The organism is Lentimicrobium sp. S6 (genome assembly GCF_013166635.1).
Classification (GTDB): domain Bacteria; phylum Bacteroidota; class Bacteroidia; order Bacteroidales; family UBA12170; genus UBA12170.
This window is the reverse complement of sequence record NZ_JABKBZ010000008.1, coordinates 1-57,671: the sequence shown is the minus strand read 5'-3', so window position 1 is coordinate 57,671 and position 57,671 is coordinate 1. Positions and strand designations below refer to the sequence as shown.

Annotated in this window: 48 protein-coding genes and 1 pseudogene (1 of these 49 running past the window's edge); 28 read left to right on the top strand and 21 right to left on the bottom strand. The window is 35.1% G+C overall.

All coding sequences use genetic code 11. The annotated features are described in order from the left end of the window. The 3 genes from HNS40_RS04970 to HNS40_RS04960 form a co-directional block, all read right to left on the bottom strand. Window positions 1-637, bottom strand: partial view of a DNA polymerase III subunit delta gene (locus tag HNS40_RS04970; RefSeq protein ID WP_172278289.1) — the 5' portion only. 560 nt of this gene lie to the left of the window's left edge; 637 of the gene's 1,197 nt are visible here — the first part of the coding sequence; its start codon is at window positions 635-637; the stop codon falls past the left edge of the window. A 134-nt stretch (window positions 638-771) separates the two neighbouring features. Then, window positions 772-1,533 carry a hypothetical protein gene (locus HNS40_RS04965; RefSeq protein ID WP_172278287.1) on the bottom strand — a complete coding sequence of 254 codons (762 nt, stop codon included), beginning with the start codon at window positions 1,531-1,533 and terminating at the stop codon, window positions 772-774. Between the two features lie 332 nt (window positions 1,534-1,865). Continuing rightward, window positions 1,866-2,555 (bottom strand): hypothetical protein, encoded by a 690-nt coding sequence (locus tag HNS40_RS04960; protein WP_172278285.1) that lies wholly within the window; start codon window positions 2,553-2,555, stop codon window positions 1,866-1,868. A gap of 394 nt (window positions 2,556-2,949) precedes the next feature. On the opposite strand from HNS40_RS04960, the gene HNS40_RS04955 reads away from it, so the two are divergent. The 4 genes from HNS40_RS04955 (at window position 2,950) to HNS40_RS04940 (ending at window position 7,378) form a co-directional block, all read left to right on the top strand. Next, window positions 2,950-4,284 (top strand): cyclic 2,3-diphosphoglycerate synthase, encoded by a 1,335-nt coding sequence (locus HNS40_RS04955; RefSeq protein WP_172278283.1) that lies wholly within the window; start codon window positions 2,950-2,952, stop codon window positions 4,282-4,284. Window positions 4,285-4,355: 71 nt separating this feature from the next. Then, on the top strand, window positions 4,356-5,267 hold the full coding sequence (pyrB, locus tag HNS40_RS04950; protein ID WP_172278281.1) for an aspartate carbamoyltransferase: 912 nt from the start codon (window positions 4,356-4,358) through the stop codon (window positions 5,265-5,267). Window positions 5,268-5,279: 12 nt separating this feature from the next. Further along, on the top strand, window positions 5,280-5,741 hold the full coding sequence (gene pyrI / locus HNS40_RS04945) for an aspartate carbamoyltransferase regulatory subunit (protein WP_172278279.1): 462 nt from the start codon (window positions 5,280-5,282) through the stop codon (window positions 5,739-5,741). A gap of 155 nt (window positions 5,742-5,896) precedes the next feature. Continuing rightward, window positions 5,897-7,378: a chitobiase/beta-hexosaminidase C-terminal domain-containing protein gene (locus HNS40_RS04940; protein WP_172278277.1), complete on the top strand. Its 1,482-nt coding sequence runs from the start codon at window positions 5,897-5,899 to the stop codon at window positions 7,376-7,378. A gap of 484 nt (window positions 7,379-7,862) precedes the next feature. Here the strand turns inward: HNS40_RS04940 and HNS40_RS04935 are convergent, their stop codons facing one another. Further along, window positions 7,863-9,269, bottom strand: coding sequence for an OmpA family protein (locus HNS40_RS04935; RefSeq protein WP_172278275.1), 1,407 nt, complete (start codon window positions 9,267-9,269; stop codon window positions 7,863-7,865). Window positions 9,270-9,383: 114 nt separating this feature from the next. Next, on the bottom strand, window positions 9,384-10,085 hold the full coding sequence (locus tag HNS40_RS04930; protein ID WP_172278273.1) for a YjjG family noncanonical pyrimidine nucleotidase: 702 nt from the start codon (window positions 10,083-10,085) through the stop codon (window positions 9,384-9,386). 128 nt (window positions 10,086-10,213) lie between these two features. Between HNS40_RS04930 and HNS40_RS04925 the strand changes: the two genes are divergently transcribed. From HNS40_RS04925 to HNS40_RS04915, 3 genes are all read left to right on the top strand, one after another. Beyond that, entirely contained in the window at window positions 10,214-11,674 is a 1,461-nt protein-coding gene (locus HNS40_RS04925) for an aminoacyl-histidine dipeptidase (protein ID WP_172278271.1), read from the top strand. Window positions 11,675-11,807: 133 nt separating this feature from the next. Next, complete coding sequence (gene rpmH, locus HNS40_RS04920; protein ID WP_172278269.1) at window positions 11,808-11,969, top strand: 50S ribosomal protein L34; 162 nt, start codon at window positions 11,808-11,810, stop codon at window positions 11,967-11,969. Window positions 11,970-12,067: 98 nt separating this feature from the next. Next, a complete protein-coding gene (locus HNS40_RS04915) occupies window positions 12,068-12,607 on the top strand; it encodes a TrmH family RNA methyltransferase (RefSeq protein WP_172278267.1) in 540 nt (179 codons plus the stop codon). Between the two features lie 539 nt (window positions 12,608-13,146). Here HNS40_RS04915 and HNS40_RS04910 read toward each other — a convergent pair. The 3 genes from HNS40_RS04910 to HNS40_RS04900 all read right to left on the bottom strand — a co-directional run bounded on the left by HNS40_RS04910 (window position 13,147) and on the right by HNS40_RS04900 (window position 15,984). Next, a complete protein-coding gene (locus tag HNS40_RS04910; RefSeq protein WP_172278265.1) occupies window positions 13,147-13,317 on the bottom strand; it encodes an Arc family DNA-binding protein in 171 nt (56 codons plus the stop codon). A gap of 23 nt (window positions 13,318-13,340) precedes the next feature. After that, on the bottom strand, window positions 13,341-15,041 hold the full coding sequence (locus HNS40_RS04905) for a serine hydrolase (protein WP_172278263.1): 1,701 nt from the start codon (window positions 15,039-15,041) through the stop codon (window positions 13,341-13,343). 88 nt (window positions 15,042-15,129) lie between these two features. After that, a complete protein-coding gene (locus tag HNS40_RS04900; protein WP_172278261.1) occupies window positions 15,130-15,984 on the bottom strand; it encodes an SPFH domain-containing protein in 855 nt (284 codons plus the stop codon). A 159-nt stretch (window positions 15,985-16,143) separates the two neighbouring features. On the opposite strand from HNS40_RS04900, the gene HNS40_RS04895 reads away from it, so the two are divergent. The 5 genes from HNS40_RS04895 to HNS40_RS04875 all read left to right on the top strand — a co-directional run bounded on the left by HNS40_RS04895 (window position 16,144) and on the right by HNS40_RS04875 (window position 22,455). Continuing rightward, entirely contained in the window at window positions 16,144-16,593 is a 450-nt protein-coding gene (locus HNS40_RS04895; RefSeq protein WP_172278259.1) for a hypothetical protein, read from the top strand. 83 nt (window positions 16,594-16,676) lie between these two features. Beyond that, the gene (locus tag HNS40_RS04890) at window positions 16,677-17,588 is read left to right on the top strand and encodes a bifunctional methionine sulfoxide reductase B/A protein (protein ID WP_172278257.1); all 912 of its coding nucleotides are present in this window, start codon (window positions 16,677-16,679) and stop codon (window positions 17,586-17,588) included. A 346-nt stretch (window positions 17,589-17,934) separates the two neighbouring features. After that, a complete protein-coding gene (locus HNS40_RS04885) occupies window positions 17,935-19,116 on the top strand; it encodes a class I SAM-dependent RNA methyltransferase (RefSeq protein WP_172278255.1) in 1,182 nt (393 codons plus the stop codon). A 68-nt stretch (window positions 19,117-19,184) separates the two neighbouring features. Next, window positions 19,185-21,503, top strand: a complete 2,319-nt coding sequence (locus HNS40_RS04880; RefSeq protein WP_172278253.1) for a BamA/TamA family outer membrane protein — start codon at window positions 19,185-19,187, stop codon at window positions 21,501-21,503. A gap of 127 nt (window positions 21,504-21,630) precedes the next feature. Beyond that, on the top strand, window positions 21,631-22,455 hold the full coding sequence (locus HNS40_RS04875) for a hypothetical protein (protein ID WP_172278251.1): 825 nt from the start codon (window positions 21,631-21,633) through the stop codon (window positions 22,453-22,455). A 165-nt stretch (window positions 22,456-22,620) separates the two neighbouring features. Here the strand turns inward: HNS40_RS04875 and HNS40_RS04870 are convergent, their stop codons facing one another. From HNS40_RS04870 to HNS40_RS23665, 3 genes are all read right to left on the bottom strand, one after another. Then, a complete protein-coding gene (locus tag HNS40_RS04870) occupies window positions 22,621-22,875 on the bottom strand; it encodes a NifU family protein (protein WP_172278249.1) in 255 nt (84 codons plus the stop codon). Window positions 22,876-22,917: 42 nt separating this feature from the next. Next, entirely contained in the window at window positions 22,918-24,027 is a 1,110-nt protein-coding gene (locus HNS40_RS04865) for an Mrp/NBP35 family ATP-binding protein (protein WP_172278247.1), read from the bottom strand. A 132-nt stretch (window positions 24,028-24,159) separates the two neighbouring features. Further along, window positions 24,160-25,272 carry a glycosyltransferase gene (locus HNS40_RS23665; RefSeq protein WP_172278246.1) on the bottom strand — a complete coding sequence of 371 codons (1,113 nt, stop codon included), beginning with the start codon at window positions 25,270-25,272 and terminating at the stop codon, window positions 24,160-24,162. Window positions 25,273-25,435: 163 nt separating this feature from the next. Here HNS40_RS23665 and pyk point away from each other — a divergent pair, with 163 nt between their 5' ends. After that, entirely contained in the window at window positions 25,436-26,875 is a 1,440-nt protein-coding gene (pyk, locus tag HNS40_RS04855; protein ID WP_172278244.1) for a pyruvate kinase, read from the top strand. Window positions 26,876-26,945: 70 nt separating this feature from the next. Further along, the gene (gene dprA / locus HNS40_RS04850; protein ID WP_172278243.1) at window positions 26,946-28,055 is read left to right on the top strand and encodes a DNA-processing protein DprA; all 1,110 of its coding nucleotides are present in this window, start codon (window positions 26,946-26,948) and stop codon (window positions 28,053-28,055) included. Between the two features lie 77 nt (window positions 28,056-28,132). Here dprA and HNS40_RS04845 read toward each other — a convergent pair whose 3' ends face one another. The 3 genes from HNS40_RS04845 to rpe form a co-directional block, all read right to left on the bottom strand. Then, on the bottom strand, window positions 28,133-28,960 hold the full coding sequence (locus HNS40_RS04845) for a bifunctional 2-polyprenyl-6-hydroxyphenol methylase/3-demethylubiquinol 3-O-methyltransferase UbiG (RefSeq protein ID WP_172278241.1): 828 nt from the start codon (window positions 28,958-28,960) through the stop codon (window positions 28,133-28,135). A gap of 6 nt (window positions 28,961-28,966) precedes the next feature. Then, window positions 28,967-29,305: a 30S ribosome-binding factor RbfA gene (gene rbfA, locus HNS40_RS04840; RefSeq protein ID WP_172278240.1), complete on the bottom strand. Its 339-nt coding sequence runs from the start codon at window positions 29,303-29,305 to the stop codon at window positions 28,967-28,969. Between the two features lie 102 nt (window positions 29,306-29,407). Continuing rightward, entirely contained in the window at window positions 29,408-30,070 is a 663-nt protein-coding gene (gene rpe, locus HNS40_RS04835) for a ribulose-phosphate 3-epimerase (RefSeq protein ID WP_172278238.1), read from the bottom strand. A gap of 156 nt (window positions 30,071-30,226) precedes the next feature. Here rpe and HNS40_RS04830 point away from each other — a divergent pair, with 156 nt between their 5' ends. The 3 genes from HNS40_RS04830 to HNS40_RS04820 all read left to right on the top strand — a co-directional run bounded on the left by HNS40_RS04830 (window position 30,227) and on the right by HNS40_RS04820 (window position 35,951). Further along, entirely contained in the window at window positions 30,227-31,858 is a 1,632-nt protein-coding gene (locus HNS40_RS04830; RefSeq protein WP_172278236.1) for an NAD+ synthase, read from the top strand. An 80-nt stretch (window positions 31,859-31,938) separates the two neighbouring features. Then, window positions 31,939-34,398 (top strand): T9SS type A sorting domain-containing protein, encoded by a 2,460-nt coding sequence (locus HNS40_RS04825; protein ID WP_172278235.1) that lies wholly within the window; start codon window positions 31,939-31,941, stop codon window positions 34,396-34,398. A 122-nt stretch (window positions 34,399-34,520) separates the two neighbouring features. Continuing rightward, the gene (locus HNS40_RS04820; protein WP_172278233.1) at window positions 34,521-35,951 is read left to right on the top strand and encodes an ATP-binding protein; all 1,431 of its coding nucleotides are present in this window, start codon (window positions 34,521-34,523) and stop codon (window positions 35,949-35,951) included. A 19-nt stretch (window positions 35,952-35,970) separates the two neighbouring features. Here HNS40_RS04820 and HNS40_RS04815 read toward each other — a convergent pair whose 3' ends face one another. The 3 genes from HNS40_RS04815 to frr form a co-directional block, all read right to left on the bottom strand. Continuing rightward, window positions 35,971-37,548 carry a peptide chain release factor 3 gene (locus HNS40_RS04815; protein WP_172278231.1) on the bottom strand — a complete coding sequence of 526 codons (1,578 nt, stop codon included), beginning with the start codon at window positions 37,546-37,548 and terminating at the stop codon, window positions 35,971-35,973. Between the two features lie 138 nt (window positions 37,549-37,686). Further along, entirely contained in the window at window positions 37,687-38,298 is a 612-nt protein-coding gene (locus tag HNS40_RS04810; RefSeq protein WP_172278229.1) for a fumarylacetoacetate hydrolase family protein, read from the bottom strand. Between the two features lie 68 nt (window positions 38,299-38,366). Further along, entirely contained in the window at window positions 38,367-38,930 is a 564-nt protein-coding gene (gene frr / locus HNS40_RS04805; RefSeq protein WP_172278227.1) for a ribosome recycling factor, read from the bottom strand. A gap of 125 nt (window positions 38,931-39,055) precedes the next feature. On the opposite strand from frr, the gene HNS40_RS04800 reads away from it, so the two are divergent. Continuing rightward, the gene (locus HNS40_RS04800) at window positions 39,056-40,498 is read left to right on the top strand and encodes a M17 family metallopeptidase (RefSeq protein ID WP_216664154.1); all 1,443 of its coding nucleotides are present in this window, start codon (window positions 39,056-39,058) and stop codon (window positions 40,496-40,498) included. A 31-nt stretch (window positions 40,499-40,529) separates the two neighbouring features. Here HNS40_RS04800 and HNS40_RS04795 read toward each other — a convergent pair whose 3' ends face one another. Further along, window positions 40,530-41,507, bottom strand: coding sequence for a tRNA-dihydrouridine synthase family protein (locus HNS40_RS04795; protein WP_172278225.1), 978 nt, complete (start codon window positions 41,505-41,507; stop codon window positions 40,530-40,532). Between the two features lie 165 nt (window positions 41,508-41,672). On the opposite strand from HNS40_RS04795, the gene HNS40_RS23660 reads away from it, so the two are divergent. The 4 genes from HNS40_RS23660 to HNS40_RS04775 all read left to right on the top strand — a co-directional run bounded on the left by HNS40_RS23660 (window position 41,673) and on the right by HNS40_RS04775 (window position 47,155). After that, complete coding sequence (locus HNS40_RS23660) at window positions 41,673-43,556, top strand: OmpA family protein (protein ID WP_172278223.1); 1,884 nt, start codon at window positions 41,673-41,675, stop codon at window positions 43,554-43,556. Window positions 43,557-43,616: 60 nt separating this feature from the next. After that, window positions 43,617-44,180 carry an archaeosortase/exosortase family protein gene (locus tag HNS40_RS04785; RefSeq protein WP_172278221.1) on the top strand — a complete coding sequence of 188 codons (564 nt, stop codon included), beginning with the start codon at window positions 43,617-43,619 and terminating at the stop codon, window positions 44,178-44,180. Window positions 44,181-44,552: 372 nt separating this feature from the next. Then, entirely contained in the window at window positions 44,553-46,316 is a 1,764-nt protein-coding gene (locus HNS40_RS04780; protein ID WP_172278219.1) for a long-chain fatty acid--CoA ligase, read from the top strand. A 212-nt stretch (window positions 46,317-46,528) separates the two neighbouring features. Beyond that, window positions 46,529-47,155: a chromophore lyase CpcT/CpeT gene (locus tag HNS40_RS04775; RefSeq protein WP_172278217.1), complete on the top strand. Its 627-nt coding sequence runs from the start codon at window positions 46,529-46,531 to the stop codon at window positions 47,153-47,155. An 88-nt stretch (window positions 47,156-47,243) separates the two neighbouring features. On the opposite strand, the gene HNS40_RS04770 is transcribed toward HNS40_RS04775, so the two are convergent. After that, window positions 47,244-48,674, bottom strand: coding sequence for an SDR family oxidoreductase (locus HNS40_RS04770; protein ID WP_172278215.1), 1,431 nt, complete (start codon window positions 48,672-48,674; stop codon window positions 47,244-47,246). A gap of 138 nt (window positions 48,675-48,812) precedes the next feature. Between HNS40_RS04770 and HNS40_RS04765 the strand changes: the two genes are divergently transcribed. The 4 genes from HNS40_RS04765 (at window position 48,813) to HNS40_RS04750 (ending at window position 53,126) form a co-directional block, all read left to right on the top strand. Then, on the top strand, window positions 48,813-49,172 hold the full coding sequence (locus HNS40_RS04765) for a nuclear transport factor 2 family protein (protein ID WP_172278213.1): 360 nt from the start codon (window positions 48,813-48,815) through the stop codon (window positions 49,170-49,172). 187 nt (window positions 49,173-49,359) lie between these two features. Next, on the top strand, window positions 49,360-49,689 hold the full coding sequence (locus HNS40_RS04760) for a hypothetical protein (RefSeq protein ID WP_172278211.1): 330 nt from the start codon (window positions 49,360-49,362) through the stop codon (window positions 49,687-49,689). Between the two features lie 138 nt (window positions 49,690-49,827). Continuing rightward, window positions 49,828-51,867: a molybdopterin-dependent oxidoreductase gene (locus HNS40_RS04755; RefSeq protein WP_172278209.1), complete on the top strand. Its 2,040-nt coding sequence runs from the start codon at window positions 49,828-49,830 to the stop codon at window positions 51,865-51,867. Then, a complete protein-coding gene (locus HNS40_RS04750; protein ID WP_172278207.1) occupies window positions 51,864-53,126 on the top strand; it encodes a DmsC/YnfH family molybdoenzyme membrane anchor subunit in 1,263 nt (420 codons plus the stop codon). The genes HNS40_RS04755 and HNS40_RS04750 overlap by 4 nt, the downstream gene beginning before the upstream one ends. 6 nt (window positions 53,127-53,132) lie before the next feature. On the opposite strand, the gene HNS40_RS04745 is transcribed toward HNS40_RS04750, so the two are convergent. After that, window positions 53,133-54,758, bottom strand: a complete 1,626-nt coding sequence (locus HNS40_RS04745) for an aryl-sulfate sulfotransferase (RefSeq protein ID WP_172278205.1) — start codon at window positions 54,756-54,758, stop codon at window positions 53,133-53,135. Window positions 54,759-54,945: 187 nt separating this feature from the next. On the opposite strand from HNS40_RS04745, the gene ercA reads away from it, so the two are divergent. Together ercA and HNS40_RS04735 are read left to right on the top strand one after the other, a co-directional pair. Continuing rightward, the gene (gene ercA, locus HNS40_RS04740; protein ID WP_172278203.1) at window positions 54,946-56,118 is read left to right on the top strand and encodes an alcohol dehydrogenase-like regulatory protein ErcA; all 1,173 of its coding nucleotides are present in this window, start codon (window positions 54,946-54,948) and stop codon (window positions 56,116-56,118) included. A gap of 1 nt (window position 56,119) precedes the next feature. Continuing rightward, complete coding sequence (locus HNS40_RS04735; RefSeq protein ID WP_172278201.1) at window positions 56,120-57,304, top strand: PAS domain-containing sensor histidine kinase; 1,185 nt, start codon at window positions 56,120-56,122, stop codon at window positions 57,302-57,304. 264 nt (window positions 57,305-57,568) lie between these two features. On the opposite strand, the pseudogene HNS40_RS23075 reads toward HNS40_RS04735, so the two are convergent. Then, window positions 57,569-57,671 (bottom strand): annotated as a pseudogene (locus HNS40_RS23075) (DDE transposase); the annotation flags it as partial.

The following is a 57,671-nucleotide window of genomic DNA, read 5'->3' as shown; positions in this document are numbered from 1 at the left end:
GTTGATCTTTCTCATCAGCTACCATAATGATGATAGTATGAGCAGGAGGCTCTTCAAAAAACTTTAGAAGCACATTTGCCGAGCTCATATTCATTTTCTCAGGCTGCCAGATGATTAAAATTTTATACGGGGCTTCAACTGGTTTAAAACTCACATCCCTAACAATGCGCCGTGCCTCTTCTACGTTGATTATCCCTTGCTTATTCTCAATATTAATCTTCTTATACCAAGATTGTAATTCAGGGTAATAATGAGTCGAATTCAAATAACTTAACCAATCCTTGTAAAACATGGTACTGATTAAATCTTTAGAAGATGTGGAACGATTAACACCACCTTCTCTTGATTTAGCATCGCTATCACCTCCCCCTTTTGAGCTTTTATTAACAGGGAAAGAGAAGAATAAGTCAGGATGGCTCATGGCATTATACTTCTTACACGAAAGACAAACTCCACAAGAATCAGTTTCTGTTCTATCGGGGCAATTGATATACTGTGCATAGGCTACAGCCAAGGCAAATTTACCATTCACTCCTTTTCCTAGAAAAAGCTGAGCATGGCTAATCCTACCATTTTTCACCGTTTCTACCAAACTTTTCTTTAAATCACTTTGACCAATAATATCTTTAAATTGCATCCGCTAAATTTATCATGCAAAGGTAAAATATTCCATTAATAATTACGGACCGAAACAGAAAAAACCCCTTCATTTGAGTGAAGAGGTTTTTTTACGGAGTCTAATCACTTAGAATCTCCAAAATTATTTTTTATCTATTTCTTGAATTTAATGAATACTACAGTAACTGCTAAAACTCCTATCAACATAAATACCCAATTTGATAATGGTGCACTTGGAGGAGGAGGAGTGGACGAGTCGCCATCAACGTTAACAAAGTCAATTACATTAGCACGTCCAAAATTGTTTGTACCTTCAAATGCTACCTGATAAGTAGCTGATGGATTAGGCAAATCCAGAATGGCTTCCGTCCAAGTGGTAACCTCATCTGTAAAATTTGCTATTTCAACCCAAGCATCAGCATCGCTTATTCTGTAATAAACTGCAGTTGTATTCAAATCTGGCGCCCAGATTTCTTGTCCATAATAAAATGACATGGTTACCGTTGTGAATCCAGACAAATCCATTACCGGACTAACCAGTTTAGTTTTATTACCTCTAAAGGAACCAGATGCATATCTTGCATTAAGAACTCCTTCAAAAGCTGTAGTAATACTACCACCTGAAGAACCTGCTGCAAAAGTCCATGAGTACGTCCCTACTTCTTGAATCTGTGTCCAATCAGCTCTAGTTGTAGATACATCTTCAAATGTTTCAACAAAAGGAAAAGTAGTAATTGCAGTAACAGATTTTGATGAATTTTCAGGATAAATCGGAACAACATTTCCAGTTGGAGACTGTTCTTCTAACATCTTCAATTGATCTACTGTCAAATTAGCTTGATCAAATTCGTTTTGCCCTATCGCCGAGAAGGAGAAAATAGACACTGATAATAAAAACAAATAAATTTTTCTCATAATAATATAAATTTTTGATGAATAAATCACGATCAAAGACTTATATTAACAATAAATAGAATTAAGGATTAATCCTTATGGGTGATAGTCTGTTGTGTGTGGCTAAATTAAAACAATTTCCGAGATTAGCAAATTTAGTTTTTCCATATTATTATTTTGGATTATTATCAACGCTATTAATTATGAATTTTATACTTTTCTTATCAAAAAAACAGGAACTTTGCTAAAAAAATATGTCATTGGAACTCAAAAAGAAAAAACCCCTTCATTTGGATGAAGAGGTTTTTATATTTGGAGTCTACTCTATAGAACCTCCTAAATTGATTTTTGATTTATTTTTTGAATTTAAAGAAAACAGTAGTAACAGCTAAAACACCAATTAGCATAAATGCCCAATTTGATAATGGTGCTCCTGGAGGTGGAGGCGGAGGCGCTACAATACCATCAACAGTAACAAAGTCAATTACATTAGCACGCCCCCATTGGTTTGTACCTTCAAATGCTAGTTGATAAGTAGCAGATGGGTTAGGTAAATCCAGAACGGCTTCTGTCCATACATTAACATTATCTGTAAAATCAGCTATCTCAACCCAAGGATCAGTATCACTTATTCGGTAATAAACTGTAGTTGTATTTTGATCAGGCGACCAATATTCTTGACCATAATAAAATGATACAGTAACAGTTGATAATGCTGATAAATCCATTACTGGACTAACCAATTTAGTTTTATTACCTCTTGAGGAACCAGAAGCGAATCTTGCATTGAGAACCCCTTCATAAGCTATTCCAATACTACCACCTGAAGAACCTGCTGCATAGGTCCATGAGTAAGTCCCTACTTCCTGAATCTGTGTCCAATCAGCTCTAGTTGTTGATGCATCTTCAAATGTTTCCACAAAAGGGAAGCTAGTAACTGCAGTTACAGATTTTGATGAATTGTCAGTGTACATTGTAAAAAGCTCCCCAGATGGAGATTGTTCTTCTGCCATCTTTAATTGAGCAATTTGATCTTTTGTCAAATTCGTTTTTTCAATTACGTTTTGTCCTATCGCCGAGAAGGAGAAAATAGACATTGCTAAAAAAAGTAGATAAAATTTTTTCATAATAATATAAATGTTTGATTAGTAGATTTCCAAAAATTTATATTAATACTAAATGGAAGGAGGTATTACTCCTTAATTATTTATGAATGATGCATTTTGTGTGCCGCTAAATTAAAACAATTTTCCAAACTAACAAATATTAGATTTTCAACTTATTGTTTTGAATTTTCCTCAAATCTCATAACTTTGTAAACGATATTTTTTAATTCATAATGAAGAACCATGCTGAAAAAAAAGAAATCGCATGGGATTCTCTCGCATAGCGAGATTTGAAATCTGTCATTATTAACTTTTTTAATTTTAATAACAGATGAAAAAAAACGTATTAATTATTGGTGCCGCCGGAAGAGATTTCCATAATTTCAACACCTATTACCGCGGCAATGAAGACTATAATGTAGTCGCATTTACAGCAGCTCAAATTCCTGACATTTATGGCAGGAAGTATCCAACAGAGCTTGCAGGGGATTTATATCCTGAAGGAATTCCAATTTACGCTGAAGATGATTTAGAAAAACTAATCGACGAATTAAAAGTTGACGATTGTGTTTTCTCATACAGCGATGTACCTTATAATGTGGTCATGGGCATGAGTGCCAGAGTAAATGCTGCAGGTGCAAACTTCAATTTACTAGGTCCTAGAGACACTATGGTAAAAAGTACTAAGCCCGTCATTGCAGTTGGCGCTGTTAGAACTGGATGTGGAAAAAGTCAGACCTCTAGAAGAATTATTGAAATTTTAATGGAAAAAGGTCTTAAAGTTGTAGCTGTTCGTCATCCAATGCCATACGGAGACTTGGTTGCACAAAAAGTTCAACGCTTTGCCACTGTTGAAGATTTAAAACTTCACAAATGCACCATTGAAGAAATGGAAGAGTATGAGCCACATGTGGTAAGAGGTAATGTAATATACGCTGGTGTAGATTATGAAGCCATTTTAAGAGCTGCAGAAAACGATCCTGACGGTTGTGATGTAGTTTTATGGGATGGGGGAAATAATGATTTCCCATTCTACGTTCCAGATTTAAATGTAACAGTAGTTGATCCTCACCGTCCGGGACACGAATTATCTTATTATCCTGGCGAAGTCACACTAAGAATGGCCGATGTAGCGGTCATTAACAAAATGGATACCGCTGCACCTGAAGCCATTCAAATTGTAAGAGACAATATCGCAAAAATAGCACCTAATGCTATTGTTGTTGATGGCGCTTCTCCATTAAAGGTAGATGATCCTTCTATAATCAAAGGAAAGAGAGTATTGGTAGTTGAGGATGGCCCAACACTAACTCATGGGGAAATGAAAATTGGAGCCGGTACTGTTGCAGCCAAAAAATATGGCGCAAAAGAACTCGTTGACCCAAGACCATACACTGTTGGGAAACTCAGCGAGACTTTCGAAATCTATCCTAATATTGGCGCATTGCTTCCTGCAATGGGATATAGTGCTCAGCAATTAAAAGATTTAGAAACTACTATTAATAATACAGATTGTGAAGCCGTGGTTATTGGTACACCTATCGACCTCCAAAGAATTGTAAAAATTGATAAACCGGCGACTCGTGTTTATTATGATTTACAAGAAATTGGACAGCCTGATTTTGTAGGCATTCTCGACGACTTTGTGAAAAAATATAATTTATAATTTCAATGGCGGCTTTTTAGTCGCCATTTTTTTTGAAAAATAACTAATTTTACACCAAAAAAAATCAGCAGATGAAGAACCGAAGTTTAATTTCAATTAATGATTACAGCAAGGAAGAGCAGATTAGGATACTGGAACTTGCAGCAGAATTCGAAAAGAATCCTCGTCAGAAAATTCTTGACAACCACGTAATCGCGACTCTATTTTTTGAACCTTCCACTCGTACACGCTTAAGTTTTGAAAGCGCAATCTCGCAATTAGGTGGTAAAATTATAGGATTTACCGACGCCGCTAATTCTAGTGTTTCAAAGGGCGAAACATTAATGGACACTATAAAAACGGTGGCTAACTATTCCGATCTCATCGTAATGCGCCATCCTCTAGACGGTAGTGCAAGATGGGCCAGCGAAGTTTCTGATGTACCTATCATTAATGCTGGTGATGGTGCCAATCAACATCCAACTCAATGTTTGCTCGACATGTATTCTATCATGAAAACTCAGGGCTCTCTAGAGAATAAGCATATTGCATTCGTTGGTGATCTAAAATATGGACGTACTGTTCACTCTTTAGTAATAGCCATGTCTCAATTTAACGCTACCTTCCATTTGGTTTCTCCTCCAGAGCTAAAACTGCCAAGTGCCGTGAAGAAATACATTAAAGATGCAGGTTTAGATTATATTCAATACACTGATTTAAACAAAGCTATGGATAAAGTTGATATTCTTTATATGACCAGAATTCAGAAGGAACGATTTGCCGACCCTATGGAATATGAGAAAGTTAAGAATTCATACATCCTCAAGAATGAGCATCTTGAAAACACTAAAGATAATATGAAAGTGCTACACCCACTTCCAAGGGTAAATGAAATAGAAGAGGCCGTGGATCAAAATCCTAAGGCATACTATTTTCAGCAAGCTCTAAATGGAGTTTATGTTCGTGAAGCACTTTTGGCATATACATTAGGATTAAAAGAATAAGGAGGGAAAATCATGGATAAAAGAAAAGAATTAAAAGTAGCCGCCCTGGAAAACGGAACTGTGATTGATCATATTCCTGCAGCAAGTTTATTTCATGCTTTGAGGATTTTAAAATTAGACAAAGTAAACAATCAAATCTATTTTGGAACCAATTTACACTCTGAAAAATACGGCTTAAAAGGTATTATCAAAATCAGAGATCGCTATTTCAAAAATGAGGAGATCAACAAAATTGCATTAGTGGCTCCAACAGCAACCATTATTGAAATCAAGGATTTTTATGTGGTCAGAAAAGAAAATGTAGATACCCCTGAGATCGTTGAAAATTTTGTAAAATGCTTCAATCCTAAGTGCATCACCAATCACCAAGCAGTACCCACTCGCTTTAAAGTGATTTCTGATAAAGGGGAATTAAAACTTCGCTGTCATTATTGTGAAAAAATCACTACCAAAGACACCATGGAGTTTAAATAAACACTATAAAAAATGCCTGAATTTCATTCAGGCATTTTTTTCGTTTAACTCCTCTGCACATTAAATAATCTTTAAGGACATAAGCATTTTTTATATTTTGTAAAAAATTACTACATTTGACCTCCATTTTAAAATCAATTTTAAACTAAATAATTATGAAGAAAATTACTCACTGGCAATTAATATTTGCCCTTTTCTTAGGATTCTCAATTTCAACTATGGGACAAGAACTGCTTCTCAATGGCAATTTTGAAGCCTGGGATGACGCAACACACCCAACTAGCTGGACAAAAGTCGAAAATATCGATCAAGAATCTGGAGCTGGCTTAGTACATGGCGGAACTTATTCTGCAAAACATACTGGGGGCACCAAAGATTTAGGTCAAACAATTACTGGAATTGTCGCTGGAGAATCATACACATTAACAATGTGGTACAAGGTAGTTGAAAGCGATGGAACTGATGCCCGAATTTGGTCATATTGGAAAAATTCTGGAACTAACATTAATGATAATGGTGCAGAATTAAGAGGCCCTAACAACTCTTACCTAGATAATAATGGCGGAGCTTGGACTGAGTATACTGTTACTTTAAATGCTCCTGCTACTGCAAATGAATTTTATTTTGAAGTAAGAACATATGGAAGTGCCGTTACTTATTGGGATGACTTTTCTTTTTTCAAGAATGCAGCTTCATCGGTACCCGCACCTATTTTCGATCCTATCGCTGGAACATATACTGAAGCCCAAACAGTAACAATGACAACTCCTTCTAAAACTTCTTATGACATTTATTACACAACAGATGGAACAGATCCAGACAATACTGACAACTTATATTCAGCTCCTATCAATGTAGCAACCACCACTACTTTTAAAGCGGTTACTTTTGATGGTACTGATTATAGCCAAGTAACTACAGCTGCTTATGAAATTATCATTCCAGTTGAAGTAGCAACTATAGCAGAGTTAAGAACACAAGCTACTGGTTCACAAATTTATATTTTAACTGGTCAAGCTACTTTAACTTTTCAACAAAGTTATAGAAATCAAAAGTATATTCAAGATGCTACAGCAGCCATTTTAATTGATGATAATGGAGGAGCAATCACTACCACTTACAATATAGGTGATGGTATTACAGGCATCACAGGTACTTTAGGTGAATATGGTGGAATGTTACAATTTGTTCCTAACCAAGACCCTGGAGCTGCCACATCTACTGGTAATACTTTTAATCCTCAAGTGATTACTTTAGATGAATTTAATAATAACTTTGAAGATTATGAAGCAGAATTGGTTCAAGTTTTAGGGGTTACTTTTACTGATGGTGGTGGAGCTTTTGAAAACGGAGAGGTTTACGAAATTACTGATGCCAGTGGCAGTAGTAAAGCTACATCTAATTTCAGGACTACTTTCTGGAACGTAGAATACACAGGCGCAACCATTCCTACAGCACCACAAGATATAGTTTGCCTTCCAAACAGCACAAACGCTGGGATTTTCTTAACATCACGTGTTTCTGCAGATATCGTTGCTGCTCCAATACCTCCAGTACCTGTAAGTTCTAAAGGTATTATTATTGCTGGTTTATTAATTGGACTAGTAGTAGTGATTAGAAAAGGTAGATTATTCTAAGATATTTATCTTAACAACAATATTTGTAAAGCCTCCTTTGTGGAGGCTTTTTTTATGCCCTGTATTGATTAAAAGAAAACTAAAATGCCATATTACAGTATATGCTAACATTAATAAACATAAGTTAGAAGGGTATAATAATTGCGTTTTCGATGATAAAACTTTAACTTATAGCTTTCTTGTTTTCATATATAGTAACTAGACCTTCTTCGTTTTACTACACGACTTTACAAGAGTAACGTATAATCTTAAAACGAGACCTAATTACCCCCCTAGGCGAGTTCCAGCTGTTTCAGTATACCATCGGGAGACATCCGATACTTGAACAAATAGAATTATTGATTACTCAGCATCAAACTTGTCTTCAAAAGGAAATATGGAATATGATTTTTTAAACTACAAGGTTCTAAACACACAAAAAAACCCTAGCCTTTTCAGACTAGGATTCCCCCTATGTTGTTCAGATCAATTTCTGTTTACCGCATTACTTAATAATTAAATCGACCCTGCGATTAATTCTTTTAATATTCTCTGCTAAAGGCTCATCAAGACCATTATTGCTTAATGTTAATCTTTCTGCATCAATTTTAAATTCATCAATCAACATATTCATGACAGCTTCTGCTCTTTTTTGGCTTAGTTGCATATTATACTCAGGACTACCAACATTACTAGCATTCCCTACAACTTCACACTTTAATTTCTTGTTTTTCTTTAGCATCTTACCAATAACCGCAATCTCTCTCTCCATAGCTGGAGTGATATAGGTAGAGTTAAAAGCAAAATAGATACTGGTCATATCAATTCCTGAACCAGAGCCTGCAGAACGCACCACCATATTACCATTAGCATCCTCAGAAACCTCTCCAGCTAATTGTTCTTTGATTGCATTTGTTCTAGCTTCTAATTCTTCTTGTAGAATATTCAATTGCTCCTGATTATTAGCTACGGCCACTGACTGTTTAGCTAAATCATCTTTAATAGGCTTGGTTTCTGCTTTAATTTTAGCATCAATCTGTTTTCCAAATTTCTCAGACACCTCTTTCTCTACATCCTCTCTTACCATATCAGCAGTAATTTTCTGAGGAGTCAAACCAGGACGACCCAAATTAAACAATAAGCCCAGTGAAGAAAAAGTATAGTTGCTGGCATCATCAGTCAAATTACCACCCAAGTCAGGAGAGGATGTAAAACGATAACCAAATTCTGCATTTAAATTCACAATATCTTTCGCCCCTAATTTATAGGTGACTCCAATTCCCAAAGGCACTGCTATTAAAGCTTCCATAGCCTCTTGTTCTCCAGCTAAGGTATAACCTGTACCTGTTAAAAACGCACCATTACTATCAGTAATCTCGGTTCTATACATAGTGTAAGCACCACCACCTATCAGATAAAGTTCTCTTAAGTATTTTGGTGATTTTGAATAAAAGAAATCATTAAGGCTCAACTTTAATAAAAGTGATATCTCCATAAAATCAACATTAGCCGAAAGGTTGTTCTTATAATAACTACCATCCTCATTAAGCTTTACAAACTCACCATCAGATTTCATATTACCATAAACATAATCAGCACGTAAACCCACTTTAGTATTTAATTGCTTGCCCAGACTCACCCCTGCTCCCCAGCTGAAAGGATTATCTTTCAGAGGAGATAAAAAGAAAGTAGCACCACCCTTAACACCCACATACCAGTTATGCAGAAAACCATTGGTTTTTGCATCTTCTTTAATAACCCCTGCTTGGATTTTTTTCTTAGGAGCCTCCTCCTTCTTTTCAGTTTGTTCCTTCTTTTCATCAGTTTGTTCTTGAGCATTTACAGAACCTGAGAAAACAAAAGCAAAGGCAAACAAAGCCGTAAAAAAGTATCGAATAGAACGATTTTTCATGATATATTTATTATTTCAACAACAATCTTTTTTTCACACAATAAAAATATCTCTTATTTGCTCAAGAAAGATGACTAGGAAACAAAATAACAAACAGTTGGATGTTAATAAGCTCTACAGAAAATTGAGCAATTCGGAAAGGCTGTGAATATGAAATGTAGGAGCAAATCTGAGGTCCTCATGATGGAAATCAACAAAGACTTGATCTATATGGGCATTTCGTGCTCCCTGAATATCAGATACTTGATCATCGCCTATCATCAAAGACTCTTCAGCAGAAGCTCCCGCCTGCTTCATAGCAAAGTCAAACACGTCTCTGTGAGGCTTTTGCACACCTACCATCTCCGAAGTTATAATCTGTTCAAAATAAGGAGTTAAACCACTATTATCTAGCTTCACAAACTGCACCTCATTAAATCCATTTGTGATGATATGCATGGAATAGCGTTTTGATAAGTTTTTTAATACCAAAATAGCATTAGGGAAAAGGGCTGTTTTTGTGGGGCTTATTCTCACATAATCTTTCGCCATTTTTATGGCTAAATCCTCATCATCAATTTTAAAGTGTTGTAGGCTACCTCTAAATCGTTGCACGCTCAAGTAATCTTTCTCAATTTTCCCATCCTTATACAAATCCCATAAATGATGATTATAGTCCACATAAAAAGTATGGAAATCGGCAAAATCAATAATGGCCATATCACCTATTCTAGCCTCCTCATAAATCTCTTTTAAGGTTAAAACAGAATTTTTCTCGAAATCCCATAAGGTTCTATCTAAATCAAAAAACAGATATTTGTATTTCTTTGCCGTCATAAACTCATTATTTCAGTGGCGCAAAACTACGATTATCTCTGAAAAATATGTTTTTAAAGATAAATAACATTTAGAAATGAATTAATTCTATTAATTTAGCACCATAAAAAATACAAAAACAATTAAACATGAGTAAGGATATAAACAACTTAAACCCAAGGGAAATTTGGAAACACTTTTATAGTTTAACACAAATTCCTAGACCTTCGAAGCATGAAGATGCTATTCAGGATTTTATGATGAAGTTTGGTCAAGACTTAGGTTTAGAAACTATTAAAGATGAAGTTGGAAACATTATCATTAAAAAACCTGCAACTCCAGGAATGGAAGATAGAAAAGGTGTGATTTTACAAGGTCACCTTGACATGGTTCCGCAAAAAAACAGCGATAAAGTTCATGACTTTAAAACTGATCCTATTGAAACTTATGTTGATGGCGAATGGCTAACAGCCGACGGAACTACTCTTGGTGCTGATAACGGAATGGGTGTAGCTGCGGCAATGGCTGTTTTAGAATCAAAAGATTTAGTTCATGGCCCTATTGAAGCTTTAATGACAGCTGACGAAGAAACTGGCATGACCGGTGCATTTGGTTTGCAAAACAATGTTCTTGATGGACATATCTTATTGAATCTTGATTCAGAAGACGAAGGCGAATTATATATTGGTTGTGCTGGCGGCATCGACGGTACAGCAACTTTTGAATATAAAGAAGCTCATATTCCTAAGGGAAGTGTTGCTTACAAATTAATCGTTAAAGGATTAAAAGGTGGTCACTCAGGAATGGATATCATATTAGGCAGAGGTAACTCTAATAAAATCATGTTCCGTTTCTTAAAGCAAGCTGCCAAAGATTATGGTGTAAGAATTTCTAAAATCATTGGTGGTAGTTTGAGAAATGCTATTCCTAGAGAAGCGTTTGTTACCTTGGTGGTTCCTAATGAGCATTGCGCAGACTTTGAAAACTCAGTTGAATTTTTCGAAGGAATGGTTCAAAGCGAGTTAAGCTCCGTAGAACCTGATTTCACATTTACTTGTAAAGAGACTGCAATGCCAGACTCTGTAATTGATGAGAAAACCCAGAATGCTGTTATCAATGCTGTTTATGCTTGTCCTAACGGTGTGATGAGAATGAGTAATGATATGGAAGGCTTGACTGAAACCAGTACTAACCTTGCTATCGTTAAAAGCGGAAACTTTAAAATTGAAGTGCAAAGCTTATTACGTAGTTCTGTGGAAAGTGCTAAAAAAGACTTAGCCGAAATGATGGAATCTGTTTTCACATTAGCTGGTGCTGAAGTTACTTTTGATGGTGCTTATCCAGGTTGGAAACCAAATCCAAATTCTGAGATATTAGAAACTATGAAAAAGGTTTATAATGACAAATACGGAAGAGTTCCTGAAATCAAAGCTATCCATGCTGGATTAGAATGCGGACTATTAGGTGCTGTCTATCCTAAGTGGGATATGATTTCTTTCGGTCCAACTATCAGAAACCCACACTCTCCAGACGAAAAGGTAAATATAGAGACTGTAGGTAAATTCTGGGATTTCCTAGTAGAAACATTAAAGAATATTCCTAAAAAATAATAGTGAATAAACAATAAAAAAAGCTTGTAGGCCATATACTTGCAAGCTTTTTTGTTTATTAAAAAAAAGTATTCAAAATATTTGCATTTATTAAAAAAGGGCGTATTTTTGCAGTCCCAAAAAAATAAAGAAAATGAGCAAGAGAACATATCAACCATCTGTACGTAAGAGAAAAAACAAGCATGGATTCAGAGCTAGAATGGCTAGCAAGAACGGAAGAAAAGTTTTAGCGCGCAGAAGAGCAAAAGGAAGACATAAATTGACAGTTTCTGACGAGTTTATCGGAAGAAAATAGATTTAATATAGGTACATTTCAGGCTAATAGTCTGAACCGCAAAAGCCCGTTCGGATTCATTCCGGTCGGGTTTTCTAGTTTATCCTCATCCCAAAGCTATGAAAGACCAATATAGAAACTCAGTAGAGTTTTTTAAAGAAAAAGAGTTCGACGAGAAAGAAAAGGAACATTCTCTGATTCTTGCCGCCTACGAACTCAAAACCCCAGATAACGCTGGCTCCATCATAAGATTGGCTGGAAACCTAGGTATTTCGGAAGTGTATTTTATTCATGAGAATTTTGAAATGAGACCTCGCAAAATGACTCGTGTGGCACATTCCAGCCTAGGCCATGTGAATTATCACATTGTTACTGAAAAAGAATTCTGGGAACAAATTGAGGAGGGTTATGAGGTAGTGGCCCTAGAGACCACAGAGCAGAGCAAAAATATATTTAGCCACTCTCTTCCGAAAAAATGCGTTTTGATGTGTGGTAATGAGCGATTTGGTATTAGTAATGAGGTTTTACAAAAATGTCATCAAAGCGTTTTCATTCCAAACCCAGGCAAAACAAGTTCGATGAATGTTTCTCATGCGCTTACCGTGGGCGCTTTTGAATGGGCTCGTCAGAATTGGCCTAGCCAGATGAAAATTGATTAACAGCTACCACAAATATACGAATGTTTATTTGCTCAATAAAAGAGGAACGCTAATTTACGCGAATCAGAAAGGATTTTCGAATTGACTGCTCGTTTGCTAACATTGATGACCTGTGGATTACACGGATTAATGGCTGAATGAGTGAATCGATTGAACTACTTAATGAATCCGCTTCCCTGTCTCCTAAGCTCCAGTTCGTTTTGCAAACCTAATCTTCCAGATTTACTCAAAACAAACATGGACCCATAAGTTGCCACTAATGTACTAATGAATTACACCATACGATATATTTGGTTTTACATGAATTCTGCTCGCTAGCTCGCTTTAAGAGGGAACGCTAATTCCCACGGATTAAAAGGAATTATCGTAGGTTATTATTTGGGGATTAACTTCTTCGCCAACGCCCCAGCCTCCCTCTCTCCAACTCTCCCTCACCAATTCGCCAGCTCGTTTTAAAAACCTAAACTTCCAGGCTTACTCAACTTAAAACTTCACCCTTGATCCTACATGAAAAAAGGGAGCCACTCAGCTCCCTCGTATTACTGTTTTTTCTCGTTCTTCTTTTTAAACCTACCGGATTTTTTCAAAGCTTCGGCAATAATCCATTCCAATTGACCATTGGTGCTTCGGAACTCATCCTCTGCCCATTTCTCAACAGCCTCCATCATCTCTTCGTTCAATCTTAATGCAAATGCTTTTTTCTTTGCCATGGTTTACTTTAATTTTTTCAATATCAATAATAGATTTTTTCAAATAATAGATTTTTTGCTCTTGGATTATTTATCACCATGCTTTTAATAGCGCCATTTTTTTCTAAAAATGAAATCGACTGAATGATGCCTGAATGACTAATAAATACCAAATCTTCTAAATGCTCAATAATTATGTCATTCGAAAATATTGGACTTTGAAGTTTCAATTCATCATTCATATATCTAATTTCATATTTAACATCAAGTTCCTTTGAATAGTAAACTCCAGCTAACTTGTTGTAATTAATATTTGCCTCTTTTTTGTTTTCGACAACTTTTAATGCCATGTAACTATTACCGTTTTGCTTAAGAGTTTGGCTATTTACCTTACCATTTCTCAAATGAAAGATAAGTTCAGCTTTAGCTTCTTTTACAAAAAATACTGTATCCGATTTAGCATATAGTTTTAAGTCCTTATTATATATATTCACAAAATAATCCTCCCCTTCTTTGAAGAAAGTTAAATGACAATCTTTGTCATCAACTTGTTGGTATTTTCCGGCACACAAAGCAAAAAATGCATCGTTTATTTTTTGTTCAATCAACTCACTCCTTTTTTCTTTTTTCTCGCTTTCACTCCCAAATAAAATATCAGAAACATCATTTAGAATATTTTTAGGCTGTAATGTTCCATTATTACTTAAAATGACAACACCTACACTTTCTTCTGGGAAATAGACTGTTGCCGATCGAAAGCCTCCCCATACTCCATCATGTACATAAGCTTTCTTATTATTTATTTCAGTAATATTTAAACCATAACCATAATTCACCCTTTTGCTGTTGATTAAATTGCCTTTAGAAACTATTCTATTGAAAACACTATTTCCACCCAAAGTTTTAATATAAAAGTTTACCAACCATTTTGACAAATCCAAGGTGTTACTCATAAGCGAACTGGAACCAGGGGCGCTGAGATTATTAGAAAAAGAAAGATAATTATTTCCAGTAAAAACATAAGAATTAGCTATTTGGTTCTCTTCAGAAATATTACTTTCAACAAAGTAAGTATTCTCCATTCCAATAGGAACAAATATATTATCATGCATCCAACTTTCAAATGTAGTATCTACAACTACTTCAACAATTTTTGCCAAAAGATTGTAATTGGAATTACTATACAAGAACTCAGACCCTGGAGTAAAATTTAAACCATCTTGTTTTTTAATAACTTCATAAATATCGTCCAACGAAAGTGGCTCTTCGGGCTGCCACCCTTTCAACGCACATAGTGTTGGCCAATCTCTAATACCAGAAGTATGATGAACAAGTTGATAAATTGCAATATCTATAATAGCCACAGGTAAATCAGGTAGATATTTAATTATTTTATCATTAATATCAATTTCACCTTTTTCTTCCAAAAGAGCTATTGCCAACCCTGTAAATTGCTTGCTTACTGAGGCGATATCAAAAATTGTGGTTTCAGTTATTAGCGATTTTTTGTCTAAAGCGGCAGAACCCCAATTCCCTTTATATAAGACAGAATCCTTCTTTGTAATTATTACTGACAATCCGGGCTTATTCTTTTCATTTAAATCTCTTGATTTATTAAAAACTTGATATTCAAAGTAGGAATCTAATTGTGGTTTCAGCTCCTTTTTCTCTGTTGACTCGCACTGAATAAGACTAATAATTAATATTAATCCCAAAACAAGTGTCCCAATTTGCCTTTTTTTCATCATGACTTCTTTGTTGATATTAACCGTAAAAATGTGCCACCTCCATTATTTTGCATGCATATTTAATCTATCATTTTTTATTTAGAGTTTAATGATGCAAAGTACCTGTATTTACAATTGGTGAAGCATCTTTATCGGAACAAAGAACAACAAGTAAATTACTAATCATAGCTGCTTTCTTTTCTTCATCCATATCTATAATATCTTCTTCTTTTAATTGATCCAAGGCCATCTTAACCATACTTACAGCACCTTCAACAATTTTAAATCTAGCAGAAACAATAGCCGTTGCCTGTTGACGTTTCAACATGGCCTGAGCAATTTCCTGAGCATATGCCAAATGCGAAATACGAGCCTCCATCACTTCAATACCAGCTATATCTAGCCTTTCTTTTAATGCACTCTCCAACATATCATTAACTACTTCTCCTCCAGAACGCAATGTGATTTCAGCTTGTGTATCACCAAAATGATCATAAGGGTAATCTCCAGCTAATTTCCTAATAGCTGCTTCACTTTGTATCTCAACAAACTGAACATAATCATCCACATCAAACGCCGCTTTAAAAGTTTCTTTCACTCGCCAGACTAAAACAATTCCAATCATAATTGGATTACCCACATTATCATTTACTTTAATCGGATCGCTATCAATATTTCTAGCTCTTAGGGAAATCTTCTTTTTGGTAAAGAAAGGATTAGCCCAGAAAAATCCATTTTTCAAAACGGTACCCTTGTATGCACCAAACAAAGTAATCACCATACTCTCATTGGGGTTTACAACAAATACTCCCATCACTGAGAATACTCCAACAATAATTAAAACCACCAAACCAATCAACCTCGTCATCACAATTATTGGAATAGGAACTAAAATTAAAGCTATTGCTACAAAAAGCATCAAATAGCCATTCATTGGCATAAATTCTTTTTCTGTTTTCATCGTTTTTTATTTAAGATTTATAATGATATTATTTTGATATCACAATAATACAACTTTTCTAAATACAAAGTCAAGAAATTAATGAAATTTTATTTGCTCTGATCAAAGAATCCCCTCCATTATCCAATAGTTCTTATCTTAGCAAAAAAAATAAAAGTCATGGGATTATTCATACATATCATTTTAGAAATCGCCGCATTATTTGCTTTATATTGGACCATAAGAACTAGAAAACTAGTACCGGCGATAGTGAGTATAGTTATGATTGCTGGAATTATTTTGGTACTCTATCCAGAAATCCAAAACAAATTCTACGGGCTTTATGTTTACATGGGAGCGTGTTTGGTAGCCATCATATATGGGGTCACCAAGCTTAACGGAAATCGAATTTCAGCCTATATTATTATACTCATGTCGACCAGCATGTTTCTACATTGGTTATGGGTTACTCAACACCTGCAAGGAAATACTTTAATATTTCCTGGTATAGCTTTGATTACCGGAGCAGTAGGCCTTATAAGTAGAGCAAAGCTCAGAAATGAGCTTGGCTTTTTAATCATCTTAAGTGCCGATGCTATTGCTATTATAGTAGAGCAATTGTTAAAATAAGTTATCAATCGTAAGAATAGCAGGAGTTCATCGTCCATATAGTAAATCTTAACAGATACTTTTGAAAACTAAAAATGAAGGCAATGAGAACTATACTATTTTTGACAACGATAATACTATTTAGCATGACAAGCCAGGGACAAAACAAAGACTATAACAAACTCACTATAGAAGAACAGCGAGTAATTCTTGATAAAGGAACCGAAAGACCTTATACAGGAGAATTTTACGAACATGAGGAGGAGGGTATATACCTATGCAAACAATGCGATGCCCCACTTTATAAATCAGAAGACAAATTCAACGCTCATTGTGGCTGGCCAAGTTTTGATGAGGAGATAGAAGGAGCAGTAAAAAGAACAACTGATGCTGATGGTAGAAGAACTGAAATTACTTGCGCCAATTGTGGAGGACACCTAGGCCATGTATTTATTGGAGAAAGATACACCAATAAAAACACCCGCCATTGTGTAAACTCAGTTTCTTTGGAGTTTCAAGCGGCGACTCTTCCTAAAAGAGAAGTGGCCTATTTTGCTTCAGGTTGCTTTTGGGGCACTCAATATCATTTCGAAAAGAAAAAAGGGGTGATTAGTTCCGAAGTAGGCTATATGGGAGGCGACACTAAGAACCCAAGCTATAGAGAGGTTTGTAGTGGAACAACTGGGCATGCCGAAACTACAAAAGTAATTTTCGATCCTAGCAAAACAAGCTTCGAAGAATTGGCCATACTATTCTTTGAAACTCACGATCCATCCCAGGTCAACAGGCAAGGACCAGATATAGGAACTCAATATCGCTCAGCTGTTTATTATACCAATAATAAACAAAAAGAAATCATAGAAAAGCTGAGTCAAATTCTTGAGAACAAAGGAATAAAAGTAGTTACAGAATTAGAGGGAGCTGATATCTTCTACGCTGGAGAAGACTATCACCAAAATTATTATAATAAAAAAGGAGGCTCACCCTATTGCCATATCTATCAAAAGAAATTCTAATAGAAATATCCTCCCCACAAAGCTAGATCATTTGATTTAGCTTTTCTCATTTTAAGGCTAAAAATCAATAGCGTACTACTAATTTCAATAGTCTCCTCGCCTGCCTTGCTGCGAAAGTCAGACAGGCTAAGCATCGGAGTGACAAGTGTTTTAGTGAGGAGACTAGACAGTATTGGCTAAAAATATAAGATTTTGCAATCCTATTAGATTATTATGTCTACCTTTATGCATATCCTAGTAGAGCAATCTTCTACTAATTAGAACAATAATAAGCTATATACTGAAATCCATAAGTTTTCGAGGCTTTTATGAATAGATAAGTATATTTGCAAAAAAAAATACAGCTTTGCAAGAAAATCACCAATATGTAGCCAAAACCTTCGCCGGACTAGAAGGCGTTTTGGCAGAAGAACTTAAGGCTTTAGGAGCCACAGAAGTAATAGAAGCCTATAGGGCAGTAGAATTTAAGGGCACGCAAGAAATTTTATACAAGGCCAATTACCAAGCACGAACTGCTATCAGAATTTTAAAGCCTATTGCTAATTTTGAGGCTGCTAATGAAACAGACTTCTATCGAGCTGTAAGTAAAATCAACTGGTCCAAGTATTTAGATCTTGAAAAAACATTTGCTATTGATGCAACAGTAAGCAATAGCAAGATGAATCACTCAAAATATGTAGCATTAAAAACTAAAGATGCTATTGTTGATCAATTCAACAGAAAAATTGGCAAAAGACCCAATGTAGATACTGATTTTCCAGATTTAAGAATCAATATCTATCTTCACAATAACCATTGTACTTTAAGCTTTGATAGTTCTGCTATATCCTTACACAAAAGAGGCTATAGAAAAGAAACTGGTGAGGCTCCATTAAATGAAGTATTGGCTGCGGGTATGATTCTACTTAGCGGATGGGATAAGAAGAGTAATTTTATCGACCCTATGTGTGGCTCGGGAACTTTACTCATTGAAGCTGCTTTAATTGCCAACAACGTTCCTTGCGGATTCTATAGAGAATATTATGGCTTTAAAAAATGGGAAGACTTTAACGAAGAACTTTGGGAAAAAGTTAAAAAAGAAGCCTTTGATTTTGATGAGGAATTCGAACATGAAATTATAGGGAACGAATGGTCGAAAGAGGTGGCCGAAAAAGCCATGAGAAACATTCGCCATGCAAAACTTCATCACGATATAACTATCAATGTTGGAGACATCGCTAATTTTACACCTCCTGCAGGAGGTGGAATAGTTATTGTAAACCCTCCTTATGGTGAAAGATTACAAACGCGTGATATTATCGGTCTTTACAAAAAGATGGGGGATAGCTTTAAACAAAACTATCCAGGCTATACAGCATGGGTAATTTCTTCTGATATGGAAGCCCTTAAAAGACTTGGCTTACATCCTACAAGAAAAATAGAATTGTGGAATGGCCCATTATTATGTAAATTTGAAAAATTTGAGCTTTATACAGGTAGTAAAAAAGCTAAATATCAAGATAACGATAACTACGAGCGTAGAGATTAGTTTTCTTTACGCTAAGCTTTTTAATATCTTATAATTTGAATATTGGTATTTATTAAGGTGCTGTTTGCGTGAAAACTATTTTAAGAATCATTACACTTCTTATTCTCCTCAACTATATGGGCTCTTGCAGCCTCAAACGGAGTATACCAGAAAATAGACAAATAGTTGCGAAAAATCATATCAAGATAATTGACAATAATAAAATTTCTAAAGTAGAATTAGAAGAATTTATTACTCAGCCCCAAACTCCGAAAGCTTTGGCTTTCTTTTATTATAATCTTTGGATTTATAAAACCTACAAAAACAAACATGACAATGGTTTCAACAGATGGATCATGAAAGTTTTCGGTGATGCACCAGTCATCTGGAACCAAAGCGATACTAAGAAGTCAGAAACAGACATCAAAGCTTATTTACATAATAATGGATATTTTAAGGCTGATGTGTTTTCATATATTGAACATAAACCCAATAAAGCTGTCATTACCTATAATGTAACAACAAGAAAAGCTTATACTATAGGTAAAATAGAATACGACTTCATCGACACAACCCTATCAGAAATTGATATTCAATCTGGAAGCCTATTAAAAGCAGGAGATGACTTCAATACTTACACACTTGATGATGAAAGAACAAGAATCTCAGAAACCCTTAGGAATCAAGGCTATTTTAAGTTTAACCCCGAATATATAAACTACCTGGTTGATACTGCATTGAATAATCATCAAGTTCATATCATAACCAAAATTAACCCTCCACTTTCAAAAGATTCAGATACCATAACTGGTCATTTTACACGTTACAAAATAGATAATGTCTATATCTATACAGACTACGAAACCGATCAGAAACTTAATCAAGCTTACGATACATTAGTAGTGGACTTAGCAACAACCAGAAAAGCAAAAGCCATAGGTACCTACCATTTTCTCTATAAAAACAAACTCAGAGTTAACCCAAATGTCATTGCTCAATCCATTTTTATTGAGCCTGATGAGGATTTTAATAGTCGCGACCTAAAAGAAACCTATCAAAAACTCAATCGCTTTCCTACATTTAAATATATAGATATTAATTACAGAACAACTGAGGATTCTTCAAACGACAAACTAGACACTCACATTAAATTATATCGTAGCAAACTTCAATACTATACTTTAGAGACCGACGGAACCAACTCCAGTGGGGATTTGGGAGTAAGATTAGGGGTTCACTATGGAAATAAAAGTCTTTTTAGAGGAGGAGAACTATTAAGTCTTCGACTCACAACAGCATTTGAGAACAGGAAATATAATGGATATGAAAATACTAGTAAGTTTTTATTCTTCAACACTCTGGAATATGGGGTTTTATTGAGTATTTATAGCCCAAGCTTTATCGTTCCTATCAAACAGAGCCGATTTCCAAAATACTTCAAACCTCAAACTGTTATCCAATTTGGGTATAATTACCAGCTTCGCCCCTCCTACAAACGACATCTAACTAGCTTTCAGTTTGGTTATGAGTGGAGACAAAAGAAATTTGTTTTTCACCGACTCACAGCTCTAGACGTGAGCGTAATTAAAATCTACCCCTCGGATGAATTTCAAGCAGCCCTCGATACCATTAGTAATCTACGCTATAAAGATCAATACCAAGACCACTTTATTGCTGCTTTAAAATATGATTTCATTTATAACTCTCAAGAAATCCGAAAACATAAGAGCTTTAAGTTTTTCAATGCCCGTTTTGAAGCTGCAGGGAATCTATCCTATGGTTTATCGGAATTGTTCAATGCTAAAAAAACAAACGGATATTATACTGTTTTTGGAATTAGGTATGCCCAATATTTAAAATTAGAATTAGACTACCGCCACTATATTGCACTCACCAACCGACAGGGCATTATTTACCGATTCAACACAGGACTTGGATTACCCTATGGAAATAGTTTAGCGTTACCTTTCGAAAAAGGCTTTTATGGTGGAGGAGCTAATGGAATGAGAGCATGGGCATATAGAGATTTAGGACCTGGTATTTACAAAAACCCTTATGGCCCAGGTTATGATAAAATGGGTGATATAAAAATCGAAGCCAACCTAGAATATCGATTTCCATTATACAGCTATTTAAAAGGAGCAGCGTTTATTGATATTGGAAATATATGGCAATTATACAAAAGTGATGCCTTTGAAGGAGGAAAATTCAACCTCGATACTTTCTATAAACAGTTTGCTATGGATGGAGGAATTGGATTTAGATTGGATTTAGATTTTTTCATTATCCGGCTCGATGGAGCGGCTAAATTTATAGATCCAGCAAAAGACAATGGTGATAGATTTGTATTACCCAAGGCTCATATCTCAGATATCTATTGGAGCTTTGGTATTGGTTATCCTTTCTAGGCGAATACAATTGTTAAGCTATAATAACCATAACTCCCTTAAAAACCCTATCACCTAAACTAATTTTAGGAATTCTTTTGAATTTAAGAATTATAGAATGGCATTAAAATTGCTTATTTTCGCAGCGATGAAAATATCATTAAAAATCATATTAGGATTTATTGGTTTTGGAGTGTTTTTTAGTTCCTGTACCATGGAACGTAAATTGGCTTTACAATTTATCGAAGGAGAGGCGAAAACCACTTCAGTAATGCTCGTGCCTCCTGACATCCTCTATATGTTTAACGAAAAAGGTCTGCCCTATGGAAATTATAACAATATAGACTCCGCTAGATTCTTTAGTAGTAAATATATTCAACATATTTCGGATAGCGCTTTTTTAGAACTCTATTATAAAAGCTTCACCAGCCAAGCGAAAGAATATGGATTGAATGTATACTTCCCTGATGCTCTCAATGAGTTTCTTGATTCCCAGAGCACATCTTATATCGTTCAATTTGCTCAAATGGAATTGACTGAAGATACTGCCAAATATCTAATTGAAGAACAAATTAATTTCATGAAAAGAAATAAAGAAATCGAGTATCAATTAATAGCGTTAAGTACTTGGTTTGAGATTTCCATGAAAGATTCCATACAGGGCTATACTTATTTTGATGAGCAATTTATTACAGATGAAGTTTTCGGAGATTATTATCAAGAAGACTGGAGTTTTGATTATAAATACCAGTATACCAAATACGATATAGAATTAGAAGACATATATGATTTTGCTTCTGATATGGGTAAAACTCATGCCTCCTATGTTTACGATTTAATGCTCAACACTTATATTTGGAATCAACTACCACCAGAAAAGAGGAGTCATTTCAATTATTTACATTATAATGTAGATTATCATAGCATTGAAGTAGCTGAAGATGCATTTATTATGTTAGAAGATAAGAACTAGACACTCTTGATACACTCTTCCCTGTTTCTATCCACATTAAAACCCTAGTAATCTTATTATTAAGAATATTTTTCTTCTAACAATGAAATCAATCCAAACACATGAAGACATAAAAAAACCGAACAAATAATGCTCGGTTTCTTTATTTAAAATTTTCTTAGAATCTTACATTCCTACATTAATAGCCTCTACGGATTTGATTTCTGGAAGTGCTTTTTTAACCGCTTCCTCAACACCGTTCTTTAAGGTCATTGTACTGTATGGGCAAGAACCACATGCACCTAATAACTCAACATTTACAATGTTTTCGTCGGTGATTTCAATAAACTTAATATCACCACCATCATTCTGAAGGTAAGGTCTTATTTGCTCTATGATTCCCTGTACTTTACGTTCTAAATCTGCTTTATTGCTAGCCATATTATTCTGTTTTAAAAGAGTGCAAAAATAGTTAAAATTTGATTAGTCTGTAGCACAATTTGCATTTGGATCAATCTGGACAATTGGAGTTGGTGCCATTTCAACATTACGTGCTTCAACTTTAGCTTTTAAAGTGACAGCCATTTTCATAAACTCCGCTGTAACAGGTGAGTTTTCGTCCATTACTACAGGAACTCCTGAATCTCCGCCTACCGCAATTGCTTCTACAATGGGTAATTGACCAATAAGGTCTACATTTAACTCATTAGCTACGATCTGACCTCCTCCTTTACCAAAGATATAATACTTATTGTCTGGCAATTCAGCAGGAGTAAAATAAGCCATATTCTCAACCACTCCTAAAATAGGAACATTAATATTTTGGTTATTAAACATATCTGCAGCTTTACGAACATCTGCCAATGCCACGTTTTGAGGGGTGGTAACAATTACAGCTCCTGTAACAGGTACTGATTGTACCAATGTCAAATGAATATCTCCTGTCCCTGGAGGCAAATCAAGAACCATATAATCTAGTTCACCCCAAACAGCATCGTTAAACAATTGCTGTAAAGCATTACTAGCCATAGATCCTCTCCACATTAGGGCTTTATTTTCCTCAATAAAGAAACCAATAGAAAGCATTTTAACTCCGAATTTTTCAATTGGAAGAATTTTAGTTTTTCCTCCATCCTCAACGGCACCAGGCTTTTCGCCTTTAAGTCCCATCATGATAGGCATCGAGGGCCCATAGATATCGGCATCTAACAAACCCACCTTGGCTCCTGTTTTTGCCAAAGCTAATGCCAAGTTAGTGGCTACAGTAGATTTACCAACTCCACCTTTTCCAGAAGCTACAGCAATAATATTTTTTACTTTCCCCAATGGGCCACGACCTGCTTGTTGCTCCGAAAGCGTTTCGATTTGTAGTAATAAATCGTCCCCTAAATCTGCCTTAATCGTTCTATCGGCAGCATCTTTCATAATATGAGCATTTTTATCATTAGCTTCTGGATAAACCAAAGCAAAACTTACCTTCTTACCATCAACCTGAAGATTCTCTACCATATTTAAATCCACCACATTATTGGCTTTAGGGAAATACAATACTTTCTTCAGTGATTCAAGAATATTCTCTTTTGTAATTGACATAATTGATCATTTTTAAGGCTGCAAAAATAGGTAATTTAAAGTTATTATAAATAAGATTAACGTTATTTAGAAAGTCTTATGAATTATTTAGGGGGAATACTGAGTATCAAAGCTGGGACCAAGTAGTTCTAGTTAAAAATGAAGCAATCTTGACAGGTCCAATGGCTTGAGTTCATTATTAAAACCCTCCCAAACCTCTTCACTTTTTATTATTTCCACCAAAGAAAAAGACTTCTGAAGTGAAAAATCACAAATTCCCATTTCTTTCATTCGCTTAGCTAGATAGATTTGTTCTGTTTGTCCTGGGCTAGGTATCAGAAACATCTTCTTACATTCTAATTGATAATAATCCATTAAACTGGAATAGCCGGAACGAGAAATCACCAAATCGGCATGTTGAATATACTGAGCTAATGTTTTTGTATCAAGATGATGGTGGTAAGTGGTATTGGCACAATTAAAAATTTTGCATGGCTTATCAGGCCTTCCTCCAACAATTACTACATGTTCTCTAATTTGGGGTGACTGCTGACGGATATTTTTCTCCAAGATACTTCTCTGTGGCTCGGGTCCCGAAAGAATACACAAAATATAAGGATCTGATTCTGGTCGCTCAGACTCCTCTTTTATCATCCTGCTTTGTATACCAATAAAACGTGATTTGAGGAGGCTACTATTTGACAAATCTCCAGATAGATAATGATTCTCTTCGTCAGGAATCCATACCTCATCAAACTCGTTTAACCATTTCTCGTTTACTTTTTGAGCTCGCTTACCCACTTTTGCCCAACCTTTAGGAAATTGTAAATTAAGCTGATGACTAATTATCACACTTTTGATTTCTGGATGTCGAAAACCAAAACGGCTATCAGAAATAATCAAGTCTACCTTATGACCATACACAAAATCCTTCACCCATTCAGACTCCTTCTTTTTAGCTTTTAAGATACGTGGCGCCAATGCCGCAAAAGTGATAAAAGAAGCTGATTTTGAATAAGTAATTCCATAGGATGACATATCAAAAAACTCAGCTCTAGATATATGTTCTTGCAAGAAAGATTTGGTGAGCTGATTTACCCCAATCATCAAGTGATGACCTTCTGCCTCCAAATATTGAAGCAAAGGTAAGGAACGAGAAGCGTGTCCTAATCCCCAATCTAAAGGAGAAAATAGTATGTTTAAGGTTTTGGGCATAGCATACAAAGATAATGATTTTAGAATATAATTATCATTAGAATTAAACACCCTGTTTTTCAATGATTTTACAACTTAAAAGAGATGATGTGATTTCTAAACACCTTTAATATAAAACAATCAATAAGTATTTTTTCAACTTAAAGCACAGAATAACAGTGAATATCATCAATTGATTACCTATCTTTGCGGTAGATCAAAACCAAAAACCAATATGAGAAAAAGAACCAAAATCATCACTACCATTTCCGATCTGAATTGTTCCGTGGAATTCCTGAAAGACCTATTCGACAATGGCATGAATGTCATCAGAATCAACACGGCACATGCTAGTTTTGAAGGTAGCCGACAAATAATAAATAATGCAAGAGCCGTTTCTGACAAAATCGCCATCCTAGTCGATACCAAAGGCCCCGAAATAAGAACACTTCCTTTAGATGAGGCCATAAAAGTTGAATACGGCGACATTGTAAAACTAACTGGTGATAGAGAATTGGCCTGTAAAGAGGAATATATTGGAGTAAACTATTCTCATTTTGTGGAAGACATCCCTGAGGGTAGCAAGATACTCATTGATGATGGTGAAATGGAATTAGAAGTTATCAAGAAACACTCCACCTATCTGGATTGCAAAGTTATGAACTCTGGTAAATTCGTTGGGAAAAAGAGTGTCAACATCCCTTCAATCCATATCAAATTACCATCAATTTCAGAAAAAGACAAAGACTTTATACGATTTGCAGTGGAAGAAAATGTAGACTTTATTGCTCATTCTTTTGTAAGAAATAAAGAGGATGTCTTTGCAGTTCAAAATATCCTGGATGAGTTGAATAGTAATATTAGTATTATAGCGAAAATAGAGAACGAACAAGGCGTAAAAAACATTGAGGAAATTTTAGATGTTTGCTATGGTGTCATGGTAGCACGAGGAGATTTAGCCATTGAAATATCTCCTGAAAAACTTCCATTAGTTCAGAAGCAATTGGTTGATATTGCAATAAAAAAGCGCCGCCCAGTAATTGTTGCTACACAAATGCTACATAGTATGATAGAAAATCCACGCCCAACAAGAGCAGAAGTTAGTGACATTGCTAATGCTATTTTTGATGGTACGGATGCCATTATGCTAAGTGGAGAAACTGCCTATGGGAAGTATCCTCTCGAATCAGTACAGATGATGACTCGTATTGCAAAAGAAGTAGAAGGGACCACCCTTACTTATAAATCTCAACTTAAATTGGAGTCGGAATTCAATAAAGATTGTAATTCCATAAATGAGCAAGTAGCTGCTCAACTTACAAAGGTCATTGTAGAGGCATCTGAAAAGTTAGATTTGGAAGCCATTATTGCAGATACGACAAGCGGGAACACCATTCGTTCTTTAGCAGCATATAGAGGAAGACATACCATTTATGCCCAATGTTATAATGCCCAAACTATGCGAAAACTGGCCTTGTCATATGGGGTTCATATCGATTTCATGAAAGTTCCAGAAGATCACACCAACTTTATCCGTTTGGCCCTAGAAAATCTAAAGCATAAGCAAACCTTCAATAAGGATAATTTAATTGCTGTTATCTCTGGGAATTTTGGTCAAGCCATAGGAGCCTCTTATATTGAAATTGCTACTGTTGAGAATTTGATTGGAAGTTAAAATTAACCACAAGGAGAAATAAGATCAGTCATTTTCCGTATATTCGCATTCCCACAATAAGAATAACAGCATGATAAAAACCGATCAAGATCTTATCTATGAAATTGGCGTCAGCCTATTACCTGGAGTTGGAAGCATAAACGGAAAGAAACTCGTCGCCTATTGCAGAGGAGCCGAAGGCGTTTTTAAACAAAAGAAAAGTCATTTAGAAAAAATAGAAGGAATTGGTAGTAAATTAGCCACTCTTATCTCAGAACAATCCATCTTAGCAGATGCCGAGAAAGAATTGGCCTTCATCAAAAAGGAAAACATACAAGCACTATTCTTCAACGATGCCCAATACCCATATCGCTTAAAACAAGCCATGGATAGCCCTCTATTGATCTATTACAAAGGAATAGACGTTTTGAATTATGATAGAATCCTCGCCATAGTAGGAACAAGAAATATCACCGAAAGAGGAAAAGAAACCACGGATGCTTTAGTGGAAGGCTTAAAGGATGCTGGGGTTTTAGTAGTTAGCGGTTTGGCTTATGGAGTTGATACTCGGGCTCACAAAGCTTGTGTCAAGCATAAAATACCCACGGTTGGCGTTGTGGCCCATGGCTTAGATACCATTTATCCTGCTGTGAATAGAGGCTTATCAGATGAAATGCAGATAAAAGGTGGAGTCATTAGTGAATTTGTTTCTGGAACCAAACCCGATGCTTTTAACTTTCCTCAGAGAAATAGAGTCATTGCAGGAATGGCAGATGCAACGTTGGTGGTTGAGTCAGCAAAAAAAGGAGGCTCGTTAATTACAGCTGACATTGCCAACTCCTATAGCCGTGATGTCTATGCCATTCCTGGCCGACCAGAAGATCAATTCTCGAGAGGCTGCAATTTCCTCATCAAAACCAATAGGGCTGCTCTTGTTGAAAATGCGGCAGACCTCCTCTATCAATTGTCCTGGGACTTGACCAAAAAACCTAAAAACATACAACACAAACTATTCTTAGATTTAAAACCTGAGGAGCAAAAGATTGTTGATTTATTGAGAGAAAATAAGCAATGTGCTATCGATATATTAATGGGAAAAAGTGGTTTAACGAGTAGCAAACTAGCTTCCACATTACTTAATCTTGAATTTGAGGGCGTAATTAAATGTATGCCGGGGAAAGTTTATCAGTTATTGAGGTAGAAGCTTTACGATATGTTTAGAATAGTTGATTTTATCCTATTCAATCATTATTCCATTAAATCATTCTAGCATTGGTCCTACTTCCAAGCTTTAACAATCAAACCGGTTCCTGTTTGATGTTTTCCTATTAAGTCGAAATAGTTCAATATCAAAGCAAATGGAAACGTAATCAAATAATAGAAAGGTAAGATGATAAAAAATACCTTAGAAACATTCAACATTAAAATAGGATATTTCATACTCAATTTCCAGCTGATTTTTCCAGGAGTGCCGTAATTATAATGAGCTTCGGATTTACTAAATCCTGCTTTCTTTAATTTCTCTTGAATTTCATCAATTCCATAACCATCGCGCACATGCTCATCAATAAATGAATGCTCTCCACCACTATCATGGTCGTGGTCGTGGTCATGAACATCACTACCTCCTTGATCTGAAGGAGTTGAAACCAATAACATTCCGCCTTTTTTCATGCTGGCGTGGAAATTCTTAAATACCTGAACATCATCTTCAATATGTTCCATCACATCCACAGAAAGAATGAAATCGTATTTATCTTTTTCTTCGAACTTGGTTAAATCGGCCACTTTAAAATGAGCATTCTTTTGTCCAACTTTTGTAAAGAAGCCATTACAATCTGCCACCTGCTCGTCCTTCACATCCACTCCTTTTACTTGAGCCTTAGGAAGCATTCGTGACATAAACCAGCTATACTGACCAAATCCCATACCTGCATCAAGAATATTCTCCTCTCCTTTTGCATTTTCTGACCAAGCTCTAAAAGCTTTTTTCACATGCCAAGTTCTGAGTAATAATAAATCGAGAAGACTATAAAATATTTTTCTAAGGGAAGGATGTTGATTAAAAACCTTACCAAGGCTTCTTTTAATGGGATCGTATCTCATTTTTATTTATTCGTTTAGGAGTCTTTCAATATTTTCGTAATAATCTAAGGAATCATCCTCAAAGAATTTAATATGAGGTACTATTCTCAATTGTGTTTTAATTTTTTTGCCAAAAGCAAAACGAATATCTCTATTATTATCGTTTAGTTCTTGAATAACAGCTGCAGTATCTTCTACTGCTAAAAGACTCACATATATTCTTGCAATACTTAAATCACTACTGATTTTGGCTTTGGTCACAGTAACCATTCCCCCTCCACCAAAGTGAGACAACTCTTTCTGAAAAAGCAATCCCATTTCTTTCTGTATTAATCTGGCTATTTTTTCTTGACGTTTTGTTTCCATGCTGCAAAAGTAATTAATTTCAATATAAAGCCCTTGAAAAGCTTTAATGAATAATATTTAATAAAATGGTAATTTTTCAAGCTCTAAGGACACAATTCGGTACTAATTTATTTCCTTAATCATTTGTTGAATCATATCTTGAGGATCTGCCGCCCCAAAAATCCCAGAACCAGATACGAAAACATCCACACCAGCATCTGAAACCTCTTTAATATTATCGAGTTTCACGCCGCCGTCAATTTCTATTTCCACATGTTCCACACCGTGCTCTTTCAACATGGCTTTCAGCTTTCTGATTTTATCCAAACTCTGAGGAATAAAACTCTGCCCACCAAATCCAGGATTTACCGACATAATCAACACCATATCAATATCTCCTAAAACATTCTCAATAGTTGACAGGGAAGTATGGGGGTTTAAAGAAACTCCAGCCTTTGCACCACCCGCTTTAATTTGCTGAATCACACGATGAAGATGAGGGGCTGCTTCTACATGAACAGTTACATAATCAGAACCCGCTTTAATAAAATCATCCACATACAAACCTGGGTTTTCAATCATTAAATGTACATCTAAAGGAATGGAAGCAACCTTTTTAATAGCTTTAACCACAGGAGGACCAATAGTGATATTAGGCACAAAATGTCCATCCATAACATCTACGTGAAGCAAATGCGCTCCACCTTTTTCCAGCATTTTAATGTCTCTTTCTAGATTCACAAAGTCAGCAGAAAGCAATGATGGAGATATTTTTTTAGTCTTCATTTCTATTCGTTTTCAAGGGTTTAAATCAGTTGAAATGGCATACAATTCTTGGCGGCAAAACTACACTAATTCTTTAATACTAGCAATTTTATGAATTACAAATTGATTTCTAAAATTCACGGTGCTTTTCTATCTTTGCTGCAAATATATTTTAGCATGAAAATAGCACTGGCACAACTCAACTATCATATTGGAAACTTTGCTTCCAATGAACAAAAAATCTTATTGAATATTGAAAAAGCTCAAAGTCAAGGAGCTGATTTAATAATTTTTTCTGAATTAGCGATTTCAGGTTATCCCCCTCGTGATTTTTTAGAATTCAACGATTTTATTGATAAATGCTGGGCCAGTACCGAAAAAATTGCGGAATCATGTAAAAACATTGCTGTCATCATGGGTTTGCCCACTCGTAATCATGCCGATAAGGGAAAGCCATTATTTAACTCTGCTGCCTTTATTGAGGATGGGAAGATTAAGGACATCAAGCACAAAAGCTTATTACCCAATTACGATATCTTTGATGAATACCGCTATTTTGAGCCCAATTCAGAATTCTCATGTATCGATTTCAAAGGTGAGAAAATAGCCTTAACTATCTGCGAGGATTTATGGAATATTGGAGATGTTCCACTATATACCATTAACCCTATGGATGAGTTAGTGAAAGAACATCCAGATGTGATGATCAATATAGCAGCCAGCCCTTTTCATTTCGATCAGCGTGAAGTGCGAAAAGATATATTGAAGAGGAATGTGGAGAAGTACAAAATCCCATTATTGTATGTGAATCATGTGGGTGCACAAACCGAATTACTTTTTGATGGTGGTAGTTTGGTGATGAACGAGAAAGCTGAGATTGTGGGTGAGATGAGTTATTTTGAGGAAGATTTTCAGCTTTTCGATACTCAAAAGCTCTCGTCAACTCCTGTGGAAACTTGTCAAACTAGTAAAATAGAATTGATACACGATGCTTTAGTAATGGGCATTAGAAACTATTTTGAGAAATTAGGTTTCAAAAAAGCCCTCCTCGGATTAAGTGGAGGAATAGACTCAGCCGTAACTTTGGTATTAGCAGTAAAAGCCTTGGGAGCCGAAAATGTAACTTCCATATTATTACCTTCTCAATATTCTAGCGACCATTCGGTGAAAGACGCAGAAGACTTAGCTAAAAACTTAGGCTCTCCTTACGATATCATCCCCATTAAAAACATTTATAATGCTTTTGAGAAAGAGTTGGAAGAACAGTTTAAAGGCTTGCCTTTTGGTATTGCAGAAGAGAATATTCAAGCACGTTCTAGAGGAGTCCTCCTAATGGCATTAAGCAATAAATTTGGAAGTATTCTGCTCAATACAAGCAACAAAAGCGAAGCAGCGGTAGGTTACGGAACATTATATGGTGATATGAATGGCGGTCTTTCTGTTCTTGGGGATGTCTACAAGATTGACGTGTTTGAGCTGGCTCGGTTCATGAATAAAGATGAAGAAGTAATTCCTTGGAACACGATTACTAAACCACCATCTGCAGAATTACGTCCTGACCAAAAGGATTCTGATTCTTTACCAGATTACGAAATTTTAGATGAGATTCTCTTTCAATATATTGAGAAACGCAAAGGTCCACAAGAACTTATAGGCATGGGTTTTGAAGAAGCTCTAGTTCATCGCATTTTACGACTCGTTAACCTAAATGAGTACAAGCGTTATCAAACCTCCCCAGTTTTACGTGTGAGCTCTAAAGCATTTGGAATGGGAAGAAGGATTCCAATTGTTGCTAAATATTTGAGTTAAAAAAGCAAAGAAGTTTCATTATTATTATTATTATTATTATTTGTACATTTACGTTATATATCAAACGTAAAAATAAAATCATGAAACGCATCTTCATTTTTGTTTTATTTATTGTAAGTCTTAGCCTTTTCTCACAAACTGAGATATGGGGTGTAAAACATTTCGCAGGTTCTGATAATGGTGGCATATTATTTAGTATTGATAGTGCCAGTCAAGAAATCGAAATCCAGCACCGATTTATGCGATATGTTCTTCCATATAGAGGTAATCCAATGACTCAAATTGGGAATACTAATGACTATATTGGTTGCACAGGAGAACGGGTGTTCAAGTATAATATTGAAACAGGTGATTATCAGACAGTAAGTCCACCTGGGGCTTTGCTTGGGAGTTTTTTTTATGACCAACAGGGCTATTGTTATTATAGAGCAAATAATGAAGGGGATACACGCTCGTATAAAATGAATGTATCTACCCTTGAATATGAAAAAATAGATTTGAATATATTCTTTCGTAATCCTATCATTAACCCAATAAATGATAATGAGCTTTTAACTTGGCGGGTAAATGGAGCAACAGAGCAACTTACCGCTGTGTATTTAAACTCCTATGAAACAAGTGTGCTTGCTGAACAAGAAAAGCCGATTCGTTCAAGGGTTGGAAGAATTATAGCAGATAATCATAAATTATACTCTATGGCATCTCTCGTTATAGATGGAAAGATGAGCTTTTTTATTGATTCCTATGATTTGGATACAGATAGTTATAATGAAGAATTTATCTATACTAATGATTCCTTAGAATATCATTCTGGAATAAACTGGTTAAAAGGATTCGTAATGGATTCAGGTGGGAAATTATATGGTGCAGGAAAACTAGTGCCAAAGGATAACCGATTTTATATGTTTTCTTATGACCCATCAAATTCTATTTTCGAAATTTTAGCTCCTATTCCAGAAGAGGTTGGAAATAGTTTAATTGGGAATTTAGTAATTGATGATGAACAAAAAATATTTGGGAATAGCGTTGATGGTGGGGCCCATGACTTTGGCGGGGTTTTTTCTTATAACACATTAACAAATGAAATAGATTTGGTATATTCTTATTTACCTGAAAGCAATTTTGAAACCAAAAGCGCATTAAGTTTAGCTCCAGATGGAGCCATATTGGGAATGTTTAGTACTATAGATACTAATATTCACCGTCATATATATAAAATCGATAATGAAAGTTTTACATATCAAAACCTGAAAACAATAAGTATGAACCCCAATGTTTATGGGGGCTTTTATCCAACCGATTTTACACAGTTAGAGAATGGCGGAATCATTGGGATTACAAGTAAAGGTGGTAATACCTACGAGCCATATTATGGTGGCGGTACATTATATCAGTTTAATCCAGAAACTAAAGCGTATCAAAAGCTAATGAATATAGTGGACGAATTTCCCGATGCAACAAAGGCAAGTCAGGTGTTTACTACTTCTGAAAATAAAGTTTTGGGATTTTATTATGGTGTTTCTGAAAAAAGCTTCTTGTACAATCCAGAAACCAAACAGTTAGAATATGTTTCTGAAGAAGGATTCAGCCCTTATCATTATAAAAACAAATGGCTTAGAGAATCAGGTTCTAGTTTAATTAGAGCAAATAATTCTACGCAAAAGATGGAACGGTACCATATTTCAAGTCACGAAATTGAGGAATTAGTTCCATTTGGAAATTTAGAAATTGACCAAATGCTTCTAATGGATGAGAACAACCTACTCTGTCAAGCAAGAGCTACAGATAGTGCTGTATTGATGAATTTTAATATACCGTCACAAGAAATGAGTATTGTTGCCAATTTGAAAGATTATAAAGGTGATTATTCAGGTTATGATTATAGTTCAATTAATTTCAATTTTGTTATAACAGCAGAGCATTTGTTAGTCGGAGAATTCATTGAGAAGTTGTACTATTCGAAGTGGGATATTGCTTATAGAAAAACGGTGAGTTTTGATTTATCTACACTTGAAATGAGAACCTTAAACTCTGGTAATTCTAAAGCAAACGGAACAAAATATTCATTCATAGCTGATTATAATAACAATGGAGATGCCTTTGCTGTGAATGTTTGCCGACATTATGGAGATGATGCTGGCTTTTTAAGACAAGTAGATGTAACTATGGATAGCATCTACAATATTGATGAATTTGAAATGCCCAGTTGGATTTATGAACTAGATGCTGAAGAGGAAGAATCTGGGTTTAGGATTTTGAAGAAGCTGAAATCCACTAAAAAGCCTGACTTTATCAATGAAATGGAGGAGGCTAAGATTATAGCATTTTACGCTAATCAAGCAATAGTCATCAATAGTGAAGAATACATCAAACAAGCTGAATTTAGTATTTTCGATATGATGGGTAGACGAGTATCCTCATTTAGTAGAGCAAATTTCACGCAAACAGAACAGCCTCTTAACATAGAAGCAGGAACTTATGTTCTGCAAATAAAATTGGATAGCAGATTACTAGCCGAGAAATTTGTAATTCCCTTATAAAATCAAGATTACATTTTTTAATTTGGCTATAAACAATGTATTTAGAAGACTTATAGCCATATTTAGAATTCTATTTGGCTACAACTATAATTTTTTATATATTTATAGCCAAATAAAGTCTCATGGGTGAAATTGTAGGAAGAGAAAAAGAACTTAGCTTACTCGATAAGCTTTATCATTCACATAAGTCAGAATTTATTGCTGTTTATGGAAGAAGAAGAGTTGGCAAAACCTATCTAATAAGATCTGCTTTTGAGAATAAGTTTACCTTTCAAATAACAGGTTTAGCTAATACTTCAAGCAAACTTCAATTAGCAAACTTCAACCTAACCATAAATACACATCAAAAAAACAATGAAACCATCAATTTAGCAGAAGACTGGATAACAGCCTTCGCACAACTAATCGATTTTTTGGAAACCAAAATTGGGAAAAAAGTCATATTCATTGATGAATTACCATGGTTTGATACCAGAAATTCAAAATTTATTCAAGGATTAGAGCATTTCTGGAATAGTTGGGCTTCTGCACGCAATGATGTTATTTTAATTGTTTGCGGATCTGCAACCTCATGGATGGTAAATAAACTTATCAATAACAAAGGAGGTCTTCACAATAGAATTACAAAAACTATTAAATTAAATCCATTCAATTTATTCGAATGTGAGAAGTATTTAAAAAATAGAACTATAGAATTAGATAGGTATCAAATCATTCAATTGTATATGTCAATAGGAGGGATACCATTTTATTGGGATGAAATCCAAGCTGGGAAAAGTGCCTTTCAAAATATAGAAGAAGTGTGTTTTTCAGAAACAGGCCTACTAAGGAATGAATTCAATAACTTATTTCGTTCATTATTTAAAAAATCTGAAAACCATGTCAAAATCATTTCGGTGATGGCTAAAAAAGCCATGGGCTTAACCCGAGATGAAATTGTAAAACTATCTGATTTACCTAATGCAGGAAGTACAACTCGTGTATTAGATGAACTAGAACAGAGCGGGTTTATTAGAAAATACCAACCTTTTGGGAAGAAGTTTAGAAATAGCTTATATCAGCTGGTTGACTTTTATTCAATGTTTTATTTGAGATTCATTAAAGACTCGAATGCAATAGATAAAAACAATTGGATAAACACAATTGACTCTCCTAAATATCGGGCTTGGAGTGGCTATACTTATGAGCAAATTTGCCTTCAACACATTCCTCAGATTAAACAAAAACTAGGAATTAGTGGTGTGTACTCTGAAGTTTCATCATGGAGAAGTATGAGTTCTGATAATGGTGCTCAAATTGATTTAGTCATAGACAGAAGGGATCAGGTGATTAATTTATGTGAAGTAAAATTCTCTATAAACCCCTATACCATTACAAAAAAATATGCCAGCGAACTAAGAAACAAAATCGGTCTTTTTAAAACTGAAACCTCTACTAGAAAATCTGTATTCTTATGCATGCTCACCACCTATGGAATCCTAGAAAACCAACATTCATTAGGTTTAGTTCAAAATGATATTAAGATGGATGCCCTATTCCTACCCGAAACTTAAAAAAGGAGGAGGCTATCCACTAAAACTCAGAAGTAAAATGAAAGTTAATGTCTTTATATTTACTCATCGCTAGGTCAAGAGAATAACGAGATTCAGCCAGAAATACGAGTCTTCCTTCCTTATCTACTGCTAAGCTAGAACCTTTTCTCTTCACAAAATCATCTAAGGCAGCTTTATTATCGCTGGTTATCCAAGCCGTTTTATATAAAGTGATATGCTCATATCTACATTTTGCACCGTACTCATGCAATAATCTATACTGGATGACTTCAAACTGCAAAGCTCCAACGGTTCCAATAATTTTTCTGGTAGAAGTTTTTCCAACAAAAAGCTGGGCCACTCCTTCATCCATCAACTGGTCTATACCTTTGGCCAATTGTTTAGACTTCATAGGATCATCGTTCTCAATATACTTAAAGAGCTCGGGTGAGAAACTAGGAATTCCTTTGAAATTCAGAACTTCTCCTTCAGTGAGACTATCACCAATTTTAAAGCTTCCTGTATCATGTAAACCAACGATATCACCAGGGTACACCTCATCAATTACCGATTTTTTTTCGGCCATAAAGGCTGTTGGACTCGAAAATCTCACTTTTTTATCAAGGCGAACATGCTTATAGAAAACATTACGACGGAATACTCCAGAAGTCACACGAACAAAAGCAATTCTATCGCGATGATTGGGGTCGAGATTAGCATGGATCTTAAACACAAATCCTGTAAACTTATCCTCCTCTGGTTTTACTACCCTTTCTTCAGTTTCATATGGAAGTGGATTGGGAGCAATATCGACAAAACAGTTTAACAGTTCCATTACACCAAAATTATTTAATGCACTACCAAAAAATACGGGTGAAATATCTCCATCTAAATAGGTTTCTCTTTGGAATTTGGGATAAACCCCAGTTACCATTTCCATATCTTCCCTTAAAGTATCTGCTTCAAAGCTACCTACTATTTCATCCAGCTTCGAATCTTCTAAACCATCCACTTCAACATACTCCTCCACATATTGCTTGCTGGGAGTAAAAAGGTTTAATTTATCTTCAAAGATACTATAAACACCCTTAAAATCAGGACCCATATTAATAGGCCAACTCAGAGGAGTCACATTGATATGTAGTTTTTGCTCAATCTCGTCCAATAACTCAAATGCATCTTTACCATGTCTATCGAGCTTATTGATAAATACAATAATAGGGATCTTTCTCATCCGACAAACCTCCACCAACTTTTCAGTTTGAGGCTCTACCCCTTTCGCCACATCTACAACAACTATAACACTATCGGCAGCAGTTAAGGTTCTATAGGTATCTTCTTGGAAATCTTTATGACCAGGAGTATCAAGAATATTAATTTTGAAGCCTTTATAATCAAATCCCATAACTGAAGTAGCCACAGAAATACCTCTTTGCTTTTCAATCTCCATGAAATCGGAAGTCGCTGTCTTTTTAATCTTATTAGATTTTACAGCACCTGCTACCTGAATAGCCCCACCATAAAGTAGCAACTTCTCAGTAAGCGTTGTTTTTCCAGCATCGGGATGCGAGATAATGGCAAATGTCCTTCTTCTTCCTATTTCTTGTATTAAGCCCATCGAATATTTTTTAGTGGGCGCAAAGATAGGTTTTTGGAATGGAAGTGCGAAGCTTGAAGCTCGAAGATTTTAAATGTCCATAAAGAAATTAGACATCTTACCATTTATCAATGCTTGCAAGACTTGCATATAGGTATTTTATTTCACTTCAAAAGAGAACATTTCTTTATCGTTGAGAAATCCTGTAAGTCGATCACCAATTTTTACTGGCCCTACTCCTTCTGGTGTTCCGGTAAAGATTAAATCACCAATTTTCAAACTCACAAACTGAGAAACATAAGCAATGATTTTATCGATAGTGAAAATCATATCCGCGGATGATCCTGATTGGACAGTCTCCTCATTTTTTTTCATGCTTAGAGATAGTTTATTTAAATCTCCTAATTCTGATTTGGGAATAAAATCTCCAATAGGAGCTGAACTGTCAAATGCTTTGGCAATTTCCCAAGGCAATCCCTTTTTCTTTTGTTCATTCTGCAGATCACGAGCAGTAAAATCAATTCCTAATCCAATTTCATCATAATGTTTATGGGCAAATTCCTCTTGTATATACTTTCCTATTTTACTAATTCGAACCACAATCTCCACTTCATGATGTAAATCTTGAGTAAATTCTGGATAGAAAAAAGGGAGGTTCTTTCTTAAAACGGCCGTATCTGGCTTCATAAAGAAAACTGGTTTAGACGGAATAGGATTATTTAATTCTTTAGCGTGGTTGATATAATTTCTACCGATACAAATGACTTTCATGGAGCTTATATTTATGAAAAAAGCCACTTCCTTAACAAAGGAAATGGCTTTTAGATTTTTATCTTTAATTAAATAGTAGTGATGTCAATTTCCTTCTCTGCAAAAAGCTCATCTACTTTTTTGATGTATTTATCAGTTAATTCTTGAATATCTGATTCTAAATTAGAAACCATATCCTCAGAATATCCTTCATCCTTTAGACCTTTAGCCATATCATTAGCAGACCTCCTGATATTTCTAATTCCCACTTTAGTATCTTCACCTTCCCCTTTTGCTTTTTTCACTAAATCTCTTCTTCTCTCTGTAGTCAATGGTGGAACAGCAATACGAATAATTTCGCCATCATTTTGAGGATTAAAACCTAAGTTAGAATTAAGGATAGCTTTTTCAATAGTATGCAAAGTACTTTTGTCCCATGGCTGTACAACTATTTGTCTGGGGTCAGGAGTATTAATATTCGCCATTTGCTCTATGGGAGTTAAGGTTCCATAAAACTCGGCCTTCACACCCAATAACATAGATGGATTTGCTTTTCCTGTCCTAATTTTTAAAAACTCTTTATCCAAGTGTTCAAGTGAAGATTCCATACCTTCTTTAGCATCTTCCAAGATCATTTTTGCTTCCTCTAACATAGTTGTGATGTTTATATTTTCAGACAAAAATAAAATATATTTTTGAAACCACATATAGAATTCAATGATATATCAGAAAACAAAGCATTATTTGTACTTTTGCTCTTCATAAAAACCTGTTTCATATGTTTACTATTCTCAACAAACAAAACAATATTGCTGAACAAAGCACCAGCATCTTCCTCATTAAAAAATCTGAACTCAACGATCAGCTTCCTATTTCTTCGGAAGAATTGGAGCATCTGACCATGCAGTTCACTGAAAATGAGAAGAAGAAATTTTCTTTCGACAGACTTTCACATCAGATTTATATTGAATTGGTGGAAGAAAAAGAAAACCCCAACCACACTCTAGAAGCACTTAGAAAGATGGGGGATAGTTTGATTAATTGCCTTCAAAATAGAAAATCACAAGAGGTTTATATTATAGCAAAAAGATTAAATAAAGCCCAAATTTCTGCATTTGCAGAAGGTATGGTCTTAAGTAACTATAGTTTTGTGGCTTATAAAACCCAAAAAGAGAAAGTGATTCGATATCTTGAAACTATTCATCTGATTAATGCTGAAATAAATCAAGAGGATGTCAATGAATTAAATGTGGTACTTGAAGCTACTCTTATGGCTCGTACTTTGGTTAATCAGCCAGTAAATTATTTAAATGCAGAAGGTTTAGCCAATGAAATTAAAGCTATGGCCGAAGATGCTGGCGCCAAAATCGACATTCTAAATAAGAATAAGATTGAAGCTTTAAAAATGGGTGGCCTTTTAGCCGTTAACAAAGGCAGTATAGACCCACCAACATTTACCATCTTCGAGTACAAACCTGAAAATGCAATTAATGAGCAACCCGTTGTTTTTGTAGGAAAAGGTGTGGTTTATGATACTGGAGGCTTAAATATTAAAACTGGCGAATTCATGAATACCATGAAATGTGACATGGGTGGTGCCGCTGCTGCAGCAGGTGTTGCTTTCGCCATCGCTAAAGCCAAGCTTCCTCTTTATATTATGGCTTTAATCCCTGCCACCGATAACCGTCCTGGCGGAAATGCTTATGCCAGTGGTGATGTCATTACTATGTTCGATGGACAAACTGTGGAAGTTATTAATACAGATGCAGAAGGCAGAATGATTTTAGCTGATGCCTTGTCTTATGCCAAGAAATTCAATCCATCATTGGTAATAGATTTAGCTACATTAACTGGTGCAGCTGCTCGTGCCATTGGAAACCTTGGCGTTGTAGCCATGGGTTCTAAATATGGTGAGCACATGACTAACTTAAAAGAAAGTGGAGAAAAAACGGGGGAGCGCATTGTAGAATTTCCATTCTGGGATGAATATGCTGAGCAGTTAAAATCTGAGATTGCAGACATGGTTCATTTAGGTGGAGCAGAAGGTGGAGCCATCACAGCAGGTAAATTCCTAGAAAAATTTACCGACTACCCTTATATTCATTTAGATATTGCTGGGCCGGCTTTCAATACCAAGAAATTTAACTATCGTGGAGTTGGTGGCAGTGGAGTTGGTGTAAGATTGCTTTTTGATTTTGCTAAGGGATTGGCGAAGAAATAAGGAAATACCATAATACCATTTCTTTGTGGCTTTACTCAGACATGGTGTGATCAATAATAGGTTGGTCGCGCCATTTTTCTTCTCGTAACACTTTCTGACTCAATTCCTCAAATTCCTCCAAGGAACTACATCTAGTTATTTTATAGTGAATCTCATTAAAATTCTCAAATTGTCGTGAAAAGTATCCCCAATATTCTTTCATTTTATTGAGTTGATTCTTAGGTCTCCGCCTATATTTTATAACCTCATCTTGTAGCTTTTGGTGGAATGCACCAAACAATTCTTGCTTGTCGAATTTTGAAATTTCTCCATGCTTAATTTGATGTGGAAGAAACAAATCATAAATAACACCTCTCCCTATCATCCACTTTTCTTGTTTTGGAAATTGTGCCTGCAAATCATTCATGTTTTGTACCGTAAATATGTCGCCACTATAAACTAGAGGATTACTTGAGTTTTTCAAACACCATTCAAAAGCATCCAAATCTGGATCTATACTGTACATATCAACTCCTAATCGCGGATGTACAATCAATTCTTTTAATGGAAACTTATTTAATAAGGGCATGAGGACTTCCAATTCTTCCTTTTTATAATAACCCAAGCGAATTTTTACTGAAATTTCGTTTTGAACCTCCTCAAACAACTTCTCCAAAAGCATTTCAACTACCTCAGGATAAGCAATCATACCTGAACCACGCATCTTATGAGCAATGCTTTTAATGGGGCATCCCATATTAATATTCAGCGTTTTATACCCATAATGGTATAAGTGATTCGCGAGCGGAATAAACTCCGGTGCATATTTCCCAATTATTTGTGGGTCAACCGGCATTTTATCATTATTTTCGTGCAGTAGATCCTTAATACGAGAAGCCTTAATGGAATCGCCTTTACCGGCAGGAATAAATGGCGCTATACTATGATCGAAGCTGTCGAAATACTTACTATAAGCATTTCTAAAATAAGCCTCAGTATAACCTTGCAAAGGTGCCAAATATAAAATCATAGCTTCACAAATTAAGTTTGTATTTACAGCTACAAATTTATAATAATATTGAATGAATATTTCGTTTTACCTTAAATGAATCACTTCAAAAAAAATATCAACTTTTTTATTTATCTGATGCTTCTATCATTGGCTATATCAAATGCTTTTGGCCAATCTTGCGAGGTGGAACTATCAAAAAAAGAACTAAAAAGCTATCAGAAAGCTTGGGAATATCATGAAGCCAAAAATTATAATGAGGCTAGAAAAATCATGTTTCAACTCAGCAAAGAAGTCCCTGATTATGCCAAAGCTCAAATGTCGCTTGGGATTTTCTATATCGAGAATTCAAGTCCCAATATAAATACAGCTAAAAAATATCTAGAAAAATCTGTAAACCTTTGCATGGACAGCGTCATTTACTCACATTTCTATTTAGGTAAGATATATTATGGTGCTAAAGATTTTAAAAAATCTGTTGAGCGATTTCAATTCTTTTTAAAAGATGTGGATTTAATTAAAACCGATGACGATTATTTTGAAGCCAAGAATTATTTAGAATATGCAAAAGCCACTCAAGAACTGTTAGAGCATCCAGTGCCCTTCGAGCCTAAAAAAGTTGAAGGGATTTCTACCAAAGAAGATGAGTACCTTCCTATTATTTCTCCAGATAATGAGTTTGCACTTTTTACCCGCCGTCAGAAACACTATATCAGCCGAGGCTTAACCGAGCAATTGGTGGATAAGGAAGTTTTCACTTTCAGCTTAAGAAACGAAAACGGAAAATTTGAGCAAGGATGGGAAATGGAATATCCTTTCAATAAAGTAGAAAATGAAGGTGCTGCTACCCTTACCATTGATAATAATAGCCTTTATTATACAGTATGTATTCGCGATCCAAAAACCAATTATTTAAATTGCGATTTATACCATAGCTTTTTCGATAAAGGATATTGGAGCAATATTGAAAGCCTAGGCGAACATATTAATAATCCTGATTCATGGGAATCACAACCCAGTGTAACTTCTGATGGAATGACTATATTTTTTGCAAGCAATAGAGAAGGAGGATTGGGAGGTTATGATATCTATCAAATTAGAAAAGATGAAGAAGGAGAATGGAGTCATCCAGAAAATGTAGGTGCACCCGTTAATACTTCTGGGAATGAAAAATCACCATTTATTCACACCGATAGTCAGACACTTTACTATTCCACCGATGGCCAAAAAGGACTTGGAGGCTATGATATTTATTTCAGTAGACAAGATGAAAATGGAGTTTGGCAAGAACCCAAAAACATAGGTTACCCTATCAATTCTTTTGATGATGATTTAGGTTTCTTTGCAAGTACCGATGGCCGTCATGGCTATTATGCCTCTAATAGATTAGATGCTAATTATAAATGGAATTTATATTCATTTCCCCTCTATGAAGAAGCTCGTCCACAAAAAGTGCTTTTAGTTAAAGGTGAAATTGAAGTAGAAAACAATTCCGAACCTATCAGGGCGCGAGTTCAACTTAAGAACATGCAAACTAAAGCCATTACAGAAATACCTGTAAATGCTAACACAGGTAAATATGTGGCTGCCATTCTTTTTAAAGAAGACCAAGTTCTTACGGTAAAACAAGAAGGCTATGTCTATTCTTCAAGATATTTAAGTGTTGAAGATACCACCCTCAATCAGCCTAAAACAGTAGATTTAAAAGTGAAAGAAATAAAAGTTGGCGAAGCTTATAATATTGATGATATTCACTTTGTCACCAATTCCTCTGAACTCAACAAAGATGCCAAACGTATTATTGATGAGTTTTTAGAATTCTTAATTGATAATGATAATATTATAGTAGAGATTCAAGGACATACTGATAATGTGGGACAAGAGGAGACCAATTTAGTATTATCAGACAAAAGAGCTAAAGCAGTTTACCAATACCTAGTGGAACAAGGCATACCTAGTTCAAGATTATCGGCCAATGGATATGGAGAATCGAAGCCTATTTCGAGCAATGAAACTTATAGAGGAAGAGCAAAAAACAGAAGAACTGTATTCGTTATAAAAAAACAATAGCCAAAAAAAATCAAAATCCATCAAAAAGTTTTCCCTACTTTAGCATCAAATTTATTAATTATGACCCCAAGTTACTATTCAAAGTTTAAAGCATTTGTAGAAGAAAAGAAGTTAGAACCCATTGTTGATGTGGCCCTTTTTATCCTTATTACTTTGGTAATTCATTATACATACCGATACTGGGTAACCCAGCAATACTACCCTTTTACTGAAACTTTGGCTGCTATGCACGACCATCTTTCTGAAAGAGTATTTGTGGAGAGTTCTTGGTTTATTCAACATGTTTTGGGGATGGAAATCACAACTGTGGACAGAACCATGTATTGGGCCAACGAAGGATATATTGCCATTAATCATGGATGCTCAGGCTTAAAACAAATGATACAATTCGCCTTACTGATGATGATTTTCCCTGGCCCTTGGAAACATAAACTATGGTATATTCCTCTAGGTATTTTTATCGTTCACCTGACCAATTTATTCCGAATTATTGGACTTGCAGTAGTTCTAGTTGCTGTTCCCGATTATTGGAAATTCAGCCACGATTACTTATTCCGCCCATTCTTCTATGTGATTATCTTTAGCCTTTGGGTTTATTGGGTGGAGAAAATTAGGAATAAATAATATCATTTCAATTCTTCAATTAAAACTTCTAATCATTAGCCTCAAAAAGACTATCCAATTCTAGTAGATTGGTGATGAGTTCTAAACTTGAACTATCAAAAAGCGTGTTCATTATACTTATTTTTCCAAATCTCTAACTTTTAAAGCGTTTTGGAAAGGTTTCAATATACATCATTGAATTAGTCATCAGTAATACAGCCTTTTAGCAGTTGTAAAATACAGGTAAAGGCGATATAAAGAATCGAAAAATTAAACCTACTTTAGCGCTCTTATTAATTGGACAATATAATCTGCATAACATAATGGATTTCAATACGGTAATACAAATCCTACAGCACATTACTTATTGACCTAGTCATTAAAATATATAGAATGATCGATCATATTTCGCATATGGTGCTCGATAGAGTGCAGAATTATAAAGGTAGAGCAGTACTAAAAAGTTTTTCGGAGGAATCTAATCAACTTGAAAGTATTAGTGCAGACGAGTTAATAAAAACGACAAAACAAGTTTCACGAGCTCTGGTATCTTTAGGATATGGACAGAATTCTAAAGTTGGAATATTTGGGAATAATAAACCTGAATGGACATTGGCTGATATTGGTATTCTAAACATTAGGGCTATCGTGGTTCCTTTCTATGCCACCAGCAATAAAGAACAACTGAAATATATAGTTGATGAGACCCAAATGGAATTGATGTTTGTGGATGATGAAGGCCAATTAGAGAAAGCCATTTCACTGCTCGATAAAACAGCTCTAAAAACGATTATTAGCTTTTCAGAAATCAAGAAGAAGCATCAGTCCGTAATGACTTGGACTGACTTTTGCCAACTTGGAACCCAAAATGATGAATCAAAAGTTGATAATTTATTAAAAGCAGCCTCCTCAGAGGATATTGCTTCTATTATTTATACTTCTGGAACTACAGGAGAACCTAAAGGTGTCATGTTAAGCCATTTGAATTTCATGACTAGCTTTAAAATAAATCATGAAAGATTAGATATTTCTGAATCTGACTCCTCTTTAGCTTTCCTCCCACTGAGTCATATTTTTGAACGCGCCTGGACATTCTTTCTTATATACTGCGGTGCATCAAACACCTTCTTATCTAACCCTAGGAAAGTAATAGAAGCATTACCAATAGTTAACCCAACTGTTATGTGTGTGGTTCCCCGATTTTTTGAGAAAACCTATGATGGAATCTATGAAGAATACCTTCGTTGGAGTCCAACCAAACAAAAAATTTTCGATTGGTCTATAGCAATAGGTCATAAAACCATTGGTCCGAAAAAAGCAGCATTCCCTCTTTCATTACAACATAAAATTGCCAAGAAATTAGTACTGAACAAGCTCAATAGTATTTTCGGAAGCCAACTTAGAATGACTCCTTGTGCTGGTGCAGCTATTCGGCCAGAACTGCTTAATTTTTTCCATGCAATTGGTCTTTTTGTGAATTATGGATATGGTGCTACAGAAACTACAGCAACCGTAGCTTGTATGCGTTCTGATAAATATGACCTTAACACTTGCGGTTCTGTAATGCCAGAAACAAAAGTAGAAATTAGCGAAAACGATGAAATCATCATCACGGGAGATACCATTTTCAAAGGATACTACAGAAAACCCGAGGAGACTGCCAAAGTTCTACAAGGCAAAACTTTCAAATCTGGCGACCAAGGTTATATAAATGAAGATAACTATTTTATTATGACCGATCGTATTAAAGACATGATGAAAACTTCTGGAGGAAAATATATTTCTCCCCAGAAATTGGAACTTTTAATTGGCACCAATAAATTCGTTGAACAAATTGTGGTGATAGGTGACAATAGAAAATTTGTTTCTGCCTTAATTATTCCTGCCTACGAAACCTTAAAGTCTAAAGAAAAAGAATTGGATATTGTTGGAAAAAATGGAAAAGAAATTGCTGAAAGTCCAAGAGTATATGAATTCTATAAAGAGCTGATTAATCAGGAACAAAAGGGTTTGGATGGCTATGAGCAAATTAAAAATTTCATCATCATGCCAGAAGCTTTTAGCATTGAAAATAATGCTTTAACTAATACTTTGAAAATAAAAAGGAAACAAGTTACTCAGCAATATCATAAATTGATTGATAGCATGTATCAATAAACTTAGAAAGCTAAAAAGTCTTCTTCTTTGTATATCACATTTATTTATCGTTTTTTCCAATTCCCACTAAAAACTCATGGTTATATAGGAACTACAATTAAGTATATCACTATTTCTTATTCATTAACATCTAGTAACTGAGGCAAACAATCTATATTTGACCATCATTTCTAGATGAATACAAAATTATTATTACAAAACTAAAAACGAATATGAAATTTTCACAACTAGCCTTAGCTATTTTAATCTTTTTATCAGCTTTTCAAGTTCAAGCTCAAAAAGAAACAGCCGATCTACCCAAATTAGTCAGCTATATGGAAGGCGCTTATTCTTCATTAGCACAATCAGAAGCTGACACCAATTTCCTTCATATTACTCTAGATATGAAACAAATTTGGCCTCAAAACAAAGATGGTGCTTGGCTATATGTTGAACAAACGGCTGCTTGGACACCAGGTAAACCTTATCGTCAAAGAGTTTATCATTTGCAAAAAATAGATGATACCACTTTCACATCAAGCATAATGACCATGCCAAATCCAAAAAAATATATTGGAGGTCATTTAAACACAGAGATATTCAATGAGATCACATCGGATAGCCTAACAGCTTTAGAAGGATGCGCATTAACCTTAATATATAAAGATGGAGTTTTTGCTGGAAGTACAGAAGAAGGGGCATGTAAAAATTCATGGGGAGAAGCAAACTATGCTACTAGTATTGTGGAGATCAGTCCAGAATTATTATATAGTTGGGACCAAGGTTGGAACAATAAGAAAGAACAGGTTTGGGGAGCAACTTCAGGTGGCTATAAATTTGTTAAGAAACAAATAGATTAATAGAGTGAGTTAGAATAGATGAGAGTTTTTATTGAGGACTGCTTATATAGCAGTCCTCTTTTTTTTACAAAAATTAATCGTAGAAATACTACCCAACTTTAGCAATATTACGAATCATTCCATTAAATATGAAAAAATGAAAGGGCATTGTCATTCCCCAATAAGCTCTACCTAGAACCCCTTTGGGCCTAAAAGTAGCTACCTGATGTAAAATATCATCCTTATCTATTTTAAACTCCATCCAGGCCTCCCCTGGTAGCTTCATTTCTGCGTATAACAAAAGTCTTCTTTCTTCTCTATTGCTAACTAGAACTCTCCAAAAATCAATAGATTCACCTTGAAAAACCTGAGTGGGATGCTTTCTGCCTCTTCCTAAACCCACACCGCCCAATAACTTATCAAAATGGCCTCGTAGCTCCCAAAGCCAAGTGGCATAATACCAACCTTTCTCTCCTCCTATCGACCAAATATTATTCATGACCTCCTCTATTTGTTCAACTTTAATCGATTTTCTATCAACATAGCAACCATAGGCAGGAACTTCAATAAATTCTGAAAGCTTATGGCTCAATTGTTCATCATGTATAGAATCTTTCCAACTGGAAGTGACCATGTTTTGTTTAATATTTAAAAAAGCATATTCAATGGCTTTTCGATAACTAATGGGCTTAATAGACAATAATTTTTCTAATTCTGTATTCTGACAAACCACTTCATATTTCATGCTTTGGACCAAGTTAGTGGCCAAACGGTAAGATGTTGATGTAATGAAATATAACCAAAACGAAGAAACTTTAGGTGTCATTATCGGTAGCGTAATTATTCTCCGGTCCAAGCCTCTTGCATCTGCATATTGTAGCAACATATCTTTATAGGTAAGTACCTCAGGACCCCCAATATCATAGCTATGATTCATACAAGCCTCATTAAAAAGAACTCTGGAAAGATAAGTAACGATATCACGAATAGCGATAGGTTGTGATTTCGTCAAAACCCATTTAGGAGTAACCATAATAGGTAATTTCTCCACAATATCTCGGATAATTTCAAAAGATGCACTTCCAGAACCTACAATAATACCAGCACGTAGAACTGTTGATTTATAATTCCCTGATAGTAAAATATCTTCTACATTTTTGCGTGAAGCTAAATGCTCTGACGTATCTTCCTGCTTGGTGATTAGTCCACTTAGATAAATCACTTGCTTCACTTGAATCTCATTCATATAATCTTTAAAATTCCGTGCACACGCTGACTCTAATTCAGAGAATTTCTTTGTAGATGATGCCATAGAATGTATTAAATAATAAGCTGCATCTATATTGGATGGTATTGATTTCAAGGATTCATTATTCAGGAAATCAACTTCAACAATTTCAATCTTATTCAAAATATTGACACTTACTTTTAAACGACGCTTATCCCGGACCGCACAAACAACATCAAAACCCATATCGATAAGTACTACCAATAGCCTCTTCCCAACATAACCAGTTACCCCTGTCAGCAGCACTCTCATCCACTTAATTGTTGATTATTAAATCCTTATCGCTTAAAGATACTAAAAAAAGAAATGTTCATCACATAACAATGGTCCTTGTAATAAAGAATATCACAGGAAATTCATAAATTCTTTACATATTTTAAATCATTTCCTATGAAAACACCTAAGCAAATAGTACAACATTGGGTAGATATATTTAACACAGGAGACTATAAAGAAATAACTAACCTCTACACCCCTAATGCCATCAACCATCAAGTTAATCAAGAACCAATTGTTGGACAAAAAGCTATAGAAAACATGTTTAAAGAGGGATTTTCTGCTACCGATATGACTTGTATTGTCGAGAATATATTTGAAGATGGTGAATGGGCTATTTTGGAATGGAAAGATCCTCTTGGTTTAAGAGGTTGTGGATTCTTCCATATTGCAAATGAAAAAATAAAATTCCAAAGGGGATATTGGGACAAATTAAGCCTCTTACGATTGCATGATCTACCTATCCCTCCTTAAAATTCCTATCTTATACCAATTGAAAAAACACTCTATCTATCTCATATACTGAATATTAAAAATTATTAAAAAAAATCTCCTTTCATTTGCTAAAGCCTAGCATAATCTATTATTTTTGTCCAAGGCCTTACAGCATCAATTGTATAAGAAAGGTAAATACTATTACAACCATCTTTAAAATAGAGTTATGAGTCAGAGCAAATTAAAAGTGATTACAGATTTTGAAAAATTGCCTACCGATGTTCAGGAAAAAATAAAACTAACTTATCCAGAAGGTTTTAGCGATTATTTAATCGAATTTAAAAATCGACATAACGAAACGGTAAGCGCTCTGCCATTTGAAGGCGACGATAAATACTATATGGTACGCATGTCAGTTAGAAAAGCCATCCAAATGATTCTCGATGACGATGATTATGATGACGATGGTTACCTGAAAGATGCTAAAAAAGACCAATTCGAAGATAAACATGGCGAAGTAGAAGATTTTGAAATGGATAAAGATCATTTTGCGTAAATCATCCTTTAGGTTAACTTGCTCTCTAATTGCTTATTTTCAAGCGATACATATTATTCCCTCTGTAATTATTTTCTAATCACTGTCCGCAGAATAATTTCTATATTTATATCGAAATATTTTTGAGAAGTACAATTGATGATAAAAACCTTTCATACAGCTTGTCCACGAAACTGCTATAGCACTTGCTCTTTCATTGTAAAGATCGAAGATCAAACCATATTTAGTATAGATCCTCAAATACTCAACTTAGCAACTTCCGAAGGTCCTTGTTTAAAAGGTTTGGCCTATAAAGAAAGAGCCCATTCTAAAGATAGAATCCTCTACCCTCTTCGTAAGAAAGATGGTACATTTACTCGGATTTCGTGGGAAGAAGCTCTTGACAAAATAGTAGAAAAATTAAATCATTATAAAGCTAATTATGGTAGTCATTCCATCTTGTTCTATGCAGCAAGCGGAATGTCTGGTATGCTAAATGCTGTAAGTAGTGATTTTTGGAGATTATTTGGAGGGACAACCACAGTTTATGGAAACTTATGTTGGCCAGCAGGATTAGAAGCTTCTCGATTAACTTTAGGCGAAAATAAACATAATGCGCCTTGGGATATAGAAAATGCTAAACTCATTGTACTTTGGGGCAAAAATCCAGCCGAAAGTAATATACACCAAATGTTACCCATAGAAAAAGCGCAAAGGAAAGGAGCCAAACTAATTGTTATAGACCCTCGCCGAACGCCTTCTTCTGAACGGGCTGATTTATTACTTCAACCCATTCCTGGAACTGATGGGATTCTTGCTTTAGCAGTAGCAAAAATAATCATTGCAAGGGGAAATCATGATATTGATTTTATAGAAAAACAGACCTTAGGCTTCCCTGAGTTTATGAAAAGCCTAGAAGAAATTAATTTGGAACAAGCTAGCCAAGAATGTGGCATCCCCATTTATCTCATCGAAAAGCTGGCCGATCTGATGGGAAACATTCAACCCATGACTTTAGTCCCTGGCTATGGAATGCAGCGTTATACCAATGGCGGACAAAGCACCCGTTGTATTTTGGCTTTATCCATCATCACAGGAAATATTGGTAAAAAAGGTGCTTGTTGGCATTATGCCAATTTACAATCCTATGTGTTTGACAAAGTGAAAGAACCTGTCAACTATTTTCCCTCTGAAGCTGACCAACCCTTTAGGAGAAGCATTCCAACGGCTCTTTTAGGCGAAAAGATGATGGAACAAAAGAATCCAGAATTAAAAATGGCTTGGGTAGAGAGAGGAAATCCAATTACACAAAACCCAGATTCCAATAAAACTATTGCTGCATTTAAAAACCTGGATTTTGTGGTAGTTGTGGAACAATTTTTAACTGATACTGCATTGGAAGCCGACCTCATCCTCCCTGCCAAAAATATGTTTGAACAAAGCGATATTATTGGTTCCTATTGGAATCCATACGTTCAATTAAAACAAAAGGTAATGGAGCCTGCTGGTGAAGTAAAACCAGAAACAGAAATCTATTATCTCTTGGCTCAAAAGTTAGGTTTTTCTGAGGAGGACATCAAAAAACATTTCCCTGAACCTAATGATGAAGCCATTGAAAAATATTTGAACAAAGAATTAGAAGCTTTTGATGAATTGACATTTGAGAAACTTAAAGAAGGTCCAGTATTAGCCCCAGGATTAGAAGAAATTGCTTTCGAGGATATGAAATTCAATACGCCATCAGGAAAAATAGAACTATTTTCACAACAAGCTTTTAATAAATGGGAAGTTCCTCATTTACCTACTTATGAAAGATTAGAGGAAGGCCAGAAAAAAGCAAATCACCAATTTCCTTTAAGCCTGATGAGTCCCAATACTAAAAACAGAATTCATTCACAATTTGGCAATTTGGAAAGTATTAATGTATTAGATCCTGAGCCTATTTTGGTGATGAGCCCAAAAGATGCCCGAGCAAGAGGAATAAAACAAGATGAACAGGTCAAAGTATGGAATCTACGTGGAGAAGTCATTATAAAAATTCGATTCGATCACAGTCTAAGACCTGGGAATGTGGTCATGGTCAATGGATATTGGAATAGCGAAGGCGGAAGTCCTAACCTACTTTCAAAAGGTAGAGAAACAGATATGGGCCACGGTACTGCTTTTCATGATAATATGGTGGAGGTGGAAAAGATATGAACAGCAATTATTTCATATTCGATAAAAACCGATGTGTTGGCTGTCAAGCTTGTGTGATTGGCTGCATGAATGAAAATGGATTTCAATCCAAGCAACAATGGCGAAATATCATCACAGAGAATGAAGCAAAACTACCTAAGATTCCTTTATTTCACATATCCTTGGCATGTAATCATTGCGAAGATGCACATTGCATGAGAAACTGCCCAGCCTTAGCCTATACAAAAAGCCTCTTAACTGGTGGCATAATTCATAAACCAGAACATTGTATTGGTTGCCAATATTGTATTTGGCAATGTCCTTATAATGCGCCTAAATTCAATTCTCAAATTGGAATTGTCGAAAAATGCCATTTTTGTGAAAGCCGATTATTGGATAATCAGGCTCCTGCTTGTGCCACTTCTTGTCCAACCAATGCATTAGACTTTTCCTTTGAAGAAATAGATAAAAAGAAGATTCTACCTAGTATTTCAGTTGCTAAAAACCCATATCCTTCTATTCAAATAAAAGAATTAGAAAACGAGGAGGGCCCGGAAATGGACATGAGCCTCTTTGAAAAAGAAGATTTAGTAGTTGAGGGAAAAATAGTAAAACGAGTCCATGCAAAAGAAGAATGGCCGCTACTGGTTTTTACCTTTATCGTGTCGGTTTTAGTAGCATTCACAGCAGTAGGGGTTGGAATGCAATCCCCTGATTGGTTAAAATGGAGCATGATGATTGTAGCCATTATTGGTGCAACTTTAAGCAGTTTACATCTGGGTAAAAAGCTAAGGATGTGGCGTGCTATATTAAATATCAAGCAATCATGGCTCAGCAGAGAAATCTTCTTCTTTGCCATCTATTTTGTAGCTTTAACTATAAATTTCTTCTTTTTCGATTTAAACTATTTTGTAGTTCTCATTCCAGGAGCCTTGACTTTACTATCCATAGATATGCTTTATCAACCAGTGCAAGAAAAGTGGAAAATCCCATTTCATTCTGGACAAAGCATATTTATCACAACTTCTTTACTGCTTTTGCTCCTACACTTCTATTGGCTTCTATTGGCACTTATCTTAATTAGAATAGGTATCCAATTATACCCTATGCTATCTAATAAGCCTCCTCAAAAACTAAATACGCTAATATTAGTACGCTGGGGGATGATAGATTTAGCAATTATCTTCCTTTTCTTAGGAACTCCATTCTGGACTATATTTATATCCTTTTCTATTGGAGAATTATTAGATAGATTTATGTTTTACAAAGACTTGGATTAAGAAAGGTTATTGAATAATTAACTTCAATATTTCTCTTTCGTTACCCTTTTTCAGTTCAAGAAGATAAAGAGATGGCAATAGATTTATCATCAAGCTATTGCCACTAAAATTTTCTTTTTCAAAAACTACTCTCCCATTAATATCAGTAATAAGAACATGTGTATTTAATACTTGCTTCACAAATTGAAGACGATTCCCTATCACAGGATTCACAATTTCAGTATAATCGTTCTTAAGTTCTTGACTAGATTGTAGAGTTGTACACAAATCTGAGTTTGCATTTACATCCTCTATGATTCCAATTGGGCTCATATCTCTTCCTTCAAATGCTGGATGATCTGTAGGATACTTCTCTGCTCTAAATATTAAGTTATCCTTATTTTCAATTACATCAAATTGGTTGTAAATTTCAGATCCAGAAGGATTAACATAAGTCATCAAATGCTCTCCAGATTTAGTTATCTCTGTCAATTGTCCTTTTGAGGATTCACATATTATAACATTCCCATTTGGTAAACACATCACCCCAGACTGACTTGGTTCCTGAACAGTATCTCCTAAGATAATTCCATTCCAAGACCAATCATAATCCACAGGAAGAAAGACATTTGATTCTTTTACATAAGCACCATCAGTAAATGTAGGAACTAAAAGATGAACATAACTAAATAAACCACTTTGATCACCTCCATTATTAAACACCGAAATTTTTCCTTCATCAAGGTATCCATCTTCAACCCATTTGCTGTCATGCTGTAGAAACAATTTCTGATCAGCTTCTGTTCCTTGTTGATAGCCCGCTGGATTTCCCCATCGCCACATCAAGTCTCCACCTATTCCTGAGTTACCACCAGTATGACCAGCTGCTTCTTCAGTAGTGGTACTATGATCGATGATCAAAATTTCATTTAAATGACGTGGTGATATAATAATCTGATCAAGTTCATCATTATAATCAATAGCATTTACATGAGTAAAGTCTGCTTGATTACTATTAATATAATTCAAGTCAACTAATCCAGGATGTTCAATCACTAATCCATAATTTGGTTTTGTCTCATCAAACTCTTGAACTAGATGGTCTTGGAATCTCCATTCCCAAACCAAATTGGCCTCATGTGAACCAACAGGCTCTAATTCAACAATTCTATCCATCCTAAATGAATCTGAAGTATTTTCAGGATCCCTACCAAGAGCTACAATTTCATCTTTTGTAAAATTCACACCGGCTACGCATAAGATATTACCATTTGGCAATGGCTCTATATCATGATGTTGGTTAATCCCATTAGCAGTGGTTGGATAGGACCAAACTAAATTACTCTCCCAATCTCTAATTTCCAATGAATCCTTTCCTGCTCTTAACAGATTGCCATTTTCTAATAAATAACAAGTTGCTCCTGGGGTTTCTGAAAATATCCATTCATTTATTAATTCACCACAATTATTTATTAAATAGGAAGATGTATTCTTCTTGGGTGTAATTAAAATATAACCTTCAGAAGCATTTTCATCAAAATGCAGAAGGCCTATGGTTTCATCTTGTGCCTTCAGGTTATTCCCTAAAAAGAATGTAATTAGAAATAGAAAGATAAAAGCCAATTTCTGATTAATTTCAGTATAATTATTCATTTGTGTAAGTTTATGATAAATGTTTGCACAAAAATATATTTTAATACGAAACAAAGCCTATATATTGCTCTATATATTGAATTAATTAGAGATTAATCATGCATTTTTTATTAGAACTAAAAAAACACTTAATTTAAGTAAAAAAATTCCTTACCTTTATTCATAAGTATTTCTTTTTAGGGGAAAAATGAAAAATCAAAATCATATTGAATTAGAGCTACGAAAATTTGTCGCTCCTGAATATATATTTGGCATAGATGCTAGAAAACTTGCAGCTAACTACTGCCTGAAGCATGGTGCCAAAAAAGTCCTTCTAGTCACCGATGCAGGTTTATTATCTACTCCATGGTTTGAAGAAACAACTACTTCTTTGAAGAATCAACATATTCATTTCATTGTTTTTTCCAGAGTATCTCCAAATCCAAGAGATTATGAAGTAGCAGAAGGAAAGGATCTTTATCTAGAAAACAATTGTAATCTTATATTAGCTCTGGGCGGTGGCAGTGTAATGGATTGTGCCAAAGCTATTGGCATTGTGACCACCAATAATAAGAATATTAATGCTTTTGAAGGTGTGGACAGAATATACAACTCAATTCCTCCATTAATCTGCATCCCAACTACAGGAGGAAGCTCTGCCGACGTTTCTCAATTTACAATTATCAATAATACTACAGAAAAGTATAAAATGGCTATCATCAGCAAAGCAATTGTACCGGATGTGGCATTAATTGACCCTATAGTTCTAACGAGTATGGATCATTTCCTCACTGCATGTACCGGCATAGATGCCCTCACTCATGCCATTGAAGCTTACGTGAGCAATGCCAGTTCAGCTTTTACTGACCTTTATGCCAGAGAAGGCATCAGCCTGATTGCTGCTAATATTGAATTAAGTATTAATGAACCCCATAATATTCAAGCTCGAGGAAAAATCATGTTAGCCAGTATGTATGCTGGTCTAGCATTTTCAAATGCAAGTTTGGGAAGTTTGCATTCTTTAGCCCATAGCTTAGGTGGATATTTAGATTTACCCCATGGTGAATGCAATGCCATTTTATTACCTCATATAATCGATTATAATTTCTCGTACTCAGAGCATAAATATAAAGATATTGCATCTTTAATGGGAATTAATAATCATGGATTAAATACCAAAGAATGCAAAACTCAACTTATCAAAGAGATTTTTAGTTTAAACCATAAACTTGGTATTGATTCAAAGCTCAAGGATAAAGGAGTGAGTGTAGACATCATTCCGGTCCTTTCCTCAAAAGCAATATTGGATCCATGCAATGCAACTAACCCAAGGTCTCCAGTTCAAGATGATTTCAATCAAATATTAAAAGAAGCCATGTAATATGCCAAACTCTTGGGAAGAAAATAGGAAAAAGATTATTGGATTAGGGGAAGACTCTTTTAAGAAAAGTTATTATCCTGAATTACAGCAAAAGTTAGAGGAACTGGAATCTGCAAAGAAAAACCTCGAAACTATTTTTCAAAACACAATTGATGGTATAATCATTCACAAACTCAATGGGAAAATACTTTCGATAAATAAACCCGCCCAGAAGCTTTTAAATATTGATGATGGCGACATTAAATCGGTGAATTTACTACATATCCCTTCGGATAACTTAACCGAACCCTTAAATAAAACATGGGGAAAAGCATTAAACGGACAGCCTCAAATAATTGAATGGAGAGGAAGTCAAGTCAAAACTAATAAAAAAATATCTCTCCAAATTTCAATAAACAAAACCATTTGGGATAATCAAGATGCTCTTGTAGCAGTATTAAGAGATTTTAAGGATAGGGTTATTTATGAGGAAGAATTGATCAAAGCCAAAGAAAAAGCTGAAGAAAACGACAGACTTAAATCTGCATTCCTTGCAAATATTAGCCATGAGATTCGAACACCTATGAATGGGATTGTAGGTTTTGCAGAATTACTCAAGGATAAAAATCTTGATGACAAAGAAAAAAACACCTTTCTTTCTGTGATATTAAGAAGCAGTAAAAGAATGCTAAGTACGCTTAATAATATCATTACTGTCTCACAAATAGAATCTAATCAACTCAAATTATACCCTAGTAAATTCAATATAAATGAGGTATTCAACCAACTTTATCTTTCTTTTAATGATAAAATAGCACAAAAAAATTTAAAATTCAAGTATACTCCTCCCCAAAACCAACTCTTTGTCACTTCAGATAGAGAGAAACTAATCACTATTTTAAGTAACTTGTTAATGAATTCCATAAAATATACTGACCAAGGGTGGATAGAAATGGGATGCTCCCAAAAGAATAATCAAATTCATTTCTATATAAATGACAGCGGAATTGGAATACCATTAAAAAGACAAAAAGCCATTTTCGAAAGGTTTATTCAAGCAGATATTGAAGATAGCGAAGCTAGAGAAGGTACCGGTTTAGGACTTTGTATAGCACAAGCCTATGCAAATCTAATGGGGAGCGAAATTAAAATAAAATCAGAACCTCAAAAAGGGGCTAGTTTCTATTTTGAATTATTAATGGGTTGAAACTATTGTTACTAATCAGTCCAATGTAAATTTACTGTAGTTGCCCATTATAAATGATTTTTTGTTTTGCCCATTCATCTTACGCTTCGGTTAATGACGATGCTATGATTATCACTACGTTCATCCGTGCGAATAGCATCGTTCCTACCCATGAGGAGAAAAAAAATCAGATTTCAGTTTCAAAAATCAAATGATAATAGAATATCAAATTTTTAACCTAATCATTTTACTGAATCTTTTGGGTCAAGTTAATTTTTATGGGGACTACGAAAAAAGCTTTGATAATCTAAAGAGGAAAAACGATACATCCGTAACGCCTCTGAGGTTAGATCTAAAAAGCTTTATTTTAGCATTGAAAGATTCCGCA

Bases quoted from the DNA above. Each gene is read 5' to 3' on its own strand.
- HNS40_RS04965 (WP_172278287.1), bottom strand. From the start codon at position 1,533: ATGAGAAAAATTTATTTGTTTTTATTATCAGTGTCTATTTTCTCCTTC.
- HNS40_RS04955 (WP_172278283.1), top strand. From the start codon at position 2,950: ATGAAAAAAAACGTATTAATTATTGGTGCCGCCGGAAGAGATTTCCAT.
- pyrB (WP_172278281.1), top strand. From the start codon at position 4,356: ATGAAGAACCGAAGTTTAATTTCAATTAATGATTACAGCAAGGAAGAG.
- pyrI (WP_172278279.1), top strand. From the start codon at position 5,280: ATGGATAAAAGAAAAGAATTAAAAGTAGCCGCCCTGGAAAACGGAACT.
- HNS40_RS04940 (WP_172278277.1), top strand. From the start codon at position 5,897: ATGAAGAAAATTACTCACTGGCAATTAATATTTGCCCTTTTCTTAGGA.
- HNS40_RS04935 (WP_172278275.1), bottom strand. From the start codon at position 9,269: ATGAAAAATCGTTCTATTCGATACTTTTTTACGGCTTTGTTTGCCTTT.
- HNS40_RS04930 (WP_172278273.1), bottom strand. From the start codon at position 10,085: ATGACGGCAAAGAAATACAAATATCTGTTTTTTGATTTAGATAGAACC.
- HNS40_RS04925 (WP_172278271.1), top strand. From the start codon at position 10,214: ATGAGTAAGGATATAAACAACTTAAACCCAAGGGAAATTTGGAAACAC.
- rpmH (WP_172278269.1), top strand. From the start codon at position 11,808: ATGAGCAAGAGAACATATCAACCATCTGTACGTAAGAGAAAAAACAAG.
- HNS40_RS04915 (WP_172278267.1), top strand. From the start codon at position 12,068: ATGAAAGACCAATATAGAAACTCAGTAGAGTTTTTTAAAGAAAAAGAG.
- HNS40_RS04910 (WP_172278265.1), bottom strand. From the start codon at position 13,317: ATGGCAAAGAAAAAAGCATTTGCATTAAGATTGAACGAAGAGATGATG.
- HNS40_RS04905 (WP_172278263.1), bottom strand. From the start codon at position 15,041: ATGAAAAAAAGGCAAATTGGGACACTTGTTTTGGGATTAATATTAATT.
- HNS40_RS04900 (WP_172278261.1), bottom strand. From the start codon at position 15,984: ATGAAAACAGAAAAAGAATTTATGCCAATGAATGGCTATTTGATGCTT.
- HNS40_RS04895 (WP_172278259.1), top strand. From the start codon at position 16,144: ATGGGATTATTCATACATATCATTTTAGAAATCGCCGCATTATTTGCT.
- HNS40_RS04890 (WP_172278257.1), top strand. From the start codon at position 16,677: ATGAGAACTATACTATTTTTGACAACGATAATACTATTTAGCATGACA.
- HNS40_RS04875 (WP_172278251.1), top strand. From the start codon at position 21,631: ATGAAAATATCATTAAAAATCATATTAGGATTTATTGGTTTTGGAGTG.
- HNS40_RS04870 (WP_172278249.1), bottom strand. From the start codon at position 22,875: ATGGCTAGCAATAAAGCAGATTTAGAACGTAAAGTACAGGGAATCATA.
- HNS40_RS04865 (WP_172278247.1), bottom strand. From the start codon at position 24,027: ATGTCAATTACAAAAGAGAATATTCTTGAATCACTGAAGAAAGTATTG.
- pyk (WP_172278244.1), top strand. From the start codon at position 25,436: ATGAGAAAAAGAACCAAAATCATCACTACCATTTCCGATCTGAATTGT.
- dprA (WP_172278243.1), top strand. From the start codon at position 26,946: ATGATAAAAACCGATCAAGATCTTATCTATGAAATTGGCGTCAGCCTA.
- HNS40_RS04845 (WP_172278241.1), bottom strand. From the start codon at position 28,960: ATGAGATACGATCCCATTAAAAGAAGCCTTGGTAAGGTTTTTAATCAA.
- rbfA (WP_172278240.1), bottom strand. From the start codon at position 29,305: ATGGAAACAAAACGTCAAGAAAAAATAGCCAGATTAATACAGAAAGAA.
- rpe (WP_172278238.1), bottom strand. From the start codon at position 30,070: ATGAAGACTAAAAAAATATCTCCATCATTGCTTTCTGCTGACTTTGTG.
- HNS40_RS04830 (WP_172278236.1), top strand. From the start codon at position 30,227: ATGAAAATAGCACTGGCACAACTCAACTATCATATTGGAAACTTTGCT.
- HNS40_RS04825 (WP_172278235.1), top strand. From the start codon at position 31,939: ATGAAACGCATCTTCATTTTTGTTTTATTTATTGTAAGTCTTAGCCTT.
- HNS40_RS04820 (WP_172278233.1), top strand. From the start codon at position 34,521: ATGGGTGAAATTGTAGGAAGAGAAAAAGAACTTAGCTTACTCGATAAG.
- HNS40_RS04815 (WP_172278231.1), bottom strand. From the start codon at position 37,548: ATGGGCTTAATACAAGAAATAGGAAGAAGAAGGACATTTGCCATTATC.
- HNS40_RS04810 (WP_172278229.1), bottom strand. From the start codon at position 38,298: ATGAAAGTCATTTGTATCGGTAGAAATTATATCAACCACGCTAAAGAA.
- frr (WP_172278227.1), bottom strand. From the start codon at position 38,930: ATGTTAGAGGAAGCAAAAATGATCTTGGAAGATGCTAAAGAAGGTATG.
- HNS40_RS04800 (WP_216664154.1), top strand. From the start codon at position 39,056: ATGTTTACTATTCTCAACAAACAAAACAATATTGCTGAACAAAGCACC.
- HNS40_RS04795 (WP_172278225.1), bottom strand. From the start codon at position 41,507: ATGATTTTATATTTGGCACCTTTGCAAGGTTATACTGAGGCTTATTTT.
- HNS40_RS04785 (WP_172278221.1), top strand. From the start codon at position 43,617: ATGACCCCAAGTTACTATTCAAAGTTTAAAGCATTTGTAGAAGAAAAG.
- HNS40_RS04780 (WP_172278219.1), top strand. From the start codon at position 44,553: ATGATCGATCATATTTCGCATATGGTGCTCGATAGAGTGCAGAATTAT.
- HNS40_RS04775 (WP_172278217.1), top strand. From the start codon at position 46,529: ATGAAATTTTCACAACTAGCCTTAGCTATTTTAATCTTTTTATCAGCT.
- HNS40_RS04770 (WP_172278215.1), bottom strand. From the start codon at position 48,674: ATGAGAGTGCTGCTGACAGGGGTAACTGGTTATGTTGGGAAGAGGCTA.
- HNS40_RS04765 (WP_172278213.1), top strand. From the start codon at position 48,813: ATGAAAACACCTAAGCAAATAGTACAACATTGGGTAGATATATTTAAC.
- HNS40_RS04760 (WP_172278211.1), top strand. From the start codon at position 49,360: ATGAGTCAGAGCAAATTAAAAGTGATTACAGATTTTGAAAAATTGCCT.
- HNS40_RS04755 (WP_172278209.1), top strand. From the start codon at position 49,828: ATGATAAAAACCTTTCATACAGCTTGTCCACGAAACTGCTATAGCACT.
- HNS40_RS04750 (WP_172278207.1), top strand. From the start codon at position 51,864: ATGAACAGCAATTATTTCATATTCGATAAAAACCGATGTGTTGGCTGT.
- HNS40_RS04745 (WP_172278205.1), bottom strand. From the start codon at position 54,758: ATGAATAATTATACTGAAATTAATCAGAAATTGGCTTTTATCTTTCTA.
- ercA (WP_172278203.1), top strand. From the start codon at position 54,946: ATGAAAAATCAAAATCATATTGAATTAGAGCTACGAAAATTTGTCGCT.
- HNS40_RS04735 (WP_172278201.1), top strand. From the start codon at position 56,120: ATGCCAAACTCTTGGGAAGAAAATAGGAAAAAGATTATTGGATTAGGG.